The 57,671-nt window shown below is 70.7% G+C and carries 45 protein-coding genes and 2 pseudogenes (1 of these 47 running past the window's edge); 19 read left to right on the plus strand and 28 right to left on the minus strand.

The genetic code is table 11. From position 1 onward, the window contains the following. Positions 1 to 122: 122 nt before the first annotated feature. Positions 123 to 1,073, minus strand: coding sequence for a malate dehydrogenase (locus AB0877_RS25640; protein ID WP_112583765.1), 951 nt, complete (start codon positions 1,071 to 1,073; stop codon positions 123 to 125). 126 nt (positions 1,074 to 1,199) lie between these two features. Then, entirely contained in the window at positions 1,200 to 2,060 is an 861-nt protein-coding gene (locus AB0877_RS25645) for a bifunctional methylenetetrahydrofolate dehydrogenase/methenyltetrahydrofolate cyclohydrolase (protein ID WP_354972629.1), read from the minus strand. A gap of 463 nt (positions 2,061 to 2,523) precedes the next feature. Here AB0877_RS25645 and AB0877_RS25650 point away from each other — a divergent pair, with 463 nt between their 5' ends. From AB0877_RS25650 to AB0877_RS25670, 5 genes are all read left to right on the plus strand, one after another. Further along, positions 2,524 to 4,125 carry an ABC transporter substrate-binding protein gene (locus AB0877_RS25650; RefSeq protein WP_366612041.1) on the plus strand — a complete coding sequence of 534 codons (1,602 nt, stop codon included), beginning with the start codon at positions 2,524 to 2,526 and terminating at the stop codon, positions 4,123 to 4,125. Between the two features lie 197 nt (positions 4,126 to 4,322). Further along, a complete protein-coding gene (locus AB0877_RS25655; RefSeq protein ID WP_238658631.1) occupies positions 4,323 to 5,261 on the plus strand; it encodes an ABC transporter permease in 939 nt (312 codons plus the stop codon). A 6-nt stretch (positions 5,262 to 5,267) separates the two neighbouring features. Beyond that, the gene (locus AB0877_RS25660; RefSeq protein WP_366612042.1) at positions 5,268 to 6,224 is read left to right on the plus strand and encodes an ABC transporter permease; all 957 of its coding nucleotides are present in this window, start codon (positions 5,268 to 5,270) and stop codon (positions 6,222 to 6,224) included. A 7-nt stretch (positions 6,225 to 6,231) separates the two neighbouring features. Then, positions 6,232 to 7,263 carry an ABC transporter ATP-binding protein gene (locus AB0877_RS25665; protein ID WP_366612044.1) on the plus strand — a complete coding sequence of 344 codons (1,032 nt, stop codon included), beginning with the start codon at positions 6,232 to 6,234 and terminating at the stop codon, positions 7,261 to 7,263. Continuing rightward, positions 7,244 to 8,281: a dipeptide ABC transporter ATP-binding protein gene (locus tag AB0877_RS25670; RefSeq protein WP_366612045.1), complete on the plus strand. Its 1,038-nt coding sequence runs from the start codon at positions 7,244 to 7,246 to the stop codon at positions 8,279 to 8,281. The genes AB0877_RS25665 and AB0877_RS25670 overlap by 20 nt, the downstream gene beginning before the upstream one ends. Positions 8,282 to 8,451: 170 nt before the next feature. Here the strand turns inward: AB0877_RS25670 and purH are convergent, their stop codons facing one another. Beyond that, complete coding sequence (purH, locus tag AB0877_RS25675) at positions 8,452 to 10,023, minus strand: bifunctional phosphoribosylaminoimidazolecarboxamide formyltransferase/IMP cyclohydrolase (RefSeq protein WP_366612047.1); 1,572 nt, start codon at positions 10,021 to 10,023, stop codon at positions 8,452 to 8,454. Further along, positions 10,020 to 10,640, minus strand: a complete 621-nt coding sequence (purN, locus tag AB0877_RS25680) for a phosphoribosylglycinamide formyltransferase (RefSeq protein WP_091406347.1) — start codon at positions 10,638 to 10,640, stop codon at positions 10,020 to 10,022. The genes purH and purN overlap by 4 nt, the downstream gene beginning before the upstream one ends. A gap of 287 nt (positions 10,641 to 10,927) precedes the next feature. Here purN and AB0877_RS25685 point away from each other — a divergent pair, with 287 nt between their 5' ends. Further along, positions 10,928 to 11,476: a DUF4190 domain-containing protein gene (locus AB0877_RS25685; protein ID WP_366612049.1), complete on the plus strand. Its 549-nt coding sequence runs from the start codon at positions 10,928 to 10,930 to the stop codon at positions 11,474 to 11,476. A gap of 55 nt (positions 11,477 to 11,531) precedes the next feature. Here the strand turns inward: AB0877_RS25685 and AB0877_RS25690 are convergent, their stop codons facing one another. Beyond that, positions 11,532 to 12,821 (minus strand): DUF6350 family protein, encoded by a 1,290-nt coding sequence (locus AB0877_RS25690; RefSeq protein WP_366612051.1) that lies wholly within the window; start codon positions 12,819 to 12,821, stop codon positions 11,532 to 11,534. Between the two features lie 200 nt (positions 12,822 to 13,021). Here AB0877_RS25690 and AB0877_RS25695 point away from each other — a divergent pair, with 200 nt between their 5' ends. Beyond that, entirely contained in the window at positions 13,022 to 13,288 is a 267-nt protein-coding gene (locus tag AB0877_RS25695) for a DUF4190 domain-containing protein (protein WP_196919730.1), read from the plus strand. A 76-nt stretch (positions 13,289 to 13,364) separates the two neighbouring features. On the opposite strand, the gene sucD is transcribed toward AB0877_RS25695, so the two are convergent. The 3 genes from sucD to AB0877_RS25710 all read right to left on the minus strand — a co-directional run bounded on the left by sucD (position 13,365) and on the right by AB0877_RS25710 (position 16,268). Then, positions 13,365 to 14,252 carry a succinate--CoA ligase subunit alpha gene (sucD, locus tag AB0877_RS25700; protein ID WP_366612053.1) on the minus strand — a complete coding sequence of 296 codons (888 nt, stop codon included), beginning with the start codon at positions 14,250 to 14,252 and terminating at the stop codon, positions 13,365 to 13,367. 2 nt (positions 14,253 to 14,254) lie between these two features. Next, positions 14,255 to 15,433: an ADP-forming succinate--CoA ligase subunit beta gene (sucC, locus tag AB0877_RS25705; protein ID WP_091406357.1), complete on the minus strand. Its 1,179-nt coding sequence runs from the start codon at positions 15,431 to 15,433 to the stop codon at positions 14,255 to 14,257. 430 nt (positions 15,434 to 15,863) lie between these two features. Next, on the minus strand, positions 15,864 to 16,268 hold the full coding sequence (locus AB0877_RS25710; RefSeq protein ID WP_088987674.1) for a cobalamin B12-binding domain-containing protein: 405 nt from the start codon (positions 16,266 to 16,268) through the stop codon (positions 15,864 to 15,866). 485 nt (positions 16,269 to 16,753) lie between these two features. On the opposite strand from AB0877_RS25710, the gene AB0877_RS25715 reads away from it, so the two are divergent. Both AB0877_RS25715 and AB0877_RS25720 read left to right on the plus strand, forming a co-directional pair. Further along, positions 16,754 to 17,461 carry a M23 family metallopeptidase gene (locus AB0877_RS25715; protein WP_366612054.1) on the plus strand — a complete coding sequence of 236 codons (708 nt, stop codon included), beginning with the start codon at positions 16,754 to 16,756 and terminating at the stop codon, positions 17,459 to 17,461. Positions 17,462 to 17,734: 273 nt separating this feature from the next. Then, positions 17,735 to 18,508, plus strand: coding sequence for a M23 family metallopeptidase (locus AB0877_RS25720; RefSeq protein ID WP_366612056.1), 774 nt, complete (start codon positions 17,735 to 17,737; stop codon positions 18,506 to 18,508). Positions 18,509 to 18,596: 88 nt separating this feature from the next. Here the strand turns inward: AB0877_RS25720 and pcrA are convergent, their stop codons facing one another. After that, the gene (pcrA, locus tag AB0877_RS25725; protein ID WP_366612058.1) at positions 18,597 to 21,002 is read right to left on the minus strand and encodes a DNA helicase PcrA; all 2,406 of its coding nucleotides are present in this window, start codon (positions 21,000 to 21,002) and stop codon (positions 18,597 to 18,599) included. A gap of 322 nt (positions 21,003 to 21,324) precedes the next feature. Between pcrA and AB0877_RS25730 the strand changes: the two genes are divergently transcribed. Continuing rightward, entirely contained in the window at positions 21,325 to 21,714 is a 390-nt protein-coding gene (locus AB0877_RS25730; protein ID WP_366612060.1) for a chorismate mutase, read from the plus strand. A gap of 182 nt (positions 21,715 to 21,896) precedes the next feature. Here AB0877_RS25730 and AB0877_RS25735 read toward each other — a convergent pair whose 3' ends face one another. The 7 genes from AB0877_RS25735 to AB0877_RS25765 form a co-directional block, all read right to left on the minus strand. Beyond that, complete coding sequence (locus tag AB0877_RS25735) at positions 21,897 to 22,910, minus strand: dipeptide ABC transporter ATP-binding protein (RefSeq protein ID WP_366612061.1); 1,014 nt, start codon at positions 22,908 to 22,910, stop codon at positions 21,897 to 21,899. Then, the gene (locus AB0877_RS25740) at positions 22,903 to 23,931 is read right to left on the minus strand and encodes an ABC transporter ATP-binding protein (RefSeq protein ID WP_366612197.1); all 1,029 of its coding nucleotides are present in this window, start codon (positions 23,929 to 23,931) and stop codon (positions 22,903 to 22,905) included. Before AB0877_RS25740 ends, AB0877_RS25735 begins: the two co-directional genes overlap by 8 nt. 25 nt (positions 23,932 to 23,956) lie before the next feature. After that, a complete protein-coding gene (locus tag AB0877_RS25745) occupies positions 23,957 to 24,925 on the minus strand; it encodes an ABC transporter permease (protein ID WP_366612063.1) in 969 nt (322 codons plus the stop codon). Continuing rightward, a complete protein-coding gene (locus AB0877_RS25750) occupies positions 24,918 to 25,844 on the minus strand; it encodes an ABC transporter permease (RefSeq protein ID WP_334503812.1) in 927 nt (308 codons plus the stop codon). The genes AB0877_RS25745 and AB0877_RS25750 overlap by 8 nt, the downstream gene beginning before the upstream one ends. A 148-nt stretch (positions 25,845 to 25,992) precedes the next feature. Further along, positions 25,993 to 27,633, minus strand: a complete 1,641-nt coding sequence (locus tag AB0877_RS25755) for an ABC transporter substrate-binding protein (protein ID WP_366612064.1) — start codon at positions 27,631 to 27,633, stop codon at positions 25,993 to 25,995. A gap of 601 nt (positions 27,634 to 28,234) precedes the next feature. Continuing rightward, the gene (locus AB0877_RS25760; RefSeq protein WP_366612199.1) at positions 28,235 to 28,921 is read right to left on the minus strand and encodes a response regulator transcription factor; all 687 of its coding nucleotides are present in this window, start codon (positions 28,919 to 28,921) and stop codon (positions 28,235 to 28,237) included. A gap of 2 nt (positions 28,922 to 28,923) precedes the next feature. Next, the gene (locus AB0877_RS25765) at positions 28,924 to 30,189 is read right to left on the minus strand and encodes a PspC domain-containing protein (RefSeq protein WP_366612200.1); all 1,266 of its coding nucleotides are present in this window, start codon (positions 30,187 to 30,189) and stop codon (positions 28,924 to 28,926) included. Positions 30,190 to 30,344: 155 nt separating this feature from the next. On the opposite strand from AB0877_RS25765, the gene AB0877_RS25770 reads away from it, so the two are divergent. The 3 genes and pseudogenes from AB0877_RS25770 to AB0877_RS25780 all read left to right on the plus strand — a co-directional run bounded on the left by AB0877_RS25770 (position 30,345) and on the right by AB0877_RS25780 (position 34,199). Continuing rightward, the gene (locus tag AB0877_RS25770; RefSeq protein ID WP_366612066.1) at positions 30,345 to 32,132 is read left to right on the plus strand and encodes a PspC domain-containing protein; all 1,788 of its coding nucleotides are present in this window, start codon (positions 30,345 to 30,347) and stop codon (positions 32,130 to 32,132) included. Further along, positions 32,129 to 32,311: pseudogene (locus AB0877_RS25775) on the plus strand (hypothetical protein); the annotation flags it as partial. The gene AB0877_RS25770 and the pseudogene AB0877_RS25775, both read left to right, overlap by 4 nt. A 634-nt stretch (positions 32,312 to 32,945) precedes the next feature. Continuing rightward, positions 32,946 to 34,199: a phosphatidylserine decarboxylase gene (locus AB0877_RS25780; RefSeq protein ID WP_366612068.1), complete on the plus strand. Its 1,254-nt coding sequence runs from the start codon at positions 32,946 to 32,948 to the stop codon at positions 34,197 to 34,199. A 57-nt stretch (positions 34,200 to 34,256) separates the two neighbouring features. Here the strand turns inward: AB0877_RS25780 and AB0877_RS25785 are convergent, their stop codons facing one another. The 3 genes from AB0877_RS25785 to AB0877_RS25795 form a co-directional block, all read right to left on the minus strand. Continuing rightward, positions 34,257 to 35,207, minus strand: coding sequence for a CDP-alcohol phosphatidyltransferase family protein (locus tag AB0877_RS25785; RefSeq protein ID WP_366612069.1), 951 nt, complete (start codon positions 35,205 to 35,207; stop codon positions 34,257 to 34,259). Positions 35,208 to 35,552: 345 nt separating this feature from the next. Beyond that, positions 35,553 to 36,491, minus strand: a complete 939-nt coding sequence (locus AB0877_RS25790) for an NUDIX domain-containing protein (RefSeq protein WP_366612070.1) — start codon at positions 36,489 to 36,491, stop codon at positions 35,553 to 35,555. Positions 36,492 to 37,260: 769 nt separating this feature from the next. Further along, on the minus strand, positions 37,261 to 38,211 hold the full coding sequence (locus tag AB0877_RS25795) for an NUDIX domain-containing protein (protein WP_366612072.1): 951 nt from the start codon (positions 38,209 to 38,211) through the stop codon (positions 37,261 to 37,263). Positions 38,212 to 38,354: 143 nt separating this feature from the next. Here AB0877_RS25795 and AB0877_RS25800 point away from each other — a divergent pair, with 143 nt between their 5' ends. Next, positions 38,355 to 38,747, plus strand: coding sequence for a PspC domain-containing protein (locus AB0877_RS25800; RefSeq protein WP_366612073.1), 393 nt, complete (start codon positions 38,355 to 38,357; stop codon positions 38,745 to 38,747). 7 nt (positions 38,748 to 38,754) lie between these two features. Here AB0877_RS25800 and guaA read toward each other — a convergent pair whose 3' ends face one another. Both guaA and AB0877_RS25810 read right to left on the minus strand, forming a co-directional pair. Further along, on the minus strand, positions 38,755 to 40,311 hold the full coding sequence (gene guaA, locus AB0877_RS25805) for a glutamine-hydrolyzing GMP synthase (RefSeq protein ID WP_366612074.1): 1,557 nt from the start codon (positions 40,309 to 40,311) through the stop codon (positions 38,755 to 38,757). A gap of 152 nt (positions 40,312 to 40,463) precedes the next feature. Continuing rightward, positions 40,464 to 42,161 carry a GMC family oxidoreductase gene (locus AB0877_RS25810; RefSeq protein WP_366612075.1) on the minus strand — a complete coding sequence of 566 codons (1,698 nt, stop codon included), beginning with the start codon at positions 42,159 to 42,161 and terminating at the stop codon, positions 40,464 to 40,466. A 145-nt stretch (positions 42,162 to 42,306) separates the two neighbouring features. Between AB0877_RS25810 and AB0877_RS25815 the strand changes: the two genes are divergently transcribed. Further along, a complete protein-coding gene (locus tag AB0877_RS25815) occupies positions 42,307 to 43,425 on the plus strand; it encodes an LCP family protein (RefSeq protein WP_366612077.1) in 1,119 nt (372 codons plus the stop codon). Between the two features lie 7 nt (positions 43,426 to 43,432). On the opposite strand, the gene AB0877_RS25820 is transcribed toward AB0877_RS25815, so the two are convergent. Together AB0877_RS25820 and AB0877_RS25825 are read right to left on the minus strand one after the other, a co-directional pair. Continuing rightward, the gene (locus tag AB0877_RS25820; protein ID WP_366612078.1) at positions 43,433 to 44,890 is read right to left on the minus strand and encodes a M1 family metallopeptidase; all 1,458 of its coding nucleotides are present in this window, start codon (positions 44,888 to 44,890) and stop codon (positions 43,433 to 43,435) included. A gap of 111 nt (positions 44,891 to 45,001) precedes the next feature. Beyond that, positions 45,002 to 46,405: a M1 family metallopeptidase gene (locus AB0877_RS25825; RefSeq protein WP_366612080.1), complete on the minus strand. Its 1,404-nt coding sequence runs from the start codon at positions 46,403 to 46,405 to the stop codon at positions 45,002 to 45,004. A gap of 185 nt (positions 46,406 to 46,590) precedes the next feature. Here AB0877_RS25825 and AB0877_RS25830 point away from each other — a divergent pair, with 185 nt between their 5' ends. Continuing rightward, on the plus strand, positions 46,591 to 47,706 hold the full coding sequence (locus AB0877_RS25830; protein ID WP_366612082.1) for a sugar phosphate isomerase/epimerase: 1,116 nt from the start codon (positions 46,591 to 46,593) through the stop codon (positions 47,704 to 47,706). A gap of 71 nt (positions 47,707 to 47,777) precedes the next feature. Here AB0877_RS25830 and AB0877_RS25835 read toward each other — a convergent pair whose 3' ends face one another. Further along, complete coding sequence (locus AB0877_RS25835) at positions 47,778 to 48,896, minus strand: GuaB3 family IMP dehydrogenase-related protein (protein ID WP_366612083.1); 1,119 nt, start codon at positions 48,894 to 48,896, stop codon at positions 47,778 to 47,780. Between the two features lie 30 nt (positions 48,897 to 48,926). Further along, positions 48,927 to 50,489, minus strand: a complete 1,563-nt coding sequence (gene guaB / locus AB0877_RS25840) for an IMP dehydrogenase (RefSeq protein WP_357234815.1) — start codon at positions 50,487 to 50,489, stop codon at positions 48,927 to 48,929. 185 nt (positions 50,490 to 50,674) lie between these two features. Between guaB and AB0877_RS25845 the strand changes: the two genes are divergently transcribed. After that, the gene (locus AB0877_RS25845; RefSeq protein ID WP_357358508.1) at positions 50,675 to 51,094 is read left to right on the plus strand and encodes a DUF5319 domain-containing protein; all 420 of its coding nucleotides are present in this window, start codon (positions 50,675 to 50,677) and stop codon (positions 51,092 to 51,094) included. 329 nt (positions 51,095 to 51,423) lie between these two features. On the opposite strand, the gene AB0877_RS25850 is transcribed toward AB0877_RS25845, so the two are convergent. After that, positions 51,424 to 52,239 (minus strand): response regulator transcription factor, encoded by an 816-nt coding sequence (locus AB0877_RS25850; protein WP_366612085.1) that lies wholly within the window; start codon positions 52,237 to 52,239, stop codon positions 51,424 to 51,426. A 253-nt stretch (positions 52,240 to 52,492) separates the two neighbouring features. Here AB0877_RS25850 and AB0877_RS25855 point away from each other — a divergent pair, with 253 nt between their 5' ends. Both AB0877_RS25855 and AB0877_RS25860 read left to right on the plus strand, forming a co-directional pair. Next, positions 52,493 to 52,876 carry a WhiB family transcriptional regulator gene (locus tag AB0877_RS25855; RefSeq protein ID WP_355010075.1) on the plus strand — a complete coding sequence of 128 codons (384 nt, stop codon included), beginning with the start codon at positions 52,493 to 52,495 and terminating at the stop codon, positions 52,874 to 52,876. A gap of 822 nt (positions 52,877 to 53,698) precedes the next feature. Further along, entirely contained in the window at positions 53,699 to 54,259 is a 561-nt protein-coding gene (locus AB0877_RS25860; RefSeq protein ID WP_366612086.1) for a hypothetical protein, read from the plus strand. Between the two features lie 1,091 nt (positions 54,260 to 55,350). Here the strand turns inward: AB0877_RS25860 and AB0877_RS25865 are convergent. Further along, positions 55,351 to 56,418: pseudogene (locus tag AB0877_RS25865) on the minus strand (molybdopterin-dependent oxidoreductase); the annotation flags it as partial. A gap of 866 nt (positions 56,419 to 57,284) precedes the next feature. Next, positions 57,285 to 57,671, minus strand: the end of a protein-coding gene (groL, locus tag AB0877_RS25870; RefSeq protein WP_366612088.1) for a chaperonin GroEL. Its footprint extends 1,248 nt past the window's final position; the window shows 387 of its 1,635 coding nt (coding positions 1,249–1,635); its start codon lies beyond the right edge, outside the window — the gene reads right to left on this strand; its stop codon occupies positions 57,285 to 57,287.

Here is a 57,671-nt window from a genome sequence, read left to right on the forward strand (position 1 = left end):
GGCGCCACCCCCTACTTTAACTGGTTGTTCTACCCCCCGACTGGTGGGGCGTATTTCTCAATCCGGTTGCGCACCCGGGGGGGGGGGCCGGCGCGCCCTTCGCTGATGCTGTGGTTCGGGAACTACATGCTGGAGATGTCGCCCTGCTTGGCGCGGACGGCTTCGGCAGCCTCCAGGAGGCTGGCGCGCTCGTCGGCGTCCAGGTCGGTCTCGACGACCCGCTTGACGCCCTCGGCGCCGATCTCGGCCTCGACACCCAGGTAGACACCGGAGATGCCGTACTCGCCGTCGACCCAGGCGCAGACCGGCATGACCTCGCCGGAGTCCTCCGCGACGGCCTTCGCCATCCGGGCCGCGGCAGCGGACGGGGCGTAGTAGGCCGAACCGGTCTTGAGCAGCGCGACCACCTCGGCGCCACCGTTGCGGGTCTTGACGACCAGCTCCTCGATCTGCTCGGCCGGCATGGCGTCGCGCAGCGGCTTGCCATTGACGGTGCTCTTCGACGGCACCGGGACCATGGTGTCGCCGTGCGAGCCCAGGGTCAGGGTGCGTACCGATGCCACCGGCACGTTCAGCGCCTCGGCGACGAAGTTGCTGAACCGGGCGGTGTCGAGCATTCCGGCCTGGCCGAGCACCCGGTTCTTCGGGAACTGGGTGGCGAGCTGGGCCAGCGCGGTCATCTCGTCCAGCGGGTTGGAGACCACGATGACGACGGCGTTCGGGGCGTACTTGGCGACGTTCTCGGCGACCTGGCGGACGATCTTGGCGTTGGTCTCCAGCAGGTCCATCCGGCTCATGCCGGGCTTGCGCGGCAGACCAGCGGTGATCACGACGACGTCGGAGCCCTCGATGCTCTCGTAGCCCTCACCGTTGGGGCCGGTGGTCACGCCGACCACCTTGGTCTCGAAGCCCTCGATGGCCCGGGACTGGTTGAGGTCGAGCGCGAGGCCCGCGGGCTTGCCCTCCACGATGTCGGTGATCACTACGGTGTCGAAGACGTCGTACTCGGCCAGGCGCTGTGCGGTGGTGGAGCCGTAGAAGCCAGCCCCGACGACAGTGACCTTCTTACCCATGGTCGTCCCACTCCCTGATACCAGTCGGTTTTCCGGACCGTATCAGTCATCCTGGCACCGAACAGGGCAGGGGCGGCGGCCGTCGCCGGGATGGGGCGAACGTCACCGACGTCGTCGCCGTCCGGTTCAGCCGCGCTCGGCGCGCTCGACGACGTTGCTGAGCAGCATGGCCCGGGTCATCGGGCCCACGCCGCCGGGCATGGGGACCAGCGCGCCGGCCGTCTCGGCCACCTCCGGGTCCACGTCGCCGGTGTAGCGGCCCTTGCCGTCGGCTCCGATGACGCGGGTGATGCCGACGTCCACCACCACCGCGCCGGGGTTGATCATGTCGGCGGTGAGCAGACCCGGTACGCCGGCCGCGACGATGACGATGTCGGCGGCGCGGGTGTGCGAGGCGAGGTCGAGGGTGCCGGTGTGGCAGAGGGTGACGGTGGCGTTCTCGCTGCGCCTGGTGAGCAGCAGGCCGAGCGGTCGGCCGACCGTGTTGCCGCGACCGACCACCGCGACGGTGGCCCCGCGCAGCGCCACGTCGTGCCGGCGGAGGAGCTCGACGATGCCGCGCGGCGTGCACGGCAGCGGACCGTCGTAGCCGAGCACGAGCCGACCCAGGTTGACCGGGTGCAGGCCGTCGGCGTCCTTGTCCGGGTCGATCAACTCCAGCACCCGCTGGGTGTCGAGGTGGGCCGGCAGCGGCAGCTGGACGATGTAGCCGTGGCACGCCGGGTCGGCGTTCAGCTCGGCCAGTACGTCGTCGACCTGCTGCTGGGTGGCGTCGGCGGGCAGTTCGCGGCGGATCGAGGCGATGCCCACCTCGGCGCAGTCGCGGTGTTTGCCGTTGACGTACGCCTGGCTGCCCGGGTCCGCCCCGACCAGCACCGTGCCGAGCCCGGGGGTGATGCCGCGTTCCGCCAGTGCCTTCACCCGGATGCGCAGCTCGTCTTTGATCTCCGCTGCGGTTGCCTTGCCGTCCAGAAGCGTCGCCGTCACGACCAGATCGTCTCACGGCCACCGCCTGCGGATCAGACGACCTCGCTGCGGACCGTCCGCCGCTCCACTGCGGTGGGGCGGCGGACGGACGAGCCGTTGAAGTAACCGTGCGTGAGGTGTTGCTAGTCACTTTCTGTGACGCTTTATGGATTCGGTCACTGTCGAACCAGACAGGCCAGACCGTATCCACGGAGAAGGGATGGCAGCCCCAGGCGGCGCCGACATGACCGGGAGGGGGTCGAACACACCGTCGAACGCCGGGATTTCAGCAGGCCACGTCAATGAGTCCGGTTTGGGGTAGCAGATTCACCCGCCCCCGACAACCGAATCAACCCCGGACCGTTACCCACCCGCAACCGCGTCGTTGTCGAAGACCCGTCACCGACCTACCGTTACCGCTTGTTGCGCAGCGTAAACCCAGCGTCGGGCCTGACTGCGCAGCGTGAGGAGATGAGGAGGCTCAATGCGAGTTCGTAGACTCGCCGCCTGGACCGCCCTCCCGCTCGCGGTGACGCTGGGCCTCGCGGCCTGCGGCAGCGGCGGAGACGGTGGATCCGGTGGCAGCGACAGTTCGGTGGTCAGCATCCAGATCGCCGAGCCGAAGCACCTGGTTCCCACCAACACCACCGAGACGTCCGGTTCGCAGGTCATCGCCGGCCTGTTCAGCCCGCTCGTCGACTACGACGCCCAGAACAAGCCGTACGAGGTCGCCGCGCAGTCGGTCACCTCGTCCGACAACAAGGTCTGGACGATCAAGCTCAAGGACGGCTACACCTTCCACAACGGTGAGAAGGTCACGTCCCAGAGCTACATCAACGCGTGGAACTACGGCGCGTACGGCCCCAACGGCCAGGACACCAACCCCTTCTTCGAGAAGATCGCTGGTTACGCCGACCTGCAGGGCAAGGCGCCGAAGGCCAAGGAGATGTCCGGCCTGAAGAAGGTCGACGACCTCACCTTCACCGCGACGCTCTCCGAGCCGTACATCGACTTCAAGACCACGCTGGGCTACAACGCGTTCTTCCCGATGCCGGACGCCGCGTTCTCGGCTCCGGGCGTGCTCAAGGACTCCTACGAGCAGGCCCCGATCGGGCAGGGCCCCTTCAAGATGAAGGGCACCTGGCAGCACGACAGCAAGATCGACGTCGAGCGCTACGACGCCTTCCCGGGCGAGAAGCCCAAGGTCAAGAACATCGAGTTCCGGATCTACCAGCAGCTCACCGCGGCCTACGCGGACGTCCTGGCGGACAACCTGGACGTGCTGCCGACGATCCCGACCGAGAGCCTGAGCACCGCGCCGAGCGACCTGGGTGACCGGTACAAGACCAGCCCGATGTCGTCGTTCCAGTTCCTCGCGTTCCCGACGTTCGACAAGGACTACAGCAAGCCGGACGTCCGCAAGGCCATCTCGATGGCGATCGACCGTGACGAGATCACCAAGTCGGTCTTCAAGGGTTCGCAGACGCCGGCACGCTCCTTCGTCTCGCCGGTGCTGCCGGGCTACCGGGACGACACCACGGGCAAGTCGGGTGAGTTCAACCCGACCGAGGCCAAGAAGCTCTACCAGGCCGCCGGTGGTCCCTCGAAGATCGTCATCTCGTACAACGGCGACGGCGGTCACAAGGACTGGGTCGACGCCACGGTCAACCAGCTCAAGACCAACCTGGGTGTCGACGCGGTGGGTTCGGCCGAGCCGAAGTTCGCCGACCTGCTCACCAAGGTCGAGAAGAAGACGCCGGTGGGTGCGTTCCGGATGGGTTGGGTCATGGACTACCCGACCATGGAGGACTACCTCGGCCCGCTGTACAGCACCAACGGCTCGTCGAACTACTACGGCTACAGCAACCCGGAGTTCGACAAGCTGGTCAAGGAGGGTTCCGCCGCCAAGACGCAGGACGAGGCGATCGCCAAGTACCAGCAGGCGGAGGACATCCTGGCCAAGGACATGCCGGTGATCCCGCTCCGCTTCGGCGAGAACGTGTTCGGCCACTCGTCCAAGGTCAAGAACGTGGAGATGGACCTGTTCCAGCGGGTCAACCTCGTCAAGATCGAAGCAGCCAGCTGAGCTGAGCACGGTGCGGGCCACCCGGGCGACGAAGCCCGGGTGGCCCGGACCGCACCACCGGGGGCCGGACCGCAGCTGCGGGTCCGGCCCGGTGGTGCCGGCTCCCCCGGGCCGGACGCCGCGTCTCGGATATTTCGGGTACGACCAGAGATGCCGTCCTGCGACCCTTTCGCACATTTCCGGAGAGACTGCTAAGCATGTTCCGCTACATCCTGCGGCGCCTACTGCAGATGGTCCTGGCGTTCTTCGGGACCACCCTGATCGTCTACGCGCTGACATTCGCCGGGCAGGGCGACCCGATCCAGGCGCTCGCCGGCGAACGGCCGGTGACGCCAGCGCAGCGGGCCTACCTGACCGAGAAGTACCACCTGGACGCCACGGGCGTCGGCGGCTTCTTCTACCGCTACTTCGACTACGTGAAGAACCTGCTCCAGGGCAACCTGGGCGAGTCACTCACCGGTCGGAACATCGGTGACATCCTCCAGCAGGCCTGGCCGGTCACCGTGCGGCTCGCGCTCATCGCGCTCGCTGTGGCGATCATCTTCGGCGTCACCGCCGGTGTGCTCGCGGGCATCCGTCGGGCCAGCATCTTCGACAACTCGACGCTGGTGCTGACCCTGCTGGTGCTGGGCATCCCGACCATCGTGCTGGCGCCACTGGCGCAGTACTTCCTGGGTGTCAAGTGGCAGCTCTTCCCACCCACCGCCGGCTCCGACCCGACGTTCTACGCGCTCCTGCTGCCCGGCATCGTGCTCGGCTCGCTGTCGTTGGCCACCGCCCTACGACTCACCCGGGCCTCGGTGGCGGAGAACCTGCGCGCCGACTACGTCCGGACCGCCCGGTCCAAGGGCCTGGTCAAGCGACGGATCGTCGTCGTCCACGTGCTGCGCAACTCGCTGATCCCGGTGGTCACCTTCCTCGGTGTGGAACTGGGCAACCTGATGAGCGGCGCGATCATCACCGAGGGCGTCTTCAACATCCCCGGCGTGGGCTTCAACCTCTTCCGCGGCATCCGCACCGAGGACGGCCCCCTGGTGGTGGGCATCGTCAGCGTGCTCGTCGTGGTCTACCTGGTCTCGAACCTGGTGGTGGACGTCCTGTACGCCGTACTCGACCCGAGGATCCGCTATGAGTGAGCTGGCATGAGTGACTTCGAAACTGTGGCGGCCACCGAGAACCAGGCCGCGCGACGTGGCCCCTCGGGGGAGCCGGGCACGCCCAACCAGGTCGGCGCCGCGAACAAGCCCCGCAGCCTGGCCGGGGACGCCTGGCGCGACCTGCGCCGCAACCCGATCTTCTGGATCTCGCTGGCGCTGGTCGTCATCTTCACCCTGATGGCCCTGCTCCCCGGGGTCTTCACCGCCAACAACCCGAACGACTGCCTGCTCTCCCGGCAGCACGCCGGGCCGTCCGGCGGGGCCATCTTCGGGTACGACTTCCAGGGCTGCGACACGTACTCCCGGGCGGTCTACGGCACCCGGGCTTCACTGCTGGTCGGCGCGCTCGCCGCCCTCGGCACCGGCATCATCGCGCTGGTGGTCGGCATGTTGGCCGGTTACTTCGGCCGCTGGGTCGACGCGGTGCTCTCCCGGGTGATCGACGTGGTGCTCGGCATCCCGCTGCTGCTGGCCGCGATCGTGCTGCTCAAGCGGGTGTCCAGCGACAGCCAGGCGGCCCGGATCGGCGCGGTCGTCTTCGTGCTGGCCCTCCTCGGGTGGACCACCGCCGCCCGCGTGGTCCGGTCCTCGGTGATCACCGCCAAGGAGCAGGACTACGTCGCGGCGGCCCGGATGCTCGGCGCCGGCAACGGCCGGATCATGTGGCGGCACATTCTGCCGAACTCGCTGGCCCCGGCGATCGTCGTGCTGACCATCGCGCTCGGCTCGTTCATCGCGGCCGAGGCGACGCTCTCCTTCCTCGGCATCGGCCTGAAGGCGCCCACCATCTCCTGGGGGCAGGACATCGACACCGGCCGGATCCACATGCGGGAGGCGGCCACCCCGTTGATCGTCCCGTCGGCCTTCCTGGCACTGACCGTGCTGGCGTTCATCATGCTCGGCGACGCGATCCGTGACGCCTTCGACCCGAAGCTGCGGTGAGATCATCATGACCGTCAATCCCACTCCCGCCTCCGCCACTCCCGAGGGCGGGCACCTGCTGGAGTTGCGGGACCTGCACGTCGAGTTTCGCACCAACGAGGGTGTCGCCCGGGTGATCAACGGGGTGTCGTACCACCTGGACGCCGGCGAGACCCTTGCCGTGCTCGGCGAATCCGGCTCGGGCAAGTCGGTCACCGCCCAGGCGATCATGGGCATCCTGGACACCCCGCCCGCGTTCGTCCGCTCCGGCCAGATCCTCTACCAGGGTGAGGACCTGCTCACCCGCTCCGAGGAGCAGCGCCGGCAGGTACGCGGCAAGGAGATCGCGATGATCTTCCAGGACGCGCTCTCCGCCCTGAACCCGGTCTTTCCGGTCGGCTGGCAGATCGGTGAGACGCTGCGTCAGCGCGGCGGCATGTCCCGGGCCGACGCTCGACGGCGTGCCGTCGAGCTGATGGATCTGGTCAAGATCCCGGGTGCCGCCAAGCGGATCGGCGACTTCCCGCACCAGTTCTCCGGCGGCATGCGGCAGCGCGTCATGATCGCCATGGCGCTGGCGCTGGACCCGAAGGTGCTGATCGCCGACGAGCCCACCACGGCCCTCGACGTGACCGTGCAGGCCCAGATCATGGACCTGCTGGCCGACCTGCGCCGGGAACTCAACATGGCGATGATCCTGATCACCCACGACCTGGGTGTGGTCGCCGGTGTCGCGGACCGGATCGCGGTCATGTACGCCGGCCGGATCGTCGAGCACGCCGACGTCCGCTCGCTCTACAGGGCGCCCGCCCACCCGTACACGAAGGGTTTGTTGGAGTCGATCCCGCGCCTGGACGTTCGCGGCCAGGAGCTGTCGACGATCAAGGGGTTGCCGCCGAACCTGATGCGCATCCCGTCCGGCTGCCCGTTTCACCCCCGGTGCCCGTACGTCCAGCAGGTCTGCGTGGACGAGGTGCCGCACGACCTGGTCCTCGGCGACGGCCGGACCAGCGCTTGCCACTTCGCGCAGGAGGTCCGTGATGACAGCGTCGCCCGCTAACCCCACGAAGGTCCGCGGCGAGACCATTCTCTCCGTCGACAACCTGGTGAAGCACTTCCCGATCACCCAGGGCGTGCTGTTCCAGCGGCAGATCGGGGCGGTGAAGGCCGTCGACGGGGTGAGCTTCGAGCTGCGTCGGGGCGAGACGCTCGGTGTGGTCGGCGAGTCCGGCTGCGGCAAGTCCACCCTCGCCCGGCTGCTGATGCGGTTGGAGACGCCCACCTCCGGGCGCGCCACGCTGGAGGGCAGGGACCTGTTCAAGGCTTCCGGGGGTGAGCTGCGCCGGCTGCGCCGCAACATGCAGATGGTGATGCAGGATCCGTACACCTCGCTGAACCCGCGGATGACCGTCGGCGACATCATCGGCGAGCCGTTCGAGATCCACCCGGATGCCGCGCCGAAGGGCAGCAAGGCCAAGCGGGTCCAGGAACTTCTGGACCTGGTCGGGCTCAACCCGGAGCACATCAACCGGTACCCGCACCAGTTCTCCGGCGGTCAGCGTCAGCGCATCGGCATCGCCCGCGCCCTCGCGCTGAAGCCCGAGATCATCGTCTGCGACGAGCCGGTGTCGGCGCTGGACGTCTCCATCCAGGCCCAGGTGATCAACCTGCTCAAGCAGCTGCAGGGCGAGCTGGGGCTCTCGTACATCTTCATCGCGCACGACCTGTCGGTGGTGCGGCACATCGCCGACCGCGTCGCGGTGATGTACCTCGGTCGGATCGTCGAGATCGGCACCGAGGACGAGATCTACGAGCGGGCCACCCACCCGTACACCCAGGCTCTGCTCTCCGCGGTGCCGGTGCCGGACCCGGAGGCCCGCGACCAGCGCAACATGATCCGGCTGGTCGGCGACGTGCCCAGCCCGGCCGACCCGCCCAGCGGGTGCCACTTCCGGACCCGCTGCTGGAAGGCCCAGGACATCTGCGCCACCCAGGACCCGGCGACGGTGCCGAGGGCAGCGGACCCCCACCCGTCCGCCTGCCACTTCGCCGAACTCCGCCCCACCACCACACCCTGACCCCACCCCACCCCACCCCGGCCCCGGCCCCGGCCTCGGCCGTTGATCATGAAGTTATTGCCCTGCACATCGGCGTGTCAGGGCAACAACTTCATGATCGACGAGGTCGAAGCCGGCGGGTCGAAGCCGGCGGGTCGAAGCCGGTGGGTCGAAGCCGGTGGGTCGAAGGGTCAGTGGAAGAAGTGGCGGGTTCCGGTCAGGTACATCGTCACGTTGGCCTTCCTGGCCGCTTCGATGACCTCCTCGTCGCGGATGGAGCCGCCGGGCTGCACGATGGCCCGGACGCCGGCGTCGATGAGGATCTGCGGGCCGTCGGCGAACGGGAAGAACGCGTCCGAGGCGGCGACCGAGCCGCGGGCCCGGTCGGCGCCGGCGCGGGTGACAGCGAGCTGCGCCGAGTCGACCCGGTTGACCTGACCCATGCCGACCCCGACGGTGGCACCGCCCTTGGCCAGCAGGATCGCGTTGCTCTTCACGGCGCGGACCGCCCGCCAGGCGAACGCCAGGTCCCGCAGCAGCTCCTCGTCGGCGGCCTCACCGGTCGCCAACTGCCAGTTGGCCGGGTCGTCGCCGGGGGCGTCCACCCGGTCGGCGACCTGGGCCAGGACGCCGCCGGTCACCTGCCGCACCTCCACCAGCGCCGGTGTCCAGGCGGGTGCCCGCAGCAGCCGGATGTTCTTCTTGCCCTGCAACACCTCGACCGCGCCCTCGTCGAAACCGGGGGCGACCACCACCTCGGTGAAGATCTCGGCGACCTGCCGGGCCAGCTCGACCGAGACCGGCCGGTTGACCGCGATGACGCCGCCGAACGCCGACACCGGGTCGCAGGCGTGCGCCAGCCGGTGCGCCTCGGCGACATCTGCGCCGACTGCGATCCCGCACGGGTTGGCGTGCTTGATGATCGCCACCGCCGGCTGGTCGGCGAAGTCGTTCGCGGCCCGCCAGGCGGCGTCGGCGTCGACGTAGTTGTTGTACGACATCTCCTTGCCGTGCAGCTGCTCGGCCTGGGCCAGCCCGGCCGGGGCGTCCGGGTCGGTGTAGAGCGCGGCGGGCTGGTGCGGGTTCTCGCCGTAGCGCAGCGCTGTCGACTTGCGCAGCGCCAGCCCCGCGAACCGCGGCCACGAGTCGTCGGCGGGTGCCAGCTCCTGCGCGAACCACCGGGCCACCGCCACGTCGTACTCGGCGATGTCGGCGAACGCCCGGGCGGCCAGCGCGCGGCGCTGGGCCACAGTGAAGCCGCCCTCGGCGAGCGCGCCGAGCAGCGCCGGGTAAGCGGCCGGGTCGGTGAGCACGGCGACCGAGGCGTGGTTCTTGGCGGCGGCGCGCACCATGGCCGGGCCGCCGATGTCGATCTGCTCCACGCACTCCTCGACGTCGGCGCCGGAGGCGACGGTCTCCTGGAACGGGTACAGGTTGGAGATCAGCAGGTCGAACGCCGCCACGCCCAGCTCGTCGAGCTGCGCGACGTGGGTGTCCTTGCGCAGGTCCGCGAGGAGGCCCGCGTGCACCTTCGGGTGCAGGGTCTTCACCCGGCCGTCGAGCACCTCGGGGAAGCCGGTCACCGTCTCCACCGGCGTCACCGGCACCCCGGCGGCGGCGATGGTGCCCGCCGTGCTGCCGGTGGATACGATCTCCACGCCGGCCGCGTGCAGGGCCTGAGCCAGCTCGACCAGCCCGGTCTTGTCGTAGACGCTGACCAGCGCCCGCCTGATCGGGCGGCGCCCGTCCTGAGTGGGACTCACGGAACCGTGACCTTCCTTCCGGTGATGGTCCAGCCTTCGCGGACCAGCCGACCGACCTGCTCGACGAGCTGGCGTCGCTCGGCTTCCTTGATGCGCTCGGTGAGCGTGTCGACGTCGTCGTCGTCGAGCACCGGCACCGCGACCTGCGCGACGATCGGCCCGGTGTCCATGCCGGCGTCGACGAAGAAGAGGGTGGCTCCGGTCAGCTTCACGCCGTAGGCGAGAGCGTCACGCGGGCCGTGGATGCCGGGGAACGCCGGCAGCAGCGTGTTGTGGGTGTTCAGGTAGCGGTCGCCGAAGGCGGCGAGGAAGTGCGGGCCGACCAACTTGAGGAAACCGGCGGAGATGACCAGGTCGGGCTGGTGCTTCGCGACGTGCGCGGTGAGCGCGCGGTCCCAGTCTTCCCGGGTGTCGTGGTCGCGGACCCGCTCGACGAAGGTGGGCACCCCCGCCGCGTCGGCCCGGTCCAGGCCCGCGATGCCGTCGCGGTCCGCGCCGACCGCGACGACCTGTGCGCCGTACGCGGGGTCGGCGGCGGCGTCCAGCAGCGACTGGAGGTTGCTCCCGGAGCCGGAGATGAGGACGACGATGCGGGCGACAGGCGCGGGCTCGGTCACCGGGCCACCCTATCGGGCAGGTCAGGGACGCCCTTCGACTGGGCGGCTCGCCGATCTTCGACAGTGCCGACGTGCGTCGACCCGGTACGCTGCCGCTCGCTCGGGCCGGACGCCGCACCGGCCCACACCGCCCCTGATCCGGCACGCGAAGCGGTCGACTAGGAGCTTTTTGCCTGGTTTGGGAGACATGTCGTCCTGTTGCTGTACTGGGCTTTGGGAGGACTGACCGCGATCATGGATGGAAATAAGAGCACCAACTGACGGAACCAGTCCAAGGAGCTTCTCGAATGCAGCCCGGTAACCCCGGTCAGGACCCGTACGGCCAGCAGCCCAACCAGGACCCGACCGCTCCCCAGCCGCCGGCCTCCCCGTACGGCCAGCAGCCGACCTCCGGCCAGCCGTACGGTCAGCAGCCCAACGACCCGTACGCCGCGCCGCAGGCCCCGTACGGTCAGCAGCCCACCTCGGGCCAGCCGTACGGTCAGCAGCCCAACGACCCGTACGCGCAGCAGCAGCCCCCGTACGGCGCGGGCCCGACCTACCCGAACGCCGGGTACCCGCAGGCGCAGGGGCAGAACAACACCCTCGGCCTGGTCTCGATGATCCTCGGTATCGCGTCGATCCCGCTGGTCTGCTGCCTGTACCTGGGCATCCCGGTCGGCATCGCGGGCATCGTGACCGGCTACCTCGCCAAGCAGAAGGTGGCCCAGGGTCAGGCCAACAACGCCGGCCAGGCCAAGGCCGGTCTGATCTGCGGCGCGGTCGGCGTCGGGCTGGGCATCCTGCTGCTCATCCTGAGCGTGGTGGCGCAGGTCAACCTGCCCACCCAGCCCTGACGGGTTCGGATGTCGACGGGGCGCTCCGGGTTCACCCGGGGCGCCCCGCGCTCGTCTACTGGGCGGGCCCGCGGGTCAGCGCCCGGGTGGCGGCGGCACCGATCAGCGCGCCGACCGCTATGACACCGGCCGCCACCGCACCGACCTGCCAACCCACCGGGCCGACCTGGGACAGCCGGCCGGCGCCGAGCGGCCCACCGGAGACCGCCGCGGCCGCACCGAGCACCACCCCGGCCACCGGCCCGGCCAGCATCGCCGGCACCAGCAGACCGGCCCAGCGCCGGGCGGCCCGCTCCGGCCCGCCGAGTCGACTCACCCGCCGGGCGAGCAACCAACCGGCGACCATCCCGGCCAGCACCGGCACCGCGAGCAGCAGGGTGCCGAAGCCGTCCACCGGGCCGCGCGGCAGGCCAGCGAGCAGCGGCACGGCCGGCAGCGCGCCGACCGACACCTCGCTGGTGCGGACCGCGGTGTCCGTCCCGACCGCGAACCCCGGCCCGAGCAGGTAACTGGTCGACCAGACCGCCGCGTTAGGCGCGTACGCGACGCTGACCAGGGTGATGCCGGCCTGCCCGGCGACCCCGGTCCGGTACGCCCCGATCATGTCGGCCGCGTCGCCGCCACCGGTGGCCACCGCCAGGCCGGCCGCTCCCGCGCCCGCGCCGAGCAGCAGCAGCCCGGCCACCAGGCCGGTGCGAACGCCGTCGCGCACCGGGCTCGGAAGGCGGGAGACGAGCAGCCGGGTCACGGCGGTGATCCGGACCGCGCCGACCAGCGCGGCGAGTGTGCCGACCGCCGCGAACGTGGCGCCCGCCCGGATCAGCGAGACATTCGGCCCGCCGGTGCCGACCAGCACCGCCGCGAGCGCGCCGAGCAGCGCGTACGCGACGCCGACCGCGACCGCGGCGAGCAGTGCCCGGCGCGGTGAGCGGGTGTCGCGAGCACCGATCGCGCGGCTGACGTGCACGCCGGCGCGGCTCAGCCGCCAGAGCGCGAGCACTGTCAGCGCCAGCGGGGCGAGCCCGAGCGGCCCGGTCTCGGTGTGCAACGGCACGCCGTGCCCGAGCAGCCAGCCGGCCAGCGCGGTGCGCAGGGCGCCGGTCAGGGTGGTGCCATCCGCGCCGAGCTGCACCAGGCCGAGCACGATGGCGACCGGCAGGTACGAGGTGACGGCGGCCCAGGCGGCGGCCACCCCGGCGGCGACGGGCAACGGCGCCCGCCCGCGCGGCGACTCACCGGCGCGAGGCGCGGGCACCCGCCGGGCCGGTGCGGCACGGTCGACCGGCCGGTCGTCGGCGCTCACACCGCCGGGACGGCTGGGACGGTCAGGGGTGACGGGGGACATCCGCTCTACTCTGGCACGTCGCGCGGGCGGTGGCAGTCCGTTAACCCCTCCTAAGGTCGGCGAGTTCACCGAACCGACGTCCTGCCCACCCGGGCCGGTCTAGCCTCGGCCCTGAGGGGGCGCGAGTCGCCGCCACCCGGGACGGGCCCGCCGGTCGCGGTCCAGGCCGGCACGTCGCCCACGAGCGCTCGGAGGAAGCTGTGACGACGCCATACCCGCCTCCCCCGCCACCACCGGCCCGGGGACGCGACCGAACCACCCTCTGGGGCGTGCTGGGCATCGTGCTGGGGCTGATCTGCTGCGGCATCTTCGGCATCGTCTTCGGCTACCTGTCCATCCGCGACGCCCGGCGGTACGGGCAGTCGCCGCTGCTCGGTTACCTCGCCATCGCGTTCGGCGTGATCAACATCATCGGTGGGGCGATCCTGCGCTCGACCGGCAACTACCCGTTCTGGAACAACGACTGACGCGTACGCCGAAGGGGGCCGACCGTGACCGGTCGACCCCCTTCGCGCTGCCAATCGACTTAGGGCCTGTTGCGCCCTAGCTGCCGGACATGATCTCCCGCATCAGCTTCGCGGTCTCGGTCGGCGTTTTGCCGACCTTGACGCCGACGGCCTCCAGCGCCGCCTGCTTCGCCTCGGCGGTGCCGGCCGAGCCGGAGATGATCGCCCCGGCGTGACCCATGGTCTTGCCGGGCGGAGCGGTGAAGCCGGCGATGTAGCCGACCACCGGCTTGGTGACCTTGGCCTTGATGAACTCGGCGGCCCGCTCCTCGGCGTCGCCACCGATCTCACCGATCATGACGATGGCGTCGGTCTCCGGGTCGGCCTCGAACGCCGCGAGGGCGTCGATGTGGGTGGTCCCGATGATCGGGTCACCGCCGATGCCGACGCAGGTGGAGAAACCGATGTCGCGCAGCTCGTACATCATCTGGTAGGTCAGCGTGCCGCTCTTGCTGACCAGGCCGATCCGGCCGGAGCCGGTGATGTCGGCCGGGATGATGCCGGCGTTGGACGCGCCCGGCGAGGCGATGCCCGGGCAGTTCGGCCCGATGATCCGGGTCCGCTCGCCCTGCGCCACGTTGTACGCCCAGAACGACGCGGTGTCGTGCACCGGGACGCCCTCGGTGATCACCACGGCCAGATCGATCGCGGCGTCGATCGCCTCGACCACGGCGGCCTTGGTGAACTGCGGCGGCACGAAGATGACAGTGACGTCGGCCCCGGTCTGCGCCATCGCGTCCGCGACGGACGCGAAGACCGGCAGCTCGGTGCCGTCGAAGTCGACGGTCTGGCCCGCCTTGCGCGGGTTGACGCCACCGACGACGTTGGTGCCGGCGGCCAGCATCCGCCGGGTGTGCTTGGAACCCTCGGAACCGGTCATCCCCTGGACGATGACCTTCGAGTCCTTGGTCAGCCAGATAGCCATGATCAGACCCCCGCAGCTGCCAGCTCGGCGGCCCGCTCGGCCGCACCGTCCATGGTGTCCACCCGCTGCACGAGCGGGTTGTTCGCGCTGTCCAGGATCGCCCGGCCAGCCTCGGCGTTGTTGCCGTCGAGACGGACGACGAGCGGCTTGGTCACCTGCTCGCCGCGCTGCTCCAACAGGGCCAGCGCCTGGATGATGCCGTTGGCGACCTCGTCGCAGGCGGTGATGCCGCCGAAGACGTTGACGAAGACGCTCTTCACGGCCGGGTCGGAGAGCACGATCTCCAGCCCGTTCGCCATCACCGCGGCGCTCGCGCCGCCACCGATGTCGAGGAAGTTGGCGGGCTTGACGTTGCCGTGCCGCTCACCGGCGTACGCGACCACGTCGAGGGTCGACATGACCAGACCCGCGCCGTTGCCGATGATGCCGACCTCGCCGTCGAGCTTGACGTAGTTGAGGTCCTTGGCCTTGGCGGCCTGCTCCAGCGGGTCCACAGCGGCCTGGTCGACCAGCGCCTCGTGGTCCGGGTGCCGGAACGCCGCGTTCTCGTCCAAGCTGATCTTGGCATCGAGCAGCAGCATCCGGCCGTCGCCGTTCTTGGCGAGCGGGTTGACCTCGACCAGGGTGGCGTCCTCGGCGACGAACGCCTGCCACAGGCCGACGGCGATCTCGACCACCTGGTCGGCCACCTCGGCCGGGAAACCGGCGGCGGTCACGATCTCCCGGGCCTTGGCCTCGTCAACGCCCTTCACGGCGTCGATCGGGGCCTTCACGACCTTGTCGGGGGTCTCGGCGGCGACCTGCTCGATGTCCATGCCGCCGGCGACGCTGGCGATGCAGAGGAAGGTGCGGTTCGCCCGGTCGAGCAGGTACGAGAAGTAGTACTCCTCGGCCACGTCCGCGGTCACCGTGATCATGACCTTGTGGACGGTGTGACCCTTGATGTCCATGCCGAGGATGTCGGTGGCCCGAGCCACCGCCTCATCCGGGCCCTCGGCCAGCTTGACGCCGCCGGCCTTACCTCGGCCGCCGACCTTTACCTGCGCCTTGACGACCACACGGCCGCCAAGGCGTTCGGCGATCGCGCGGGCCTCTTCCGGGGTAGTGGCGACGCCGCCGGCCAGCACGGGCAAGCCGTGCCGCTCGAACAGGTCCCGCCCCTGGTACTCGTACAGGTCCACGATTGCGCGTCCCGTCCCGTCTCCGCGGCGCGCCGTCGCGCCGCCACCAGCGTTCAGAAAACAGTTTGACGCCTGTCATCAGTTGAAACAGGCCATTGGCCGCAGCCTAGCGAGGTCGGCACCACCGGCAACCGAGCGGGTGCGCGGTGTGCGGTAATGCACAACCGGACATCAGGTGTGGCCGGTTTCCGGCTATGACCCGGTGGCATCCACCGTCCGGGCGATGTTGCCCGGCTTGCGTAACCCTGCCGTGGGGGCGTCGTTGAGTCAGATGTCGGAGCGCTGAACAGCGCAAAGACGGGATACGGCCGATGCCCTGTCGGTCGAGGGGTGGCGGCGGGGCATCGTGCATAGAGGGGCCGGACGTGTGAGGGGTGCGTCCGGCCCCTCCCCCGTGCCCAGAATCAGTGGGCAGCAGTTCGGCGTTTCCTCAGGAGACCGGCTGGGCCACGTTCTCTCGGACCCACTCGACAATTGCCTGGGTGGTGGCGCCCGGCGTGAAGATCTTCGCGACGCCCAGCTTCTCCAACTCGGGAATGTCGCCGTTCGGAATGATGCCGCCACCGAACACGACGATGTCGCGGGCGTCCCGCTCACCGAGCAGTTCCAGCACCCGCCGGAAGAGCGTCATGTGCGCCCCGGAGAGCACGGACAGGCCGACCGCGTCGGCGTCCTCCTGGATGGCGGTCTCCACGATCTGCTCGGGAGTCTGGTGCAGGCCGGTGTAGACGACCTCCATGCCGGCGTCCCGCAGGGCGCGCGCGACGACCTTCGCGCCCCGGTCGTGGCCGTCCAGGCCCGGCTTCGCGACGACGACCCGAATCCGAGAGCTCATCAGCGCACACCTTTCACCGGCTTGACCGCCTTCACCTTAACGAACGGTAACCCGGCCGGCCCGGCCCGGGAAATCCGGGCTCCGTCACCGGCCGTTACCCGGCGTGTCCACCGCGCAACCTGAGGTGTCCACCCCGGTATCGTCCCGGCTTGGCCCGAGCCGCGCCGCTGGCAGGGCCGGGACGTCATCCCGGCACGGTCCGGAGTCAAGCCGGACGACTCCGCCGGAACGGTCACGCTCGGCGACGAACGGGCAGCGAGGGGGGCACCGTTCAGCGTCACGATGCATGACAATCACGGACGCAAACGGACAGATCGACACGCCAATTTTTCGGTCTAGCTTGTGACTCGCCTGGTGGTTGGCTAACGTGTCCACGGTTGTCATCAGGTCCATGGACGGGTGACGACGCGGTCAGCGGACGCCTCACTGGAGTCTCAGAGGACGTTCCACCGGCCGCTTCGGAACCCCGACAACGGAGGGTGTGCGTGCGCCAGCGCCTGTCGTCTGAGCCCGATCGATATCGCGGTCGCCGCCGCGTACCCACCCCACCCCGCAGCCGCTACGCCGCTGTCGTCACCACCGCGTTCGTCGGTGCCGGCATCGTGGCCCTCGGCGCGAGCGCCCTGCCGGACGCCAAGGACGTCAGCCCGACGGTCCTCGACGAGCTCAAGCAGGCGTCGGTCACCAGCCAGGACGCCGCGGCCCGTGCGGACAACGCCGACCGCGCCTCCCGGGACAGCCGCAGCACGGACAGCGCCGAGAAAGAGGTCTGGCTGCTGCCGCTGCAGGGCTACGACTTCAACTCCCCGTACGGCGTCCGCTGGGGCAAGATGCACACCGGCGTGGACCTGGTCGCCCCCGAGGGAACGCCCTACGTGGCGATCCACGACGGGCTGGTCACCAAGGCCGGCTGGTTCGGTGGGTACGGCAACGCCGTGATCGTCCAGCACACCGACGGCAGCGAGGCCATCTACGGCCACTCCTCCGCGGTCAGCGTCAAGGAAGGCCAGCAGGTCAAGGCGGGCGACCAGCTCGGCCTCGTGGGCCAGACCGGCCACGCGTACGGCACGCACCTGCACCTGGAGATCCATGTCAAGGGGCAGCCGGAAGACCCGGTGCCGTTCCTCCAGGAACGCGGGGTGGACATCAAGCTGCAAGTCGAGGCAATTTACAGCGAGGTAGCCGCCTCCTGACAGCGCGCAACGACCGTTGACCGCCCGGATCTGTCGATCCGGGCGGTTTTTCGTTAGGCGGCGCTCGCCGATGTATCCCGGGTCACAGCAGTGGATGTGACCGACGGCACCCGCCAGCATGATCACTTTTCCGGATGTAGTGCCGCGAAGCGGGTCATATCCGGGCACCCTGCCGTCCGCTCTCCGTCCGAAGGTTCGGTCCCCCCGCCTGCCACGTCTCGGTCCGACACCAGTATTTCGAGGTCAAGTGCCCCTCGACTGTGAAGGTCCGCCGTGCAGGAAGACAGCCCCGTCCAGAACGAGAACACCCCCGACACCAGCCAGACCGCGCCGTCGCGGCGCACCGGCCGGCGGAACCGCCTCATCGTGCTCGGGGCCGCCGCCCTGGTAGCCCTCGGCCTCGGCGGTGTCGCCGTCGCCACCAGCGGCACCAACGCCCCGACACCCGCCGCCGTGTCCCTCGACGCGCAGTCCCGGGCCGAGGCCGCGGACCGGGCCGACCGCTCGGTCCGTGAATCGAGCGCCCCGGCCACCCCCTCGCTCAGCCCGACGCCGAGCCCATCGGCGGTCAGCACCAGCCCGGCCCCCACGAAGACCGTCGCCAAGGCCAAGCCGAAGCCAAAGCCGAAGAAGACCACCAGGCCCACACCCGCCTGGGTCGACCCGATGCCGGGCGCGGGGGTCACGTCCTGCTACGGGCAGCGCTGGGGCACCCTGCACGCCGGTATCGACCTGGCGCTGCCCTCCGGTACGCCGATCCACGCCGCCGCCGCCGGCACCGTGACCCAGGCCGGCGACGCCTCCGACGGGTACGGCAACTCCGTCTTCATCGACCACGGCAACGGCTACCTGACCCACTACGCCCACCAGAGCCGCATCGCCGTCACCGTCGGCCAGGCGGTCAAAGCCGGCCAGGTCATCGGCTACGAGGGCGCCACCGGCGATGCCACCGGCCCGCACCTGCACTTCGAGGTGCACCAGGGCATGTGGAACCAGATCGACCCGGCCCCGTTCATGCGGGCCCGCGGCGTCGACCTGGGCTGCTGAGGCGACATCCCGGCGCTCTCCGCGGGTGACGACAAGGAAAGAGTGGCCTCAGCGGTACGCGAGGCCACTCTTTCCTGATCCAGAAGGGTCAGAGCTTGTCGACCGGGGCGTGCCGGAGCACCAGCCACATGGTCTGGTCGCCGAAGTCGATCTGCGCGCGGGCGCCCGGGCCGTGCCCCTCGACGGCGAGCACCCGCCCCAACCCGTACCGCTGATGGTTGACCCGGTCACCCGCGGACACCTTCGGCCCCTGCGGCAGCTCGCTGGCGGTGGTCAGTCGGCTGGCGTCCACTCCGAGCCGCTGGGCCAGCTGCGCCGCCTTCGGCGTACCCCCGGTGAAGTTGCCACGCGCGCCGGGCGCGCGGTCCGCGCGGCCGCCGACGCCGCCGCCCCCGCCGGCCCACGAGGTGTACGACCCCTCGGTGCGCTCCCAGTGCACCAACTCGGCGGGCAGCTCCTCCAGGAAGCGCGACGGCGGGTTGTAGGACGGCTGCCCCCAGGCCGAGCGGGTCACCGCCCGCGAGAGGTAGAGCCGCTGCCGGGCGCGGGTGATGCCGACGTACGCCAGTCGGCGCTCCTCCTCCAACTCGCGGGTGTCGCCCAGCGAGCGCAGGTGCGGGAAGACGCCGTCCTCCAGCCCGGTCAGGAAAACCACCGGGAACTCCAACCCCTTGGCGGTGTGCAGCGTCATCAGGGTGACCACGCCCTGGTGGTCAGGGTCGTCGGAGGGGATCTGGTCAGCGTCGGCGACCAGGGCCACCTGCTCCAGGAAGCCGGCCAGGGTGGCCCGCTCCCCCTCCTCGCCCAGCGCCTCGATCCGCTCGGTGTACTCGCGGGCGACGCTGACCAGCTCCTGGAGGTTGTCCACCCGGCCGGCGTCCTGCGGGTCCAGGCTCTCCTCCAGCTCGGTGAGGTAGCCGGATCGGGTCAGCAGCGCCTCCAGCACCTCCTCCGGGGTGCCGGTCTCGGCCAGCTCGCGGGCGCCGTCGAGCAGCGCCACGAAGTCCGCGATGCCGTTGGCCGCCCGGCTGGAGATGCCCGGCGCCTCCCGGGCCCGGCGCAGCGCCGCGCCGAACGAGATCCGGTCGCGGCTGGAGAGCGCCTCGACACACGCCTCAGCGCGGTCGCCGATGCCCCGGCGCGGGGTGTTGAGCACTCGCCGCAGGCTCACCGTGTCGTCGTCGTTGACCACCGAACGCAGGTACGCCAGGGCGTCGCGGACCTCCTTGCGCTCGTAGAAGCGCACCCCGCCGACCACCTTGTAGGGCAGGCCGACCCGGATGAACACCTCCTCGAAGACGCGGGACTGGGCGTTGGTGCGGTAGAAGACGGCGACGTCGCCGGGGCGGGTCTCGTCGGCGTCGACCAGCCGGTCGATCTCCCGGGCCACCCAGTCGGCCTCGGCGTGCTCGGTGTCGGCGACGTAGCCGACGATCTGCTCGCCGGCGCCGGCCTCGCTCCACAGTCGCTTGGGTTTGCGGGAGGTGTTGCGGTCGATCACCGCGTTGGCCGCGTTGAGGATGGTCTGGGTGGAGCGGTAGTTCTGCTCCAGCAGGATCGTCCGCGCGTCGGTGAAGTCCCGTTCGAACTCCAGGATGTTGCGGATCGTCGCGCCCCGGAACGCGTAGATCGACTGGTCGGCGTCGCCGACCACGCACAGCTCGGCGGGCTCCAGCCCGTCGGTACCGGAGACCAGCTCCTTGATCAGGACGTACTGGGCGTGGTTGGTGTCCTGGTACTCGTCCACCAGCACGTGCCGGAACCGCCGGCGGTAGCTCTCCGCGACGTGCGGGTGGGACTGGAGCAGGTGCACCGTGGTCATGATCAGGTCGTCGAAGTCCAGTGCGTGTGCCTCACGCAGCCGACGCTGGTAGAGCGTGTAAGCCTCGGCCAGCGCCCGCTCGTTGGGGCCGGTGGCCCGCGCCGCGAACTGCTCCGGGTCGACCAGCTCGTTCTTGAGGTTGGAGACCTGGGCGGCCAGCCCACGCGCCGGGTAGCGCTTCGGGTCGAGATCCAGCTCGCGGGTGACCAGCTGCATCAACCGGCGGGAGTCGTCCGCGTCGTAGATCGAGAACGTCGACTTGAGGCCGGCGTGCTCGTGCTCGGCCCGCAGGATCCGCACGCAGGCCGAGTGGAACGTCGACACCCACATCAGGCGGGCCCGGGGGCCCACCAGCGCGGCGACGCGTTCCTTCATCTCACCGGCGGCCTTGTTGGTGAAGGTGATCGCGATGATCTCACCGGGGTGCACGTCCCGGGCGGCGAGCAGATAGGCGATCCGGTGCGTGAGCACCCGGGTCTTGCCGGACCCGGCGCCGGCCACGATCAGCAGCGGCGAGCCGGCATGGCTGACGGCATCGCGCTGCGGCCCGTTCAGCCCGGCGAGCAGTTGCTGCGGATCGAGACGCGCGGCGGTCGCCCCGGGTCGGTGCGGGCGGGCCGGCGCGGACTCCGGCGCAGGCGGGGACGCGGGGATGTCGAAGAGAGGATGCATCGCCCGACAAGTCTATGCCGCGGGTCGGACACTGCGCCGCTGGCGCTCAGCAGCCCGTGCCCGACGGCCAGCACCATCCGGGCGCCGCCACGGCGCGACGTGCGCCCTTCGCGACGCGGAATGCTTGCGCACTCGGCTGCGGCGTGGGCATACTCGACGGCGTGATCGCTGCGCGCTTCTCCTTTTACTATGGCACCGGGAGTCCGGCTGCCGTAGGTCGCGCCTGATCGTTCAGACCTGCTAAAGCCCCGGGCTCCTGGAGTCCGGGGCTTTTTCCGTCCCAGGTTCCGGGCACCGGGCACCACAGTGCGAGAGGTACCCGATGATGACAGACGTGATGGAGCAGAGCGGCGGCCCGACCCGAGCGGGGCAGCCCGCCGTCCAGGGGGCTGAGCCGGTGGTGGCCGCACCAGCGACGGGCGCGGACGCCGAGCCGGCCGAGCAGCAGACCGGCACCCAGGAGCCGTCCGCTTCGGCGCGGATCGTGCAGATCAGGGAACGGATCGACGAGATCGACAACGCGTTGATCACGCTCTGGCAGGAGCGGGCCGCGTTGTCCCAGGAGGTCGGGGCGACCCGGATGGCGTCCGGCGGGACCCGCCTGGTGCTCTCTCGGGAACGGGAGATCCTGGAGCGGTTCCGGGTCGCGCTGGGTGCCGACGGCACCCAACTGGCCCTGCTGCTGCTCCGCGCGGGCCGCGGCCCGCTGTGAGCCGCCCCAGCACGGCCACACCGGGGCCACGGCTACCTGGGTAAGGCCACACCGCCCGTCCCGGGCGACAGCCGGTTTGCTGACACCGCTGTCCGACGCCGCGTGACCGGTCCGGTCAAGACCTGAACAGACGAAAACCGCCTGCCGTCGTCGTGATGACGACGGCAGGCGGTTTCGGTGACTCACACCTCGTGGGTGGCGACGATCTCGCGCTTCTCCGCGAAGTGGCAGGCGCTCGGGTGGTCCGAGCCCCGGCGGATCTCCAGCAGCGGGACCTGCTCGGCGCAGACGTCCTGCGCCTTCCAGCAGCGGGTCCGGAACCGGCAGCCCGAGGGCGGGCTGACCGGCGAGGGCACGTCACCCGTGAGCCGGATGATCGTCTTGTTGTGCCGCTGGGTCGGGTCCGGCACCGGCACCGCGGAGAGCAGAGCCTGGGTGTACGGGTGGGTCGGTCGCTCGTAGATCTCGTCCTCGGTGCCGATCTCGACGATCTTGCCGAGGTACATCACCGCGACCCGGTCCGACAGGTGGCGGACCACCGACAGGTCGTGCGCGATGAAGACGTACGAGAGGCCGAACTCGCCCTGCAGCTGCTCCAGCAGGTTCATGACCTGGGCCTGGATGGAGACGTCCAGCGCCGACACCGGCTCGTCGCAGACGATGATCTCGGGCCGCAGCGCGAGGGCGCGGGCAATGCCAATGCGCTGACGCTGACCGCCGGAGAACTGGTGCGGGTACCGGTTGATGTGCTCCGGGTTGAGCCCGACCAGGTCGAGCAGCTCACGGACCTTGGCCCGGCGGCTGCCCTTCGGCGCCACCTCGGGGTGGATCTCGAACGGCTCACCGAGCAGGTCACCGACGGTCATCCGCGGGTTCAGCGAGGTGTACGGGTCCTGCATGACCAGCTGGATCTGCCGGCGCAGACGCCGCAACGACCCACCGGACAACTTGGAGATGTCCTGGCCCTTGTAGATCACGTTGCCCGCGGTTGGCTTCTCCAGGTTCATCAGCACCCGGGCGAGCGTCGACTTGCCGCAGCCCGACTCGCCGACCACGCCCAGCGTCTCTCCAGCGCGCAGACCGAACGAGACCCCGTCGACCGCCTTGACCTGACCGACGGTCTTCTTGAACACCACACCCTGCGTGACGGGGTAGTGCTTGACCAGGTCATTGACCTCGAGGATGTTCTCAGACACGGTTCACCAGCTCCTCGGCGAAGTGGCAGGCGCTGGCCCGGGCGGGGCCGACCTGCAGCAGCGGCGGGACCTTCTCCCGACACACCGGCTGAGCCATCGGGCACCGCGGGTTGAACGGGCAGCCCGGCGGGATGTTCATCAGGTTCGGCGGGAGGCCCTTGATCGTCCGGAGCTGCTGCCCCTTCTCGTCGAGGCGCGGGATCGAGTCGATCAGACCCAGCGTGTACGGGTGCGCCGGCTTGGCGTACAGCTCGTACACGTCGGCTTCCTCGACGATCCGGCCCGCGTACATGACCGCGATCCGGTCCGCGACGTCGGCGACCACGCCGAGGTCGTGGGTGATCAGGATCATGCCCATCTGCCGCTCGCGCTGGAGCTCGGCCAGCAGGTCCATGATCTGGGCCTGCACGGTCACGTCGAGGGCAGTGGTCGGCTCGTCCGCGATCAGCACCTCGGGGTCGAGCGCCAGCGACATCGCGATCATCGCGCGCTGCCGCATACCGCCGGAGAACTGGTGTGGGTAGTTGTTGAACCGTCCCTTGGCGTTCGGGATCTTGACCTGGTCGAGCATGTCGATCGCGCGCTTCTTGGCCTCCGCGCGGCCCATGCCCCGCCGGACCCGGAACTGCTCGGCGATCTGGAACCCGACGGTGAAGACGGGGTTCAGCGCGGAGAGCGCGTCCTGGAAGATCATCGCGATGCCCTCGCCGCGGATGCGGCGGCGCTCCTCGGCGGACATGCGGAGCATGTCCTTGCCGTGGAAGCGGACCTGCCCACCGGTCACGAAGCCGGGCGGCGTGTCCAGGATGCCCATGATGGTCTGCGCGGTGACGCTCTTACCGGAGCCGGACTCGCCGAGCACGGCGAGGGTCTCTCCCGCGTCGACGTGGTACGTGACTCCGTTGATGACCTTTGCGACGCCGTCCCGGGTGCGGAACTCCACCCGCAGGTCGTCGACCTCGAGCAGCCGGCCGGAGGGACGCCCGGACCGGCCAGGGCCCGACGCTGACTGCTCGGACACGAGAATGTCGGACACTAGATATCCCCTAGCGGAGTTTCGGATCGAGGGCCTCGCGGACCGCCTCACCGAGCATCACGAAGCTCAGCACTGCGGTGACGAGGAACGCGGCGGGGAAGAAGACCAGTCCCGGCGCGACCCGGACGAAATTCTGCCCATCACTGATCATGATGCCCCAGGACACCACCGGCGACTTCAGACCGACGCCCAGGAACGACAGGGTGGCCTCGGCACCGATGAACGAGCCGACCATGATCGTGCCGTAGACCAGCAGCGGGGCCAGGCAGTTCGGCAGCAGGTGCTTGAGGATGATCCGGCCGGTGCCGGCACCCAGCGCGCGGGCCGCCACGATGTAGTCGGCCTCCTTGGTGGCGAGCACCGATGAGCGCATCAGCCGCATCACGACCGGCCAGCTCAGCACGATCAGGGACGCGGTCACCAGGCCCATGATCTTGTTCTTGCTGTTGCCGGCGCCCGAGCCGTTGAAGGTGGTCAGGATGACGATCGCGCCGAGCACGAACGGCAGACCGAAGAAGACGTCGGCGATCCGGCTCAGCAGCCCGTCCACCCAGCCACCGCGGTAGCCGGAGATGATGCCCATGGTGCCGCCGATGAGCAGGGTGCCCAGCACGGAGAGCACGGCGACCTGGATGGACGCACGCGCGCCGTAGATGACCCGGGCGTAGACGTCGCGGCCCTGCACGTCGTAGCCGAACCAGCCATCGGCGGACGGCTTGTTGAGGCTGCGGGACAGCGAGCCGTTGACCGCGTCGCCCGGGGCGAACAGCGCCGGGAAGGCCGCCATCAGCAGGAAGATCAGAATCAGCGTGGCCGAGATCCAGAACAGCGGCTTGCGTCGCAGGTCGCGCCAGGCGTCGCCGAGCAGGCCACGCGGCTTCTCGTTGCTCTGCGGCTGGCCCGCGGTGGCGAGGGCGGCAGAGTCGGTGGGGTGTGCGCCAGGGGTACTGACGATCGATGCGGTACTCGGGTCACTCATAACGGATCCTCGGGTCCAGGGCGGCGTAGAGCAGGTCAACCAGCAGGTTCATCACGAGATAGACCAGCACCAGGACGACCACGATTCCTACCACCGTGGCGCTCTCCTTGGTGATGATCGCCCGGAAGACCTGGCGGCCGATTCCGTTGATGCCGAAGATCCCCTCGGTGACGATCGCGCCACCCATCAGGGCACCGAGATCGGTGCCGAGCAGGGTCACCACCGGGATGAGCGAGTTGCGCAGCAGGTGCACACCCACCACCCGACGCATCGGCAGGCCCTTGGCGATGGCCGTACGCACGTAATCCGCGCGGCGGTTCTCCGCGATGCTCGTTCTCGCCACCCGGGCGATGTACGCCACTGACGCGCTGCCGAGCACGAAGCCCGGCACGATCAGCTCGGACCACCGCATCTCGGAGGAGACGGTCGGCTTGATGATGCCCCACTGCACGCCCAGCAGCCACTGCAGCACGAAGCCGACCACGAAGACCGGCAGCGCGATCAGGAAGAGGGTGGAGACCAGGACCAGGTTGTCCAGGAAACCGTTGCGCCGCAGACCGCTCAGCACGCCGGCGCCGAGGCCGATGATCGCCTCGATGGCGAGCGCCACGACGGCCAGCTTCAGCGTGTTCGGGTACGCGGTCGCGATGATGTCGCTGATCTCGCGTTGCTGGAACGTCTGACCGAAGTCGCCCTGGAGCAGGTTCTTCATGTAGTTGCCGTACTGCACGAAGACGTTCTGGTCGAGGTGGTACTTCTCGGTCATGAAGGCGATGTACTGGTCCGGGCAGCGACGCTCGCCGCACTTGCCGGCGAACGGATCGCCCGGAACGGCCCAGACGAGCCAGTAGATCAGGAACGTCGTACCGATGAAGACCGGCACGAGTTGGAGCAGCCGTCTCAACAGATAACGGCCCATGGGGTGGTCCTCCAGACAGGGGGCGCGTCGGACGGCCGACACGGTGGTGACAACGTGCGAGTGGAGTGTTGTAACACCCAATCGCGGAACGGCCCCGGGTCGGGCTCACCGGATGTGGCGAGCCCGACCCGGGGTCAGACCGTTCGGATCAGAGCTCGACCGAGGTGATGTCGATCTCGCCGACGTTGTTCAGCTCGAGCTTCTTGATCTTCTCCGAGTGGCCGGACTGCTGACCGTAGAAGTAGACCGGGATGCTCGGAACGTCCTGGTCGACCTTCTCGACCGCCTTGGCGAACGCCTCGTGCGAGGCCTCCAGGCTCGGAGCGCCGCTGGCCTGCTTGGCAAGGGCGTCGACCTCGGGGTTGCTGTAGAGGCCGTCGTTCGAGGAGCCGTTGGTCACGAAGAGCGGGTTGACCCAGTTCTCCACGTCCGGGTAGTCCTGCTGCCAGGCGGCGCGGTACGGGCCGGTCATCTTGTGGGCGTTGATGTTCTGGCGGAACACCGCGAAGGTCGGCACACCCTCGGCCCGAGCGTTGATGTTGAGGTTGGTCTTGATCTGCTGCGCGACGGCGTCCATCCAGTCCTTGTGGGCGGAGTCCGCGTTGTAGTAGAAGACCATCTCACCGGTGAAGCCGCCGGCCTCGGCGAGCAGCGTCTTGGCCGTCTCCGGGTCGAACTTGCAGGCGGTGCAGTTACCCGGCTTGGCGCCCGGGGTCAGCGGGTTGGCCCAGCTGTCGGCCGGCTTGCGGGTACCGAAGAAGATCTTGTCCGAGATCTCCTGCCGGTTGACCGCCAGCGACACCGCACGACGCAGCTTCGGGTTCGCGAAGCGCTTGTCGTAGATCGGGAACGCGATGAACGCGGTCGACGGCGTGACGGTCGAGCGGCCCCGGTCAGCGAGGTCGGTCTTCCACTTGTCACCGGCGAGCGCCGAGGTGGGGACAACCTCCATGAAGTCGAGGTTGTTGGCCAGCAGGTCGGCGTAGGCGGCGTTGTCGTCCTGGTACAGCTTGACGTCGACGTCCTTGATCTTCATCTTGTCGCGAAGATTGTAGTCGTCGAAGCGCGTCAGCTTGATGAGGGAGTTGTCCTCCCAGGACACGAACTTCACCGGGCCGTTGCCGATCGGCTTCGTCTTGCCGAACTCTTCCGGCTTCATGGTGAAGAACACGTCCGGCAGCGGCATGAAGGCGCTGTAGCCGAGCTTGGTCGGGAAGACCGCGGTCGGCGCCGCCAGGGTGACCTCGAAGGTCTGGTCGTCGATGACCTTCAGGCCGGAAAGCTTGTCGGCCGTCGGGGCCGGGGCCTTCTTCGGGCCGTCCGCGCCGTCCGGGTCCGTGGTGTAGGTCTGGTCGAAGCCCGCGATGTCCGCGAAGAAGGTGCCGTTCTGCGCACCGTTCGGCGAGTAGGCGGCCCAGTTCCAGGCGTCGACGAAGTTCTTCGCCTTGACCTCGGTACCGTCGTGGAACTTGGTACCGGCCTTGATCTTGATCGTGAAGACCTTGGAGTCCGTGGTGTTGATGGACTCGGCCAGCGCGTTACGCGGGGCCCCACCGTCGTTCGGGTACTCGACCAGGCCGGTGAACAGCCAGTCGATGATCTTGCCGCCACCGGTCTCCGTGGTGTTCGACGGGACCAGCGGGTTCTCCGGCTGGACGCCGTGAACAACGATCGAGCCATCCGTGCTGGCGGCATTGTCGTCGCTGCCGCCGCTCGAGCAACCGCTCGCGACAAGCGCGGCAGCCGCGCTGAGCGCGATGGCGCTCGTCGCCCGCTTCGAGACTCTCATTCCGAGGGGCCTCCTCTTTCTAACCAGGTTCCGTCGTGGGTTTCACGCACGTTTGGGGGTGACACCGCCCGACCACCCCGGGGCGCGGGTCGCCGGGACCACAGGGAAGTTGGGGACACCCCTGATGTTCCGATCCGCCGGGCTCCCCGCCAACGAGGCGTGACACGACGCAATCGACACAGCCACGGGCCGCCGAGATCGGCAGGATCGTGGTCGTGGGGCGTACGGAGTGCCACACACCGATGGTGAGGTGCTGCCACTGTGACACCCACTGGCCTCTTCCGTGAAGGTGCCGTTATCAAGCCGTTAGTTGCCCGCCACGTTGCCGATACTTGAAAAATGATCATAAAACGGTCGACGCAGGCGGCACTGAGCAGGAAATACGTTGCGCCCGCCTGGCAACCCGGCCCCAGCGGGCGCGCACGCCCCACGGCCACTCGGCCCGATGGGACGTGCGTCACCACTCATGTTTCGACCCATCCGGATGAGGGCCCCTACGGCTACCCGGACACGATCATCGGCTGGGCGTACGAGGGCGCGCCGGCGGTTTCTCTGATCTCCGGCGGTGTCGGCGCTGGTCTCCGGCGGTGTCGACGCGCCGTCACACGAGCCGGCGGTCCGCCGCCCAGCGGGAGAGCTCGTAGCGATTGGACATCTGAAGCTTGCGCAGCACGTTCGACACGTGCGTCTCCACGGTCTTGATGGAGATGAACAGCTCCTTGGCGATCTCCTTGTACGCGTACCCCCGGGCCAGCAGCCGCAGCACCTCCCGCTCGCGGTTCGTGAGCTGGTCCAGTTCCGGGTCGGCCACCGGCGCATCCGGACGGGCCGCGAAGGCGTCCAGCACGAACCCGGCCAGCCGTGGGCTAAACACCGCGTCCCCGTCGGCCACCCGCCGGATCGCGGCAGCCAGCTCGTCCGGGGAGATGGTCTTGGTGACGTACCCGCGGGCACCGGCACGGATCAGCCCGATCACGTCCTCCGCCGCGTCGGAGACGCTCAACGCGAGGAACTTGACCTGCGGGTGCGTACGCCGCATCGCCTCCAGCACCGCGCGACCACCGCCATCGGGCATGTGCACGTCCAGCAGCACTACGTCCGGGCCGACGGCGGCGATCCGGGTGACCGCCTCGGCCACCGTGCTCGCCTCGCCCACCACCTCGACGTGGGCGCCCAACTCCGCGCGTACCCCGGCACGGAACATCGCGTGGTCGTCCACCAGGAACACCCGCAGCCGCTCGGGGCGGGCGTTCGCCGGGTCGACGTGCTCGGTCGGCTGCTCGGCCATGGTCATCTGGTCCTCTCCGCTGCGGACGAGTCCCGGGAGATCGGCAGGATCAACCGGACCTCGGTCCCCTCCCCCGGGCCGGACCGGATCTCGGCCCGTCCGCCGTGCCGCTTCATTCGCCCGATGATCGAGCCGCTGACGCCGTGCCGGTGGTCCTCCACCGTATCGGGGTCGAAGCCCTTCCCTCGGTCCCGGACGAAGACGCTTACCTGATCCGGCTCCACCTCGGCGTAGAGCGAGACGGTCAGCACGCCGGCGTGTCGGGCGGCGTTCACCAACGCCTCACGCGCGGCCGCGACGATCGCCCCGACCTTCTCGTCGGTCTCCCGGTCCCCCACCACCACCGTCTCCACGCTGATCGCGAAGGTGTCCTCGACCTCGGCTGCGGCCTGCTCCAGGGCTGCGGCGAAGCGCTCGCTCGGCGAGGCGGTCGGCTTGTAGAGCCAGTTGCGCAGGGACCGCTCCTGCCCTCGGGCCAGCCGCTGCACCGCCTTGACGTCACCCGCGTTGCGCTGGATCAGGGCCAACGTGTGCAGCACCTGGTCGTGCACCATCGCGGCCAACTCGGCCCGCTCCTGCTCGCGGATGCGCCCCTCGCGCTCCGAGCGGAGCTGGCTGTACGTCCGCCAGAGCACCGGCGCGGCGACCACGCCGACGCCCGCCAGCCCGACCAGCGCGAAGATCACGCCGTTGATCACCGCGTCGAAGTTCTGCGCCGGGGAGTAGACGGCCGCGACGCCGATGATGCCGACCGCGACCAGGATCCCCCCGCCGATGAACCGGAGCACGAAGGCCCGCCGGTCGCTCTCCTCGACGACCGCGCCGAGCCAGGGCACCGGCATCGCGTCGCCCCACTGTCGCCGCCGCTCGGGCGCGGACTGGTGCCAGATGACGCCGGCGCCGACCGCGATGATGGCCACCAACCAACCGGCGGTGCCCGCCGCGCCGACCGAGTCGAAGACCATCACCTGGATCAACAGGACACCGAGCCCGATCCCCACGAACGGCAGGAGTTGGGCGACGTCCCGCCGGGGCGGCACCGCGGTGTCACCGGGACGCAGCGGCACCACCGCCCAGAAGGCCGCGTAGAGCAGCAGGCCGAGCCCGCTCAGCCCGAGCAGGACCATGAACGCGACGCGCACCCGCAGCACCGAGATGCCGAGATGGTCGGCGATACCGGCGGCGACGCCGGCGGCCATCCGGTGCTCCGGGGCGCGATACAGGCGCGGGGGCGAGGTCACGGTGCTGATCGGAGGCTCCCTGGTCACGGTGGCGGACAGGTCGAGGTCGGTGACTCGATCGTCACACGCTGCGGCGTCCACGACCACGGGGACGCCCCCGACATTCCGGCCGCCGGATCTCAGGGTGGGGTCAGGGTCGGGTCCTGAGGTCGTTCGGGTGGACCGGGCAGCAGGATCGAAGCATGACCGAGGAAGCTGCCCCGCCACCCCGACCGGGGTCGGCACAGCCGGGCGGTTCAGCACCGCCCCCGCCCACCACGCCCGCCGAATGGACCGAGCCCATCACCTTCGGTCCGCACGCCGGCACCGACCCGACCGCCGGCACCGTGCCCGGCGAGCCGGCCGGCGGCCACACGCCGCCCGCGGCGGGCCACGGCCCGGGCCCGGGGTTCGCGGCGGGCACCGGCTACGGCCCGGGCGGCACGCCGCCGGGGCCGGGTGGTCCCGGTGCGTCCGCGCCGCCACCGCCGCTGGGAGGCACCGGCTTCACCTCGCGGTACGGGCTGGTCCGCCCGCGCGAGGGGCGGTACCTGGCGGGTGTCTGCGCGGCGATCGGGCGCGCCACCAACACCGATCCGGTGCTCTGGCGGGTGCTGCTCGCGGTGCTCGGGTTCTTCGGGGGCATCGGCATCCTGGTGTACGTCGCCGCCTGGCTGATCATCCCGAACGAGGGCGACACCGCGTCCCCCGTCGAGTCCATGCTCGGTCGTGGTCGCTCCAGCATGTCCCCGGTGACGGTGATCGTCCTGGGCATCCTGGTCGCGGCCAGCTTCGCGTACATCGTCACCGACGCCTTCCGCGCGGTGCTGCTCGGCGCGGCCATCCTGGTCGCCGGCGCGCTCCTGCTCAACCGGGACGGCCGCAACCCACGGCCCGGCACCCCGGGTGGTCCGCCGCCCGTACCGTTCGGCAACCCGGCCGGTCCGGTCGTCCCACCGGTGACCTGGCCCGCACCGTCGTATGGCGCTGCGCCGTCGACCGGCCCGGCGGCGACGCCGCCGATGTTCGGCACCGGTCCGGAGTACGCCACCGCGACGACGGGGCCGGCGCCCACGGTCACCGTCCCGGCGTACGACGCGCCACCGACCAGCGCGACGCAGCCGGTGTCCGGGGTCGGCCCGACGTCCGGGCAACCGGCCGGCACCACGGCCGCCCAGCCCGGCTGGCCGAGCACCGCCATGCCCAGCGTCGGCTGGCCATCCGCTCCGGTGAGCAGCACACCCACTGCGCCGGGCAGCCATCCGACCGCCCCGCCGCCCTCCGGTTTCCGCCCTCCGTTCGCGCCGCACGGCCCGTACGCGTCGCCGCCCCCGGCCCCGCCTCGTCCGGCCAAGCCACCGAAGCCGCCGAAGCGCCCCAAGGAGCGCTCACCGCTCGGTGCGGTGACCTTCTCGCTGATCTTCCTGGTACTCGGTCTGGTCGCCCTGCTCGACCTGCTGGACGTCTTCGCCGTCAGCGCCTCGGCGTACTTCGCGGCCGCGCTGGCCACCATCGCGCTGGGCCTGCTGGTCGGCACGTGGTTCGGGCGGGCGCGCTGGCTCATCGCCCTCGGTCTGGTGACAGCGGCGGCGCTGGGTACGGCGACCGTCGCCGAGTCGTACGACCGGATCCGGGGGGTCGACGGCGCGGTGACCTGGGCACCCACCGACCACCGCGACCTGGCGGACCGGTACGAGAACAGCTTCGGTGACGCCGTGCTCGACCTACGCGGGATCAACTTCGCGAAACGGGACAGCCAGGTGACAGTGGCCGTCAACTTCGGCCAGGCGACGGTGGTCGTACCGCCGAACGTGGACGTCACCACGGTGGCCGACGTCAACGCGGGCGACGCCAACATCTTCGGCAACCGTTCCGGCGGGCTGGACGGCCGCCTGCGGGAATCCACCGACGTCGGCGCGGACGGGCCCGGTGGCGGGACCCTGCGCCTCTACGTTCATGTCAATGCGGGCAACCTGGAGGTGACCCGATGAAGGCTCACCGCACGGATCTGGTGTCGTTCGCCTTCGGGCTCGTGTTCCTGGCGCTGTCGGCCTGGTGGCTGCTCGCCCAGTTGCTCGGGCTCGCACTGCCACCGGTCGGCTGGTTCCTGGCCGGCGCGCTCATCCTGATCGGGGTCTTCGGGCTGGTCGGCGCGCTGCGCTCGGCTCGACCGAATCAGCCGGAGCCCATTGCCGAGGCCGGCGCCGCCGAGGCCGCCGCACCCGTGTCGGGCGCGTCCGTTTCCGGCTCACCAGTTTCCGGCGCGTCCGTCTCCGGTGCCGCCCTGCCGGTCTGGGAGGCCGAACGGTCCACCTGGGACACTCCCTCCTCCGACCCGACGCTCATCTCGGACCCGACGCTCATCTCGGACCCGACGTCGCAGACGCCGACCACCGAGGTACGGGCGCAGAACGTGCCGACCACCGACGTGATTCACCCGGCCTGGCTGGCACATCCGCCGGCGGAGCCGTCGACCGAGCCCATTCCCGGCGACGGAGACGACGAGCCGACCATCGGGAACCTCGCCCGCCCGGCCTCGTCCGAGGGGGACGAGCCGACCCGGTCCGACGAGCCGGTCGGGACCACCGGCGACCAGCCGGGTGACGAGCGCGAGGGTCCGCGCAGGCAGGTCTGACCCCGGGCATCCGTCCGCGTCGGTCCACCGCATCACCACGGCGGTGCGGCCGGCGCGGACGGACGCATATGCTGGCTGGTGGAGATCTCGCCTCCGCCGGCCGGCCCGTCCCGCCCATGGCGGTCCCGCCGCGATTCCCGTCTCTACCCCCGTCAGGAGCCCGCCCGACATGACCCAGTCCCCCGCCGTGCGTACCACCGGCCGGTCCGGTCCGGTCCGCATCGGCGAGCGAGCCGCCCGTACCCTCGTCGCCGAGCTGGCCCGGATCAACGACCCCAAGGCCGCCCTGCTGGTCGGGGTGACCCCGGAATCCGCGGTGCTGGCCGCGGCGGTCGACGCGCTGCTCCCCGGTGACCGGCTCACCGTGGTGCCCGCCGAGCCGTTCGGCGCCGCAGCGCTCAGCGAGCACGTCACAGCCCAGGGCCGCTGGGTGGCCGACCGGGTGAGCGTCGTCGACTCGCTGGCCGAGGCCGAGGCCGCCGAGGTCGTCATCGCCGCTGAGGCGTTCACCGGCACCGCCGAGGCCACCCGCAGCGGCGTCGAGGGGTTGGTCAAGTACCTCACCGACGGCGCGGTGCTGAGCGTGGCGACCGTCGCCACCCCCGGCCGCACCGAGGGTGCCGCCGCCGAACTGGCCCGACAGGACGCCCTCTACGGCGTCGGCGCCGATCTGGTGCTGCGTAACTCGCCGCCGGTGCGGGTCTACCGACTGCGGTTCACCCCGGCCCGCCCGGCCGCCGCCGACAGCCTGGCCCCCGCGTACCGGCCGTCGAGCGTGCCGGTGACCCGGGGGATGCACATCGACTCCAACGGCGTGGCGGCGGCGGGCATCGCACTGGGCCTCGCGGCACTGGCCCGGGTGGCGCGCCCGTCGTCCAAGCTGTGGCTGCTGCCGGCCCTGGCCGCCGGGCCGGTCGCCGCGTTCTTCCGGGACCCCGAACGGGACGTGCCGGAGGACCCGAGCGCCGTGGTCGCCAGCGCGGACGGCAAGGTCCTGTCGGTGCAGCGGCTGCACGACGAGCGCTTCGGCGACGGCGAGTGGCTACGGATCGCCGTCTTCCTGTCCGTGCTGGACGTGCACGTCAACCGCGCTCCGGTCGCCGGCAAGGTGGTGGACTACTTCGTCGCCGACGGCGGCTTCGTCAACGCGATGAAGCCGGACGCCGAGCACAACGTCGCCGCGTACACCGTGCTGGACACCGCTCGCGGCACCGTGGTGGTCGCGCAGCGGACCGGGCTGATCGCCCGCCGGATCGTGCAGCGCGCGCCGATCGGCGCGCTGCTGGCCAGGGGCGAGCGCTTCGGACTGATCCGGTTCGGCTCCCGGACCGACGTCTACCTGCCCGCCGAGGCCGCCGACCCGCTGGTCGGGCCGGGCGACAAGGTGCTCGGCGGGTCCACGGTCATCGCCCGCTGGCGCTGACCCGTAGACGAAGAACGGGGCGCCGCTGACCGCGGCGCCCCGTTCTTTCTGTTCAGATCAAGCGGTACGACGTTGCCGCAGCCAGAGAACCGGCCCGCTGACCAGGTAGCCCACCACGATCAGGGCGAACGTGAGTCGGATGTCGACCAGCGCGCCGATCACCGGGGCCAGCCAGAGCCACGGCGGCAGCTTCACCAGGCGGGCGAGCTTGGCGTACGGGAAGCTCGACACCATCGCGAAGGCGAGCAGCGCCACCCCGGCGACCAGCACGGCACCGGGCACCGGCAGGCCGATCGCCACTGTCACGGCAAGAACCGCGGCGGCCATGGTGGTGGGCACCCCGCAGAAGAACCGGCCGTCCTTCGGCGAGACGTTGAAACGGGCCAGTCGAATCGCGGCGCACGCCGCGACCAGGGCGCACGCCACCGCCGCCGCCGCCGTGGAGACGGAGCCGGCCAGCGAGGCGTAGACCACCACCGGCGCGGCGAGACCGAACGAGCACATGTCGGCCAGTGAGTCCATCTGCGCGCCGAACGGACTGGCCACCCCGAGCCGTCGGGCCAGCGCGCCGTCCAGACCGTCGAAGCCGACGCACGCGATCAGGCAGAGCGCCGCCATGCGCACCTCGCCCTGCATGGCCAGGAAGATGGCCAGCATGCCGAGCATCAGGCTGGCCAGCGTGCAGGCGTTGACCAGGCCGAACTTCATCCGGCGCGCGATGGTGCGCTCGCCGGGGAGCAGCGGGATCGTGTGGGCCTCGCCGGTCTGCGTCATCGGGGGCATCGCCGGACTGACCGGCATGACCGCCTCGACGTCGGCCCGGTCCAGGCCCAGTGTCGGGTCCACGCCCAGTGTCGGTCGGCTGAGCCGGTCCAGGCCGTAGCGACGGCGCTGCCGATCGGCGTACCGGTGCTCGGTCGGGGCCAGGTCGGTCGGGTGCAGGTCCTCGTCGCGGCGACCGACCCGGACCAACAGCACCTGGCGGGCGAACGTGCTGCTGCGGCGCAACCGGCCCGCCCAGCGACGCCCTGCGGGGCGCGGACTGTCAGTAGTACGACGCCGGCGCCATGGGGCTCTCGGCACGTTTCCTCCATCACCGGATCTGCTGACCGCCGAGTGGCGGGTGTCCGGCTGTCTCGTGCCGGACCTTGCATGGCCCGGCAGCCGTTTTGCGGAGTACACCATCGCATAGGGGAACATGGCTTGGCGATAGCTGCCGGCGGTACTTGTATCTGGCTTAAACCGCTCGAACCGCTCGCTTGTTCCCATCCCGGGCTTCATCGCCCGTTTCCTCCATCATTCCCGCCTCTGACTGTACCGGAGGGTCACCAACTCGGCTCACCGAGCGGCGTGCTATCGGCCACTCTGTCCGATTGCCACGGCAGCGATGTCACTCAACGGCAGCTCAGTCGTCTCCTCACGGGTGAACCACCCCGCCCGCGCCGTCGACCCCCCGGCAGACTCGGTGACCACCGCGTCGGTGGGTACGTCCACCAGCACCCGATAGATCACCCGTACGCCGTGCCAGTCCAGAGGCCGACCCTCCGGGCCCAGCGCGGCGGGGTTGTGCAGATTGTTGACGCCCAGGAGCTCCACGACCCGACCCACCTGCCCGCCCTCCTCGACCAACTCCCGCAGCAACCCGGTGGTCGGCTGCTCGCCGTGATCGGTGCCCCCGCCGGGCAGATGCCACAGACCGGCCCCCGGGTAGCCCTCCGCGATCTGGGTGAGCAGGATCCGCCCAGCAGGATCGGTGACCAGCCCGTACGCCCCGAAGCGCAGCCGGCGGTCGGGGTGCTGCGGCGGCAACAGGTCCCGCGACCGGTGCGCCGCCGGCGGCAGTGCGGTGACCGGCAGGCCGAGCGCCTCGGCGGTGAACGGGGTCAGCGACAACCGCTTCACCTCCGCCGGCGAAAGCCAGCGAGCCTGGTCGACCAGACCAGCCTCGACGCCGCGCGACCCGCCCCCGGGCCGCGCACTCTCCCGCTCCGCGCCGTCGGGCAACGCGTTGAGGTCGAACAGCAGCCGGTCGGTGTGCAGCGCGGTCTCGTCCTCCGGAAAGGTGGCCACATCGGCGACCACCGCGAGTAGTCGCGTCACCGCGACCGTCAACCCGGCCTGCTCGTCGACCTGGCGGCTCACGGCGCGCTCCGGATCCTCGGCGTGCCCGACGACACCGCCGGGCAACCGCCAGACCCCGGGAAACTCCCCCTGCGCCCCGTCCCGAACCAGCAGGACCCGGCCCGAGTCCCGCAGGAGGCCGTACGCCCCGACTCGCCGCACGAATTGCACCTTCGCTCGCCTCCGCTCCACACCCGCGTCTGTCGATCAAGAAGCTGTCGTCGTCCCGCTCGCGTTGCGACAATAACTTCATGATCAACGCGAGGCAGCGCACGGAGAGACCGCAGAGGTCGGCGAGCGGGCGCGTCCAGGCCACGGTAGCCAGCCCTTGACGGCGACCGATCAGCCCCGCGAAGAACCCTGAGCCCGTTTCATGACCTGGTCCGTGCCCTCCATCAGCCCTCATTGTGAAGCTCAGTCGCGCTGCCGGGGCCCAGACCGACGGTGATCCACTCGGCTTCACGGAAGGCGCGGTGTTCCGGCGCCTGGAATACCGCGCCACTCAGGTTCACGGAAGGCGCGGTATTCCGGCGCCCGGGATACCGCGTTTTCAAGGAACCCGAGTGGATCATGGGCTTACCGAAGCGGGACGACACTTCAGGCCGCGCCAAGGGAACCGGGACTCCCTGCCCGGGACGCCCATGCGGAACTCCTCAGCGGGGGCGTCCCCACGCTCAAGATCGCGCAACATCCAGGATGTAGTGGCCTCGCCGAGTTGCCGATGCCACTACATCCTGGTTCAAGCACGATCTTGCAGGGCGCACGGCGCGTGGCGCAGCGAGCACGCGGCGCACGGCGCGTGGCGCAGCGAGCACGCGGCGCGGGGCACGGCGCACGGCGCACGGCGGGCGGCGCACGGCGCACGGCGCACGGCGGGCGGGGCACGGCGCGGCGCAGGGAGCGCACGGCGCGGCGCAGGCTCCTCGCGGAGTGGTCGGGGTCAGGTGAGGTGGGCGGCTTGGACTGCTTCGGCGGTCACCTCGGTGAGGCGGTCGGTGGGGAGGGCACCCAACTCCTCGCGGCCGAACCAGCGGGCCTCGCAGGTGGAGCCGCCGACGTCGGCCACGGTCAGTGGGTTGGGCTGGTCGACGACGACCCGGTAGAAGGCGCGTACGCCGTGCCAGTCGATCGGGTAACCCTCGGGGCCGAGCGAGGCCGCGTCGCGGTGACTCGCGACGCCGAGCAGTTCGACGAGGCGGCCGGCCTGGCCGGTTTCCTCGATCAGCTCCCGGATGAGGGCCGCGCCGGGCTGTTCGCCGTAGTCGGTGCCGCCGCCGGGCAGGTGCCAGCAGCCGGCACCGGGGTAGCCGTCGGAGATGCGGGTGAGCAGCACTCGACCGGCGGGGTCGGTGCAGACCGCGTACGCGGCGAAGCGCTGGGCCCGGTGCAGCCCGTCGGGGCCGGGCACGGCGTAGAAGGAGGGGAACTCGGGTGCCTCGTCGGGCACCACGTCGGCCGAGGAGGCGGGCAGCCCGAGAGCGCGTGCGGTGAACGAGCGCAGCGGCAGCTCGCGCGCCTCGTCGAGGGTGTACCACCGGGCCAGGTCGGTGGGGCGCTCACCAACCCGGTCGGCGAGGGTGCCACCGCGCACGGCCACCCGGTAGATCAGCCGGTCGGTGTGGATGGTGATGCCGCGGTCGGGAAGTGCCCGCATGTCGGCGAGCACGTCGGCCAGGCCGGAGACGGCGACGGAGAGGCCGGTTTCGGCGGCGGTCTCGCGGACGACCGTGTGGTTCGGGTCCTCGCCGTGGTCGACCGCCCCTCCGGGCAGGGACCACACGCCGGGGGTGCCGGAGCGCTCCGATGCGCGGACCAGCAGGACTCGGCCGCTTGAATCAGCACAAACTGCGTATGCCGCGATCCTGCGGAGCGGCTTGAGCAAGGTGGTCACGGGAGCAAATTCTCCCCGGGCCGGGTTACCGGAACGGAAAAGAGTCAGATTCCTGACTATCCGGCCCCGGTCAGGGATTGGTCAGGGTAAGGATCCGGGCGGTCACCGAGGGCGGGCGGGGCGCCAGCGCGGACTGTGGGGGTATGACATCGACCACCGCTCCCCACGCCCCGTACAAGCAGCTCCGGCGACCCACCACCGACCGCATGGTCGCCGGGGTCGCCAGCGGCGTCGGCCGGTACTTCGCCGTCGACCCCACACTGGTCCGGGTGATCTTCGCGGTCACCGGGCTGCTCACCGGCGGGCTCGCGCTGTTCGCGTACCCGATCATGTGGTTCCTGATGCCGGAGGAGCCCAGCGGCGCGCCGGCGTGGCCGCACACCACGGGCGCCGCGCCGCAGAACGGCCCGCCGCCCACCGCCGGACCCGCGCCCGGCGGGCAACCGCAGGGGTACGCCCCGACGCCGCCCTACCCGCCGGCGACTGCGGCCAGCCCGCCGCCGGCGACTGCGGCCAGCCCGCCGCCGGCGGCCTGAGCGGCGCTCACTCCCACTCGATGGTGCCCGGCGGCTTGCTGGTGACGTCCAGGACCACCCGGTTGACCTCGGCGACCTCGTTGGTGATCCGGGTGGAGATCCGGGCCACGATGTCGTAGGGCAGCCGGGACCAGTCGGCGGTCATCGCGTCCTCGCTGGAGACCGGGCGCAGCACCACGGGATGCCCGTAGCTGCGCCCGTCTCCCTGCACACCGACGCTGCGCACGTCGGCCAGCAACACCACGGGGAACTGCCAGACACCCCGGTCGAGGCCGGCGGCGGTCAGCTCCTCGCGGGCGATCAGGTCGGCCTGGCGGAGCAGGTCGAGCCGCTGCTGGTCGACCGCACCGATGATCCGGATGGCCAGGCCGGGGCCGGGGAACGGGTGCCGCCAGACCATCGCCTCGGGCAGGCCCAACTGGAGGCCGAGCGTGCGGACCTCGTCCTTGAACAGGGTGCGCAGCGGCTCGACCAGCGCGAACTTCAGGTCTTCCGGGAGGCCGCCCACGTTGTGGTGGCTCTTGATGTTGGCGGTGCCGGTGCCGCCGCCGGACTCCACCACGTCGGGGTAGAGCGTGCCCTGGACGAGGAACTCGACGTCGCCGTGTGCGGCGATCTCGCGGGCCGCGGCCTCGAAGACCCGGATGAACTCGCGACCGATGATCTTGCGCTTCTGCTCCGGGTCGGTCACCCCGGCGAGCGCGCCGAGGAACCGGTCGGTGGCGTCGACCACCTTCAGCTTGATGCCGGTGGCGCTGACGTAGTCCTTCTCGACCTGCTCGGCCTCGCCGGCGCGCAGCAGGCCGTGGTCGACGAAGACGCAGGTGAGCTGGTCACCGACGGCCTTGTGCACGAGCGCCGCGGCGACCGCCGAGTCGACTCCGCCGGAGAGGCCGCAGATGACCTCCTTGTCGCCGATCTGGGCACGGATCCGGGCGACCTGCTCGTCGATGATGTTCTCGGGCGTCCAGGTCGGCTCGATGCCGGCGATGTCGTAGAGGAAGCGGGTCAGCATCTCCTGGCCGTGCGCGGTGTGCCCGACCTCCGGGTGGAACTGCACGCCGGCCCGGCGACCGGCCAGGTCCTCGAAGGCGGCGACCGGCGCGCCCGCCGACTCGGCGGTCACCGTGAAGCCGTCGGGCGCCTCGGTGACGCAGTCGCCGTGGCTCATCCACACCGGCAGGTCCGCCGGCAGGTCGCGGAGCAGCACACCGGGGTCGAGGAGGCGGGGGCGCAGCGGGGTGCCACCGTACTCACGGTTGCCGGTCCTGGTGACGGTGCCGCCGAGCGCCTGGGCCATCGCCTGGAAGCCGTAGCAGATGCCGAAGACCGGCACGTCGGCGCTGAACACGCCCGCGTCGATCTGTGGCGCGTCCGGGGCGTAGACGCTGGACGGGCCGCCGGACAGGATGATCGCGGCCGGGTTCTTCGCCAGCATCTCGGCGATCGGCATCGAGTGCGGCACGATCTCGGAGTAGACCTTCGCCTCACGGACCCGGCGGGCGATGAGCTGGGCGTACTGGGCTCCGAAGTCCACCACGAGGACTGGGCGAGGCAGGCTCATGTGCACGAAGCCTACCGACAGTCACGGCCACTGCCGGCACCGGCTCGCCGGCAATCCACTCTCCCCGCGATCTTGCACTTTCTGCCCCGACAAAGGTCACGAATGCCGCGTAACGACGACCGAAAGTGCAAGATCGCGGAGGTGGCGGCGGGTCACTGTCGCAGCGCGCCGGGGGCGTGCGGCGGGACCGCCGGGTTTTTGGGGGGTACGGGGGGTAGGCGGCGGTACGGGGTGCCCAGGGGCGGGCGGGGGTCTTCTTCGCCCTTGTTGGGCCAGAAGGACATCGCCCGTTCCGCCTGCGCGGTGATCGTCAGGGACGGGTTCACGCCCAGGTTGGCCGAGACGGCCGCGCCGTCGACCACGTGCAGCCCGACGTGCCCGTACACCCGGTGCCAGGGGTCGATCACCCCGTCGGCCGGGGTGGCGCCGATGACCGCCCCGCCCAGGATGTGCGCGGTCATCGGAATGTCGAACGGTTCGGTGAGTGAGCCGCCGGGGTTGCCGCCGATCTCGTCGGCGAGCATTCGGGCCGCGGTGTTGCCGGCGGGGATCCAGGTGGGGCTGGGCGCGCCGTGGCCCGGGCCGGTGACCAACCTGCCGCCGAGCGGGCCACGCCGCCACCGGGTGGTCAGCGAGTTGTCCACGGACTGCATGACCAGGGCGATCACCGTCCGTTCCGACCAGCCGCGTACCGACAGCATCCGCGCCGCCAACCGCGGCTGCCGCACGATGCTGCCCAGCCAGCGGCGCACCCGGTGCGGGCCGCCGTCGACCAGCAGCGACTGGAGCAGCCCCATCGCGTTGGAGCCCCGCCCGTAGCGGACCGGCTCGACGTGTGTCTGCGGGTCCGGGTGGAACGAACTGGTGATGGCCACCCCCTCGGTGTAGTCCAACCGCTCGGACCGGGCCCGTCGACGGGGCACCGAGGCACCGAGGATCGCCTCCGAGTTGGTCCGGGTCAGCTCACCGAGGCGGGGCGAGAGCCCGGGTAGCGCGCCGTCGGCCCGCATTCCGTGCAGCAGTCGCTGGGTGCCGAGCGCCCCGGCGGCGAAGACCACCTGGTCGGCGTGGACGACCTGGCGACCCTTGCGCAGCCAGGCGCCGGTGCGTTCGGTGCGCACCTCGTACCCGCCGCCGTCTGCGGGCCGGACGGCGGTCACCGTGGTCAACGGACGGACCGTGACCCCGAGCCGTTCGGCGAGCCAGAGGTAGTTCTTGACGAGGGTGTTCTTCGCCCCGTGCCGGCAGCCGGTCATGCACGAGCCGCAGTGCAGGCAGCCGGTGCGGTCCGGGCCGGCACCGCCGAAGTACGGGTCGGCGATCCGCTGGCCGGGCCGGCCGATGTGCACGCCCACCGGGGTGGCGTGGAAGGTGTGCCCCACCCCCATCCGCTCGGCCACCGCGCGCATGGCACGGTCCGCGCCGGTGTGCACCGGGTACGTGGTGACCCCGAGCACCCGTTTCGCCTGGTCGTAGTGGTGGGCCAACTCGTCGCGCCAGTCGGTGATGTCCCGCCACTGCGGGTCGTCGTAGAAGGCCGGCAGCGGTTCGTAGAGGGTGTTCGCGTAGACCAGCGAACCGCCGCCCACCCCGGTGCCGGAGAGCACCAGCACCCCGCCGCCGGATCGTCGACCGGCCGGGCGGAGCAGGGTGAGCCGTTGGATGCCGTAGCAGCCCAACCTCGGTGCCCAGAGGAACCGGCGGACCCGCCAGGACGTCCGCGGGAACTCGTCGTCGGCGAAGCGGCGGCCGGCTTCCAGCACCGCGACCGAGTAGCCCTTCTCGGCCAGTCGGAGCGCGGTGACGCTGCCGCCGAAGCCGGACCCGATGACGACCACGTCGTACCGCATGGACGCATCATTACTCGCGAGTAGCGCTCGCGCCAGCGGCACCTTTCGCGCGATCATGCTCCGGCCGACCGACCCGGCGCCTTCCGGCCGCAACCCGGAGCACCCGTCGGAGCGTTGTTCACCAGACGGGTGGGAGGAATCCAGGATGGTTCTCGGGTCGATGGCACCGCGCCGACGGTGGCTGCTGCTGGGGTTGGCGGCCCTCGCCGTCGTCGCCCTGATCGCGGCCGGCACCGTGGTGGTCACCCGGCTGACCGGCGACGACAAGCCGGGCGGCGCTCCGGTGGCCGGCTCACCGACCCCGTCGCCGGCCGGCACGCCGACGCCGAGCCCCAGCGGCCCACCGCCGGGCGCGGACATCACCGGGCCGCTCAACCTGCTGCTGGTCGGTGTGGACACCCGGGTCAGCGTGCCCGGTTGGGAGCCACACTCGGACGCCGTGCTGGTGCTGCACGTACCCAAGGGGTTGGATCGGGCGTACCTCTTCTCGCTCCCCCGCGACCTGCTGGTGGACATCCCGGCGTTTCCGAAGGCCGGCTACAAGGGTGGCAAGACCAAACTCACGCACGCGATGAGCTTCGGTAGCCGGGTGCCGGGCAAACCCAAACAACCGAGCACCGCCCAGGGGTACGAACTGCTGCGCAGCACTGTCAGCGGCTACACCGGGCTGCGCATCGACGCCGGCGCGGTGCTCACCTTCAACGGGTTCGACCGGCTGGTCGACGACCTGGGCGGGGTGGACATCTACATCGACCAGCGGGTCGAGTCGCTGCACCGCCGACCGGACGGCAAGTACCGGGAGCCCGCGCCGGGCGGCTACAAGGGGCCGCAGCAGGTCTACGAGAAGGGCGAGATGCACCTCAACGGCTGGCAGGCGCTGGACTACGCGCGGCAGCGCTACATCACCGGCGGTGACTACGCCCGGCAGCGCCACCAGCAGCAACTGATCCGGGCGATGACCCGCAAGATCCTGGACGAGGGCCTGGCCAAGCAACCCGAGCGCGTCGACAAGGTGGTCTCCTCGCTGGGCGACACGCTCGTCTACGTGGGCGGACGCCGGATCGTCGACATCGCGTACGCCCTCAGTGGCCTGCCGGAAAACCGTTTCACGCTGGTCGGCCTACCGGGTTCCGGCGTGGGCAAGGGCAGCGCCTACCGGGGTGAACAGCTCACCACCGAGGGCCGGAAGTTCCTCACCGAACTGCGCGCCGGCCGCGCCGACGCCTACCTGGCCGCCCACCCCAAACTTGTCGTGAAGAACTGACCGCGGCTCAGAGCCGCTTGGGCTGGGCGGGCTTCTTCGTGCCGTAGAGCCAGGCGTCGAAGAGCGCGTCGAGCTGCTGGCCGGAGATCCGCTCGGCCAGGGCCACGAACTCGGCGGTGGTGGCGGTGCCGTCGCGCTTCTCCGCCGCCCAGGTCTTGATGATCTCGAAGAACGCCTTGTCGCCGACGGCGACCCGCAGGGCGTGCAGGGTCATGCCACCGCGCTGGTACACCGACTCGCTGAACAGTTTCTCCGCGCCCGGCTTGCCCGGCGGTGTCTGCCACACCCGCGCGGACATGCTGGCGTACCGGTTGTCGAACGCCTCCTTGGCGGTGTACGCCCCGGTGTGCTCGGCCCAGAGCCACTCCGCGTACGTCGCGAAGCCCTCGTTGAGCCAGATGTCCTCCCACCTGGCCAACGCGACGCTGTCGCCGAACCACTGGTGGGCCAGCTCGTGGGCGACGACCTCGGTGTTCTCGCCCCGACGGAAGAAGCTCGCCGCGTAGACCGGCCGGCTCTGCGTCTCCAGGGCGTAGGAGATCCGGCTGTCGGAGATCACCACTGCGCCGTACGCGTCGAACGGGTACGGCCCGAACACACTCTCCAGGTAGTCGGCCACCGCGACGGTCTGCGCTATCGACGCGTCCGCGTTCCCCTTGGGCTCGGTGGTGGTGACCGCGTTGTAGACCGGGCGGCCCTTGTGCTCACCGGTGGTGATCCGGAACTTGCCGATCACCAGCGTGCTCAGATAGCTGGCCATCGGCGACTTCTCCGACCACTTCCAGGTGGTCCAACCGCCCGTGCTGGTCTTCCCACCGGGAACGCCGTTGCTGATCGCGGTGAGGCCGTCCGGAACGGTGACCTCGAAGTCGTAGGCCGCCTTGTCCGACGGGTGGTCGTTGACCGGGAACCAGGTGCTGGCCGACTCGGGCTGACCCAGCGCGATGGCACCGTCGGCGGTGTGCAGGAAGCCACCGTCGCCCAGCGCCTCGTTCTTCAGCGGCTTCGGCTTGCCCGCGTAGGTGACCTCGGCGACGAACCCGTTGCCGTTGATCAGCCCGGAAGCCGGCTTGATCACCAACTCGTTCCGGTTGCGGCTGTGGGTCGCCGGTGCGCCGTCCACCGTCACCGCGCTGACGGTCAGGCCGGCCAGGTCGAGGTTGAACGACGACAGGTCGGTGGTCGCGGTGGCCCGCACCGTTGTCGTACCCGTCAACTGGTCCTTGGCCGGGTCGTAGCGCACCTTCACCGTGTACCGCCCGACGTCGTAGCCGCCGTTGCCGTAGGTCGGGAAGTAGGCGTCGCCGACCCCGGCGGCGCCGGCGGCGAACGTCCGCGCCGGCGAGGGGGACGCGCTCGGTGGTGGGGCCGCCTCCGGGTCCGCCGAGTCGCATCCGGACAGTGCGAGCGCACCGGTCACCAACAGGCCGGCAGCCACTCCCAGTCGGTGCCGCGTCCCGCGCATCCCACACCCTTTCCGCGCGGTGGCCGGTCACGGCCCCCGCAGTCCCGCGCGAACGGGCACCTGCCCGCCGTTCGCAGGCGGCAGCATATCGACACCGGCGGCGGGGCCGGGTCACGGCAGTGTGGGAGCCGACCCACCCACCAGCCAGGCGTCGAAGAGCGGACGCAGTTGCCGCCCGGCGACCCGCTCGGCCAGCGCGACGAGGTCCGCCGTTGTCGCGTTGCCCGCCGCCCGCTCGCTGGTCCAGGTACGCAGGATGCGGAAGAAGAGGTCGTCACCGACGGTCCGGCGCAACGCGTGCACGGCGAGCGCCCCGCGCTTGTAGACGGCCGTGCCGAACATCTGCTCCCGGCCCGGCTCGACCGACGGCTGCGTCCAGTCGGTCGCCGCGTACTGGATCTCGAAGTTACGCTGGGCGGTCCGGCCGCCGTCGTGCTCCTCCCACAGCCACTCGGCGTAGCTGGCGAAACCCTCGTTGAGCCAGATGTCGCTCCACCTGGTCAGCGACACGCTGTCGCCGAACCACTGGTGCGCCAGTTCGTGCGCGACGACGCTCGGGTTCGGCCGGTCGTCCGCGAAGAAGCCGGGCCCGTAGACCGGCCGGGACTGGGTCTCCAGCGCGTACCCGATCCGGTCGTCGGCGATCACGATCCCGCCGTACGAGTCGAACGGGTACGGGCCGAAGCGGCTGGCCAGGAAGTCGACGATCGCGCCGGTGCGGGCCAGCGAGGTGGCCGCGCCGCCGGTCGCCGGCAGGCTCGCGGCCACCGCCGTGACCAGCGGTCGACCGGCGTGCGTGCCGGTCACCACCCGGTAGTCACCGATCACGAGCGTGCTCAGATAGCTGGCCATCGGGGCGCGCTCCGACCAGCGCCAGGTGGTCCAGCCGTCGGCGCTGCTCTTCGGCCCGGGTACGCCGTTGCTCAGCGCGGCCAGGCCGTCCGGGACGGTCACCGCCAGGTCGTAGGTGGCCTTGTCCGACGGGTGGTCGTTCACCGGGAACCAGGTGGCGGCCGAGTCGGGTTGGCCGAGCGCCACCGCGCCGTCGGCGGTGTGCAGGAAACCACCGCTGCCCAACGCCCCGTCGTCCACGGCCGTGGGGACGCCCTCGTACTCGACGGTCACGGTGAACTGCCGGCCGCGCGGCAACCCGTCGCGGGGGGTCACCACCAACTCGCCGTCGCCGCGCCGGTGCTCGGCCGCCGCGTCACCCACGCTGACCGCGCGGACCTCCAGGCCGACCAGGTCCAGGTTGAATCGGGACAGGTCCTGGGTGGCGGTGGCCGTGACGACGGCTCGACCGGTCAGCCGGTCGGTCGACGGGTCGTAGCGCACGTCGAGGCCGTAGTGCCCGACGTCGTAACCGCCGTTGCCGTGCCCCGGCACGTACGGGTCGCCGACGTCGGCGGCGCCGGGCCGGAAGCCGTCGCGGTCGTCGCCGGTACAACCGGTGACGGCCAGCCCGATCGCGCAGGTCAGCGCGGCGACGCGCAGTATCCGTCCGGTCCGGACCATCCCCACCCCTCCTGCGGCACTCCGCTCAGGCCGAGCCTAGCCAGCATCGAGGGCCGCGCGGCCGGGATCGACGATCATCAGTTACTTTCGTTGGAACAAACGAAAGTAATGATCGATCTTCACTTTCTTTCGACTTAGACCGACGTTAGTGTCTGGTCCCGACCACCGTCGCGAAAGGTGGAACCATGCCAGACCACACCGCCCCCGACGCCACCCCCACCGGCCGGCTCAGCCGCCGATCCCTCCTCGCCGCCTCCGCCGGCGCCGCCGCCGCGATCGGCGCGGCCGGCCTACCCGTCCTCGCCACCGGCACCCCCGCGCTCGCCAACCCCGGCAACGCGAGCAAGCTACGGGTGGAGCCGCTGATCCCGGCCCGCAACCGCGGCATCATCCTCTACAGCGTCCGCGACCGGATCACCGCCGCGCCCGACGACAGCGGGGTGCCGTACGGCTTCGAGCGCGTCCTCGCCCGACTCGCCGAGATCGGTTACAAGGAGATCGAGTTCGCCGGCTACACCCAGAGCACCGAGATCCTGGGCCGGCAGATCACCCCCGCCGAGATCCGCAAGATCCTCGACGACAACGGCCTGGTGGCCAACGGCACCCACGCCACCATCCAGCCGGCCACCTTCCAGCAGCAGCTGGACATCGCCGAGGAACTCGGCATGAAGAACATCGGCACCGGCAGCGACCCGACCAGCAGCGCGTACAAGGCAGAGTGGGACGCCGCCGCCGACATCTGGAACGAGCTGGGTAGGCAGGCCAAGGCCCGGGGCATGCGGCTCTACACGCACAACCACGACGCCGCGTACAACTTCCTGATCGACCGGGGCCCGCGCGACGCGCAGGGCCGGCAGACCCGGTCCTCCGGCATCCGCCGGCTCGAATACTTCTTCGAGATCACCGACCCGCGGTACGTCTTCTTCGAGCTGGACATCTACTGGGCCTACGTGGCCCGCTACAAGCACCAGAAGTACGTCAACGCGGCCGGCCAGGAGGTCACCGACCTGTTCGACCCGATCCTCACCGTGGCCGACCGGACCACCCGGTTCCCGCTCTTCCACGCCAAGGACGGCGACCGGGACACCAGCGTCCCCAACGGGTACCAGATGACCCCGCTGGGCGACGGCGACCTCAACTTCCAGCAGTTCTTCCAGACCATCGGCGAGCGCAACTTCCACCACGCCAACTGGGAGATGGACACCGCCCCCGGCGGCGCGGACAACAAGGGCCAGTCGCTCGACTTCGCGGCGACCAGCTACCGCAACATGTCCGACCTGACCATCTACGTGGAGAAGTGACAGTCGGCTGAACGCGAACGAAGGCCGGCCCGTGCTCGGGCCGGCCTTCGTTCGTCGTCGTCCTGGAAGGGTCAGCGGTCGAGGACCAGACCGACCTTCTGGAACTCCTTCAGGTCGCGGTAACCGCACTTGGCCATCGCCCGACGCAGCCCACCGAACAGGTTGAGCTGGCCGTCGGCCTCGTCCGCCGGCCCGAAGAGCAACTGCTCCATCGACCCGAGCGGCTCACCGGAGACCTCGAAGGCGCCCCGGGGCAGCGACGGGTGGCTCGCCGCCGAGTGCCACCAGGCACCACCGGCAGGAGCCTCCTCGCAGAGCGACAGCGGCTCACCGAGCATCACCGCGTCCGCGCCGCAGCCGAGCGCCTTGGCGATGTCACCCGAGGTCTGCATGTCACCGTCGGCGATCAGGTGCACGTACCGGCCACCGGTCTCGTCCAGGTAGTCCCGGCGGGCCGCCGCGGCGTCGGCGATCGCGGTGGCCATCGGCACCCGGATGCCCAGCACCGACTCGGTGGTCGACCACTCGTCGCCACCGATGCCCACGATCACACCGGCCGCGCCGGTGCGCATCAGGTGCAGCGCCGTCTTGTAGTCGGTGCAGCCACCGACGATCACCGGCAGATCGAGGTCGGCGATGAACTCCTTGAGGTTCAGCGGCTCATCGGTGGTCGACACGTGCTCGGCCGAGACGATGGTGCCCTGGATGACCAGGATGTCCACCCCGGCGTCCAGGATCACCGGTGCCAGCGCGAGGGTGTGCTGCGGAGAGACCCGCACCGCCACGGTGCCGCCACCGGCGCGCAGCTCGCGGACCCGCTCGGCGATCAGGTCCGGGCGGATCGGCTCGGCGTACACCTCCTGGAGCCGCTTGGTGGCACGGGCCTCCTCGTCGAGGCCGGCCAGCTCGTCCAGCACCTTGGTCGGGTTCTCGTAGCGGGTCCAGAGCCCTTCGACGTTGAGCACGCCGAGGCCGCCGAGCTGACCGAGCCGCACCGCGGACGCCGGGCTCATGGTGGCGTCGGAGGGGTGGCCGACGCACGGAATGCCGAACGGGTACGCGTCAAGCTGCCACGACGTCGAGACGTCGTCGACGTCCCGGGTACGGCGGCTCGGCACGATGGCGATGTCGTCCAGGTGGTAGCCGCGCTGCGCGGTCTTGCCCAGCCCGATCTCGACCACGTCACGCATGGGGGACTCCAGGTGGTTGGGGGTGTTGGATCAGCGGGTGTGGTAGTTGGGCGCCTCGACGGTCATCTGGATGTCGTGCGGGTGGCTCTCCTTCAGACCCGCCGCGGTGATCCGGATGAGCTGGCCCCGGCGGTGCAGATCGGGGATGTTCTCCGCACCGGCGTACCCCATGGCCAGCCGCAGCCCGCCGACCAGCTGGTGGGCGACCCGGGACAGTGGCCCCCGGTAGGGAACCTGACCCTCGACGCCCTCCGGAACCAGCTTGTCGTCGCTGAGCACGTCCTGCTGGAAGTAACGGTCCTTGCTGTACGACTTGGCCTGACCCCGGGACTGCATCGCGCCGAGCGACCCCATCCCGCGGTACGTCTTGAACTGCTTGCCGTTGACGAAGATCAGCTCGCCGGGGCTCTCCTCGCAACCGGCCAGCAGGCTGCCGAGCATCACCGTGTCGGCGCCGGCCACCAGGGCCTTGGCGATGTCGCCGGAATACTGGATGCCGCCGTCGCCGATCACCGGCACGCCGGCCGGGCGGGCGGCCCGGGCCGCCTCCATGATCGCGGTCACCTGCGGCACGCCGACCCCGGCGACGATCCGGGTGGTGCAGATCGCGCCCGGCCCCACGCCCACCTTGACGCCGTCGGCGCCGGCGTCGACAAGCGCCTTCGCGCCCGCGTACGTGGCCACGTTGCCGCCCATGATGTCGACCGTCACGTCGGCCTTGAGCCGGCGGACCATGTCCAGCACGGCCCGCTGGTGACCGTGCGCGGTGTCCACGATCAGCACGTCGACGCCCGCGTCGACAAGGGCACGGGCCCGCTTGTACGCGTCCTCGCCCACACCGATGGCGGCGGCGACCCGCAGTCGGCCGGCGTCGTCCTTGCTGGCGTCCGGGTACTGCTCGCTCTTGGTGAAGTCCTTCACAGTGATCAGGCCACGCAGCCGGCCCGAGTCGTCGACGATCGGCAGCTTCTCGACCTTGTGCTGACGCAGCAGCGCCAGAGCCTCGTCCTTGCTCACCCCGACCCGCGCGGTGACCAGCGGGGTGTGGGTCATGATCTCGCGAACCGGAGTGTTCGGCTCGGAGACGAAACGCATGTCCCGGTTGGTGACGATGCCGACGAGCTGGCCGTCGCCGTCCACCACCGGAACACCGGAGATGCGGTAACGCCCGCACAGCTCGTCGACCTCGCGCAGCGTGTCGTCCGGGCTGGCGGTCACCGGGTTGGTGATCATGCCGGACTCCGAGCGCTTCACCAGGTCGACCTGGAGCGCCTGGTCCTCCAGGGAGAGGTTGCGGTGCAACACGCCGATGCCGCCCTGGCGGGCCATGGCGATCGCCATCCGGGCCTCGGTCACCGTGTCCATCGCGCTGGACAGCAGCGGAATGGACAACTCGATGTTGCGAGTGAGCTTCGTTCGGGTATTCACCCGGCTGGGCACCACGTCCGACTCGCCCGGCTGAAGCAGCACGTCGTCGAAGGTGAGGCCGAGCGGAACCACCCGGGCGGAGCCGGCCGGCAGCTCGGGCAGGTGGCCGCCCAGGTCGGCGTGCTCGCCGCCGGCCGGAAGATCGGTGCTGGGCGAATTTTCCACGATTGCTCCCCTGAGCTGCTCGGATGGGCTTCAGCGAGGTGGCGCGGGCGGGCACCGGAGCGCACCACGATGCCGGCACGTCGCCTCATCGTACCCAGTGAGCTGGGCGACCCGTCCGTGGCAGGCCGGCCGGCGCGGAGGCCGGGGGGCGGACGTTCGCGCCGCGTTGGGTCTACGGTGAGGGGGTGCACGACGAGCCCATCGACCCGTTCAATGGCGACCCGGCCGATCCGACCGCGGGTCTGGATGACCCGGGCGATGACGCGACGCCGGATCCGCTGACCGACGTCGAGCGGCAGGATGTGCTGGAAGACCTCGCTGACCTGGAGATCTACCAGGCGCTGCTGGCCCCGATCGGGGTTCGCGGGCTGGTGATCGAATGTGAGGACTGTCGCGAGCCGCACTACTTCGACTGGGACCTGCTCCGCGGCAACCTGCGGCACCTGCTCAACTCGGGCAGGCCGCGGGTGCACGAACCCGCCTACGACCCCGACCCGGACCACTACGTGACCTGGGACTACGCCCGGGGTTACGCGGATGGGGTGCACGACACCCTGTCCGAGGGCACCGAGGACGAGCCGGGCACCCCGACCGCCACCAAGTAACGCTGCCGCGCGGCGTACCCCTGCTGTGGGGTTCTCTGCTCCCGCGCGGTGTGCCTCGGTGGCGTGGCGCGCTCTGGCCTTGCGGCGCGCCCCCGGCTGCGCGGCGCGCCCGGCGGCGCCACACAGTGCGGCCCTGGCCTTGCGGTGCGCCCCGGCCTTGCGGTGCGCCCCGGCCTTGCGGTGCGCCCCGGCCTTGCGGTGCGCCCTGGCCTTGCGGTGCGCCCCGGCCTTGCGGTGCGCCCCGGCCTTGCGGTGCGCCCCGGCTGCGCAGGGTGTCGTGCGGCGCGCTCGCTTCCGCGCGGCTCGACGTGCGGCGCGTTGTCCGGGTGTCAGGCCACCAGACCGGCGCGGAAGCCCGCCGCCACCGCGTGGGCCCGGTCCCGGGCGCCAAGCTTGCGGAACAGCCGCCGGGCGTGCGTCTTGACGGTGTCCTCCGAGACGAACAGCTCCCGGCCGATCTCCGCGTTGCTCTTGCCCTCGGCCATGCCGAGCAGCACCTGAAGCTCACGCTCGGTGAGACCGATCGACGCCCGACTGGGTCGGGCGTTCGGGGCGGGACGGCTCGGGTCGGTCTGCGCCGGCGACTCGCCCGTCCCCGCCTCCGCCTCGTCGTCGCCCCGCTGCACCGGCACCGACGCCACCCCGGCCGGCCCGTCGGCTGCCGTAGCCGTCCAGCCGGGCTCACCGGAACCGCGCGGCGACGGCCCGGAGCGGCCGGAACCACCCACCGCCGCCGCGTCGCGGGCCGGATCGGTGATCCGCTGCCGGGAGGCTCGGCCGGGCGCGGTCAGCAGCAGGAGCGCCTTCGCCACCGCGCTGGTCAGATCATGGTCGACATTCTGGATGAGCCCTCGCGCGCCGGCGCTGATGGTGGCCGCCGCGGCCTCGGACTCCTCGGTGCCGAGCAGCAGCACCGCCGCCTGCGGCGCACGCGCCAACACCCGTCGAACGAAGCCGGCGCTGTCCGGCCGAGTGAGGGCCGTGTCGGCCAGAACCACGTCGGCCGGTCGCTCGGCCAGCCGCAGCATCACCTCGGGATCAGAGACGGCGGTACGAACGATCGCGGACAACCCCAGCCGCGCGGCAGCAGAAGCAAGGTGCTGGGCCGCGAGTGGTGTCCGAACGCACACAAGAACGGTACGCACTGTGGTCTCCTCTCCGCCAACGAGCAGACCATGACGCGGTCGGCTGGGGAGGGGGTTCCCGGCAATCCTTCGAACTTTTCCGACAGATGGGGCAAAAGCCGCAATTTCCCGGACGTTTTCGATCACAGACGTGTGAGTTGGCAACGGCCCGGGTACCGGGAGATCCAGGCCGGGAACGGTGCGCCTGCGCGGCCCGCCGCCCGGATGCCGGCCATAAGGATTCTCGCGGAGCCGCGCGGGAGGAGGGGTGCTGATGTCGAACGTACGTAGACTGCCCGGACCCATCGTCGATCTCTGGGACTGGCAGCGACTCGGTGCCTGCCGAGGGCGCGACAGCGCCCAGTTCTTCCACCCCGACGGTGAGCGTGGTTCCTCCCGGCTGCGTCGCGAGTCCACTGCCAAGTCGGTCTGCCGCGCCTGCCCGGTTCGCGCCGAATGCGCCGCTCACGCCCTGTCGGTACGAGAGCCTTACGGCGTGTGGGGCGGCTTCAGCGAGTCGGAGCGCCTGCGACTGCTCGCCGTCGGCTGGGAGGACCTGGCAGACCGCCGGCACGCCCGGGTCGACGTCGCACGACTGGAGGCCCGCCTGGGTCGTCCGCACAAGTCGACCGTCCCGGCCCAACGCAACGTCGCCTGACCCGACACACACGTCCCGACATCTGCGAACCGCGCCTCCGCCTCGGAGGCGCGGTTCGCGCGTTTCAGGCCGTTCGGCGGTTTGGCGGTTCGGCGGTTCGGCGGTTCGGCGGTTCGGTGTGGTCAGGATCCTGCCGTGCCCCCCTTGACCCCTCTCGTCGCGACTGCGGCAGGGTCAAGGGGCACGGCCTGAGGGGCTGGCCGTGTCGGCCAGCCTGGGAGGTTTGCCCGGTCCAGGGCGTTCCGGCCTGATGCGGGACATGGACCCCTGCCGGCCGGCTCGATGTGTGGAACGGGCCGGCTTTTGCGAGGTCTGCGAACTCTGTCCTGTGACGGGGCGCACCCGTGGGCCGGAATCATGGCCGGGCCGGGCTCGTTACACACACTGACGATCGCAGCACCACCGCCCGCCGCCCGACCCCACGGGGTCGGGACGCAGGTCCGCAGGTTGGATTGCCAACCCGCCCCCGATCGTTGAAGTCCCCACGGCCGCAGGCACCGCCTCGACGGGGGTGCCCGATGGATGGGCCAACCCCGGAATGACCCCGGCCCGCCGGTCGTTACAACCCCCGTCGACCGCAGGCACCGCCTCGGCGAGGGTGCCGATGGATGGGCCGACCCCGGAATGGCCCCCGGCCCCCGGCCGTTATACAGGGTCCCGGCGCCACGAGCCTCCCGCTCGCCAGGTCGCCGACTCCGACGCCCGACAGGGCGTCACCCCTCAGACTTTCCCCTTGTTAGTGCAGCACCGGACGAGGTGCTCACACCCTCACCACCGTCCCCCCTTGGTGTGGGTGTTCCTACCCCCGAAGGAGCTACCCCCATGAACACGATGATTCGTAAGAGCATGTTGTCTGTTGCTGGTCTCGCGTTCGCCGGTGGTGTGTTCGCCGGTCCGATCGCCGCCCACGCCGCCACCCCGGTCGTGGACGCCAAGCCCGTGGCTGTGCAGTCGGCCGCGTCGAAGCCGCAGGGCGACCAGTCCCGGATCGGCCTCAACGATGAGCAGACCGCCAACGTGAAGACGATCATCGCCGCCACGAAGAAGGCCGGCCTGCCCGAGCGGGCCGCGGTCATCTCGATCGCGACAAGCCTGCAGGAGTCCAAGCTGGAAAACCTCGGCCACCTCGGCGACGCCAACGACCACGACTCGCTGGGCCTGTTCCAGCAGCGCCCGTCCAGTGGTTGGGGTACGCCGGAGCAGATCACCGACCCCGAGTACTCCACCACCGCCTTCCTCAAGGGCCTCAAGCAGGTCGACGGGTGGCAGGACATGCCCCTGACCGACGCCGCGCAGACGGTGCAGGTGTCGGCCTACCCGGACGCCTACGCCCAGTGGGAGCAGCAGGCCACCGACCTCGTCGCCCAGCACTGGAACAGCTGACCCCAGCACCACCGCAAGCACGCGACACCACCGCACAGCACCACCCCAAGCACGCGGCAACACCGCAGCACAGCAAAACCGCACGGCATGACCACAGCACCACCGCACAGCGCCACATCGAACCGCTGGCCGGCACCCGCCACCCCGGGGTGCCGGCCAGCGGTATACCCATGCCTCGATCCGCACAGACCGCACCACCACACCGACCGACAGCCGGCCCCCGCACCCAGCAGCGCCGGCTAGCAGCACGGTCCCGGATCCGCGAGTGAATCGCTCGCACCGCCCCACGCCGCGTCCACATCTCCGTCCCGGCAGACCCACCCCACTCGCCGCAGAATCGCACCGCCGGAACCAGTTGGCATGGTCCACTCGGCAGGCGTCAGCAGATCTTGGACACTTACCGTCAAGCGAGAACGGAAACTGTCCAAGATCTCGCTGCTTGCGGGCCGCAGGCGCCGCGCGAGAGCGGACGCCGCACGAGAGCGGACGCCGCACGAGAGCCGACGCCGCACGAGAGCCGACGCCGCACGAGAGCCGACGCCGCACGAGAGCGGATGCCGCGGCGGTGAGGCGACCCGGCGTGCAGCGATGAAACCCGGCGGCAGGCCCCACCCGCCGGGGAAGCCGCCGCAGGCGGCTGAGGCAGCCGGCCGTGGGCCGGGCCGGAGGGCGGGGAGTCCCGAACCGGCCCCAACGGAGGCGACGGGCGTCGACCAATCGACTTGGCCTGCAGATCTTGGATATTGCCGGCCAGTCAACGGGCCCGCCGATCCATGGCAGTGTCGGGAGCCGGCAGGCCAGGTCGCGGACACAGGCCACCGGCGCGCAAGGCACGCCGCCAACGCAGCCCACCGACCCACACACCAGACCCCGCGGTCACACGCCACCGACGCGCAAGGCACGCTGCCAACACAGCCCACCGACCCGCACCCCAGACCCCCACGGACACACGCCGACGACGCGCAAGGCACGCCGCCAACACAGCCCACCGACCCACACACCAGACCGCGGACACAGGCCACCGACCCATACAGCACGCGCCGACACAGCCCCCGCTTCGAGCGCGGACCGGCGCGGGCGCGTGCCGTGGGTCAGCGGACGGTGACGGTGACCGTGTGCCAGCCGGTGGCGCCATCCGGGACGACGTCCTGCGTACGTTCGGTCTGGGTTTCACCGGTCGCGTCGGTCGCGCGGACCTGGAGACGGTGCTCGCCCGGTGTGGCGTCCCAGCGCCAGGACCATTGCACCCAGGTGTCCACCGACACCGCGGGGGCCAGCGCGGCTTCCTGCCACGGGCCGTCGTCGACGCGTACCTCTACGCGGCGGATGCCCCGGTGCTGCGCCCAGGCCACCCCGGCGACGGTCACCGGGCCGGCGGTAAGCCGGTTACGTTTCCTGGGAGTGTCGATCCGGGACTGGGTCTTGATCGGTCCCTGGGGGGACCAGCCGCGCGGCACCCAGTACGCGTCGAAGTCGGCGAACCGGGTCAGCTCCAGTTCGGTCACCCATTTGCAGGCCGACACGTAGCCGTAGAGGCCCGGCACCACCACTCGGGCTGGGAAGCCGTGCTCGACCGGCAGCGGTTCGCCGTTCATCCCGACGGCCAGCAGCGCGTCCCGTCCGTCGCGCATTGCGGCGGTGGGGGTGCCGCAGGTCCAGCCGTCGACCGACCGGCCGACGACCTGGTCGGCGTCGTCGTCCGGCTCGGCCTCGTCCAGAAGTTCCCGCAGGGGTACGCCGAGCCACCGGGCGTTGCCGATCAGGTCCCCGCCCACCTCGTTGGAGACGCAGGCCAGGGTGACGTACCGCTCGACCAGCGGTCGGGCCAGCAGATCCGCGTAGCTGTAGGTGCGTTCCCGGCCGACGCGTCCGTGGATCCGCAGCCGCCAGGTGTCCGGGTCGACCTGGGGCACCACCAGCGCAGTGTCGATCCGGTAGAACCCGAAGTTCGGGGTGACGTACGGCGCGAGCTGGGCGAGCTTGAGGTCCGCGCCCGCCGGTACGGCCGGTGCGGGAGCGACCGGCGCGGGCAGGCGGATCGCGTCGCGGGCTGCGGACACGCCGCGCCGCCCTGCCAGCCACCGCCCACCGAGGCCGGCCACCACGGCCGTGCCGAGCAGCACTCCGCTGCCGGTGAGGAACCGTCGCCGCGACTCCGGGTCCACCTCGTCAGGCCCGGTCGACTCGGCCGCCGTCGTCGGCCCGGCGGGAGTAACCGGCACCGACCCTGCCGGGGACACCGGCACCGACTCTCCGGGCGACCCCGACCCCGACCCAGCCGGCGACCCGGGACCGCCGGCCGACCCCGGCCCAGCCGGCGACCCGGGACCCGGGGCCGACACCCGGCCAGCCGGCGACCCAGGGCCAGCCGGCGACTCGGGACCCGCCTGCGACCCTGGCCCAGCCGGCGACCCAGGGCCGGCGGGCGGTGTGGGTGGTGACCAGGACCAGGGGTTCAGCTCGAATGGTCCGTCGATGAACAGCCAGAGCACCAGGGCGCCGAGACCAGCGCCGACCAGGGACGGCAGCGCGTCGGCGAGGTCAGCACCGGAGCGGGTCAACGCGGCTGCCACGCCGATGGCGCCGAACGCGGCGATGCCGGCCAGGCCGAGTGCCAGTCGACGGACGGCCAGTACGCCAAAGAGGGCGGCGAAGCCCCCCAGCAACACGGCCGTGCCGACCAGCAGGGCGATCTTGTCGGCGGTGCCGAAGAGGTCGATGGCGAGTTGCTTCAGCGACTCGGGGACGGCGTCGACGATGACCCCGCCGACCGCGACCAGGGGTGCCGACCGGGGACCGGTCAACACCGCGACCGGTTCGGCGATCCCGATCGCGACGGCGGCGGCGGTGATTCCGGCCAGCGCGGCGTACCGCCGTGACGTGGTGCTCATCGGCCCAGTGTGCGCGATCCTCTTGCCCGGTCGCCAACAACGTCAGCGTTCGGTAATGACCTGGCCGACCGCAGAAACGAGCCGGGGCGCGCCGCCGTACGGCGGTGCGCCCCGGAACGGGTGTCGCTACCGGATCAGAAGCCCGGGCCGTGCTGGTGGCCGTGGCCGTGCCCGCCGGCGGCGGCCGGCTCGGCCTGCTCCGGCTTGTCCACCACGAGGCTCTCCGTGGTGAGCAGCAGACCGGCGATCGAGGCGGCGTTGGTGACCGCGTTGCGGGTCACCTTCACCGGGTCGATGATGCCGGCCTTGACCAGGTCGACGTACTCGCCCTTGGCGGCGTCGAGGCCGTTGCCCCAGGTGAGGTCGGCGACCTTCTGCGTCACGACGTAGCCGTCGTGACCGGCGTTCTGGGCGATCCAGCGCAGCGGCTCGACGAGCGCCTTGCGCACGACCGAGACGCCGACCTTCTCGTCACCGGTGAAGCCCAGGTCGTCGTCGAGCACCGAGAGGATCTGCACCAG

The organism is Micromonospora sp. NPDC047644, assembly GCF_040704315.1.
Lineage (GTDB): Bacteria > Actinomycetota > Actinomycetes > Mycobacteriales > Micromonosporaceae > Micromonospora.

What these genes read in the sequence shown, in the direction of transcription:
- AB0877_RS25855 (WP_355010075.1), top strand. Translation starts at nt 52,493, where the DNA reads ATGTCGAACGTACGTAGACTGCCCGGACCCATCGTCGATCTCTGGGAC.
- pcrA (WP_366612058.1), bottom strand. Translation starts at nt 21,002, where the DNA reads ATGCATCCTCTCTTCGACATCCCCGCGTCCCCGCCTGCGCCGGAGTCC.
- AB0877_RS25815 (WP_366612077.1), top strand. Translation starts at nt 42,307, where the DNA reads ATGGTTCTCGGGTCGATGGCACCGCGCCGACGGTGGCTGCTGCTGGGG.
- AB0877_RS25670 (WP_366612045.1), top strand. Translation starts at nt 7,244, where the DNA reads ATGACAGCGTCGCCCGCTAACCCCACGAAGGTCCGCGGCGAGACCATT.
- AB0877_RS25750 (WP_334503812.1), bottom strand. Translation starts at nt 25,844, where the DNA reads ATGGGCCGTTATCTGTTGAGACGGCTGCTCCAACTCGTGCCGGTCTTC.
- AB0877_RS25745 (WP_366612063.1), bottom strand. Translation starts at nt 24,925, where the DNA reads ATGAGTGACCCGAGTACCGCATCGATCGTCAGTACCCCTGGCGCACAC.
- AB0877_RS25640 (WP_112583765.1), bottom strand. Translation starts at nt 1,073, where the DNA reads ATGGGTAAGAAGGTCACTGTCGTCGGGGCTGGCTTCTACGGCTCCACC.
- AB0877_RS25770 (WP_366612066.1), top strand. Translation starts at nt 30,345, where the DNA reads ATGACCGAGGAAGCTGCCCCGCCACCCCGACCGGGGTCGGCACAGCCG.
- AB0877_RS25800 (WP_366612073.1), top strand. Translation starts at nt 38,355, where the DNA reads ATGACATCGACCACCGCTCCCCACGCCCCGTACAAGCAGCTCCGGCGA.
- AB0877_RS25835 (WP_366612083.1), bottom strand. Translation starts at nt 48,896, where the DNA reads ATGCGTGACGTGGTCGAGATCGGGCTGGGCAAGACCGCGCAGCGCGGC.
- AB0877_RS25760 (WP_366612199.1), bottom strand. Translation starts at nt 28,921, where the DNA reads ATGGCCGAGCAGCCGACCGAGCACGTCGACCCGGCGAACGCCCGCCCC.
- AB0877_RS25655 (WP_238658631.1), top strand. Translation starts at nt 4,323, where the DNA reads ATGTTCCGCTACATCCTGCGGCGCCTACTGCAGATGGTCCTGGCGTTC.
- AB0877_RS25710 (WP_088987674.1), bottom strand. Translation starts at nt 16,268, where the DNA reads ATGAGCTCTCGGATTCGGGTCGTCGTCGCGAAGCCGGGCCTGGACGGC.
- sucD (WP_366612053.1), bottom strand. Translation starts at nt 14,252, where the DNA reads ATGGCTATCTGGCTGACCAAGGACTCGAAGGTCATCGTCCAGGGGATG.
- AB0877_RS25665 (WP_366612044.1), top strand. Translation starts at nt 6,232, where the DNA reads ATGACCGTCAATCCCACTCCCGCCTCCGCCACTCCCGAGGGCGGGCAC.
- AB0877_RS25650 (WP_366612041.1), top strand. Translation starts at nt 2,524, where the DNA reads ATGCGAGTTCGTAGACTCGCCGCCTGGACCGCCCTCCCGCTCGCGGTG.
- AB0877_RS25810 (WP_366612075.1), bottom strand. Translation starts at nt 42,161, where the DNA reads ATGCGGTACGACGTGGTCGTCATCGGGTCCGGCTTCGGCGGCAGCGTC.
- AB0877_RS25690 (WP_366612051.1), bottom strand. Translation starts at nt 12,821, where the DNA reads ATGTCCCCCGTCACCCCTGACCGTCCCAGCCGTCCCGGCGGTGTGAGC.
- AB0877_RS25730 (WP_366612060.1), top strand. Translation starts at nt 21,325, where the DNA reads ATGATGACAGACGTGATGGAGCAGAGCGGCGGCCCGACCCGAGCGGGG.
- AB0877_RS25825 (WP_366612080.1), bottom strand. Translation starts at nt 46,405, where the DNA reads ATGGTCCGGACCGGACGGATACTGCGCGTCGCCGCGCTGACCTGCGCG.
- AB0877_RS25780 (WP_366612068.1), top strand. Translation starts at nt 32,946, where the DNA reads ATGACCCAGTCCCCCGCCGTGCGTACCACCGGCCGGTCCGGTCCGGTC.
- AB0877_RS25820 (WP_366612078.1), bottom strand. Translation starts at nt 44,890, where the DNA reads ATGCGCGGGACGCGGCACCGACTGGGAGTGGCTGCCGGCCTGTTGGTG.
- AB0877_RS25830 (WP_366612082.1), top strand. Translation starts at nt 46,591, where the DNA reads ATGCCAGACCACACCGCCCCCGACGCCACCCCCACCGGCCGGCTCAGC.
- AB0877_RS25685 (WP_366612049.1), top strand. Translation starts at nt 10,928, where the DNA reads ATGCAGCCCGGTAACCCCGGTCAGGACCCGTACGGCCAGCAGCCCAAC.
- guaA (WP_366612074.1), bottom strand. Translation starts at nt 40,311, where the DNA reads ATGAGCCTGCCTCGCCCAGTCCTCGTGGTGGACTTCGGAGCCCAGTAC.
- AB0877_RS25660 (WP_366612042.1), top strand. Translation starts at nt 5,268, where the DNA reads ATGAGTGACTTCGAAACTGTGGCGGCCACCGAGAACCAGGCCGCGCGA.
- AB0877_RS25860 (WP_366612086.1), top strand. Translation starts at nt 53,699, where the DNA reads ATGAACACGATGATTCGTAAGAGCATGTTGTCTGTTGCTGGTCTCGCG.
- AB0877_RS25755 (WP_366612064.1), bottom strand. Translation starts at nt 27,633, where the DNA reads ATGAGAGTCTCGAAGCGGGCGACGAGCGCCATCGCGCTCAGCGCGGCT.